Source organism: Sphingopyxis chilensis, from assembly GCF_035930445.1.
Lineage (GTDB): Bacteria > Pseudomonadota > Alphaproteobacteria > Sphingomonadales > Sphingomonadaceae > Sphingopyxis > Sphingopyxis chilensis.
Genome location: NZ_CP142394.1, coordinates 2,101,028 through 2,157,389, shown reverse-complemented (window position 1 = coordinate 2,157,389; position 56,362 = coordinate 2,101,028). Strand labels below are relative to the sequence as shown.

Sequence of the window (56,362 nt, the reverse complement as noted above, 5' to 3'; positions counted from 1 at the left end):
GCCGAGTTCGACCGCGCGGCGGAAGGCGGTGCGCTGGGCGTCGGTCGTCTCGCGATTCTTGCGCAGATACTCTTCGGGCCAGCCCTCCTTCGTGCCGATATCGTCGATGTAGGTGCCGTTATAGATGTCCATCGCGAGCCAGGTGCCGTTTTTCTTCGCGAGTTGCAGCGCCGCCTCGTCGGCGAGGCTGGCATGTTCGATGCTGTCGGCCCCGGCGTTGATCGCATTCTTGATCCCCTCGGCGCCGTGCGCGTGCGCTGTGACCTTCTTGCCGCGAGCATGCGCAACCTTCACGACCGCACGTAGCTGCTCGACGGTCATCTCGGGCGCGCCGGGCTCCGTGCCGATCGCGAGCACCGCGCCGGTCGCGATCGTCTTGATGAAGTCGGCACCGTGGTCGAGCAGATACGCCGTCTTCGCCACAGCCTCTTCGGGCGTCGCCGCGACGCCGAGGCGCATGTCCGGCGGCAATTGCTCGTTCGGGACGACGCCGTTGAGTTCGCCGCCGCCTTTCGGGATCGTGAGATAGGCGCCAGCCACCCACATGCGCGGACCCGGCACGTCGCCGCGGTCGATCGCATTGCGCAGCGTTACGTCGGTCAGCCCGCGATAGGTGCCGACGTCGCGCACGCTGGTGAAACCCGCGTCGAGCGTGACCCGCGCGTTGCGCGCGCCGACAAGCGCGGTTTCGGCAGGCGATGCCTTCATCGGCGCGGCGAGGTCGGCGCTCTGGCCAAGATCGGCGAGGTGGGTGTGAAGGTCGATCAGGCCGGGGAGGACGGTGAAGCCCGACCAGTCGATGATCGTCGCACCATCGGGCGCCTTTCCGCAGGCGTCGACCGCCTTGATGCGTTCGGCCTCGACGGTGATGCACTGGCCGGTGCGGACCGCGTTCGAGACGCCGTCGATCAGCCGACCCGCCGCTATATAGAGGGTTTCGGCCGAGGCCGGCGATGCCCCCAGAAAGGATACCGCGATCGCGGCGCTCAGATGGCGGTATCGAAGGCGTTGCACTGGCGCGGATCCCCCGTTTGCAGGCCGCGGCGCAGCCAGGTCATGCGTTGTTCGCTCGTCCCGTGGGTGAAGCTTTCGGGAACCGGGCGCTGCCCCGCCGAGCGCATCAACGTGTCGTCGCCGATTGCATTGGCGGCGCGCATCGCCTCTTCCATGTCGCCCGGCTCCATCACCGGCTGGCCTGCGCTGTTGCGCGCGCGTGATGCCCAGACGCCGGCGTAGCAATCGGCCTGGAGTTCCATGCGGACCTGCAACGCATTGCCCTCGGCCTGCGAGGAGCGGCCCTGTGCGCTGCGGACCTGGTTCGAAATGCCGCTGATCGTCTGGATATGGTGGCCGACTTCGTGCGCGACGACATAGGCTTGCGCGGCGTCGCCAGCGGCGCCGAAACGCTGTTCGAGTTCGCGGAAGAAGGCGGTGTCGAGATAGACGCCCTGATCGGCGGGGCAATAGAAGGGCCCCATGGCCGCCTGAGCTGCACCGCAACCCGACCGGTTCTGGTCGGTGAAGAAATTGAGCGTGGGCTTTTGATAGCCGTTGATCAGGCTGCCCCATACCTCATGCGTCGAGCCGAAGACGTTGCACGCGAAGCGTTCGGCTTGGGTATCGCAGGCGACGTTCGCGCCGCTGCGGCTGTCGGCCATCGGATCGGTGGTGCCGCCGCCCATGCTCAGCATGTTCGCACCGGGGCCGAGCACGAAAAACGCGACCGCGCCGAGCAGCAGGATCGTCCCGCAGCCCATCTTGCGGCCGAGCAACATCGGCAGGAAGCCGATCAGCAGCCCGCCGAGACCGCCGCCACCGCCCCCGCCAAAACCACCGCCGCCCCGGCCCAGATCGCGAATATCGTCTCCGGGATCATAATCGTCGAGGCGCATCGGGCTTCTCCACCGTAAGGGTCGTGTTCCCGGGAGTGTTACAGCAGCACCCGGTAATTGGAAGGGACTTCGCATCGAAGGAGGGCATTGCAATGACCCGTGGTGCGGTGCAACATGGACGCCGCTCCAAGCCAGAGGATTGCCCCCGAGTATGCCCCGCCGAGCCGCCCGTGCCGCGCTGCCACTTCCCGATCTTGTGGTCCTCGTCCTTCAAGGGGGAGGCGCGCTTGGCGCCTTTCAGGCCGGGGTTTACGAGGCGCTGATCGAACTCGGTATCGAGCTCGACTGGGTCGCGGGCATTTCAATCGGCGCGGTCAATGCGGCGATCATTGCGGGCAACGAGCGCGATCAGGCAGTCGGCAAGATGCGCACATTCTGGGAAGGCGTGTCGTCGGCGCTACCCTCTTTGCCGATCCCCGACAACGACTGGGCGCGCGAATGGTCTCACATGGCGGCGGCGGGGCAGGTGATGGCGTTCGGCGTTCCGGGTTTCTTCATCCCGCGCTTTCCGCCGCCCGCCTTCGCCGAACGGCAGACGCCCGAGGCGATCAGCTTTTATGACACGGCTCCTCTCGCGGCGACGCTGGACCATCTGGTTGACTGGGACCGGGTGAACAACGGCAAGGTGCGGCTATCGGTCGGCGCGGTCGCGGTGGAGACCGGCAATTTTCGCTATTTCGACACGACATGCGACACGATCGATGCGCGGCATATTCTGGCGTCGGGCGCCTTGCCGCCGGGCCTGCCGCCGGTCGAGATCGACGGCCATTGGTATTGGGACGGCGGGCTCGTTTCGAACACCCCGCTCGAACATGTCGTCGCGGCGGCGGACGACGATATGCTGGTGTTCCAGGTCGACCTGTTTCCGGCCCGGGGCGAGCGGCCGCACGACCTCGAGCAGGCCTGGTCGCGCGAGAAGGACATCCGTTACTCAAGCCGCACGCGGCGGATTTCGGACGGGCTTGTGCGGCGGCGCAAGGAGCACCGGCTGATCGACCGAATGTTGCAAAAGCTGTCCGAAGAATATGCCGACCTGCCCGAGGTGAAGGCGGTGCGGAAAATGGTCGACTGCAAGGCGCTCAACCTCGTCCAGCTGATCCACGAGCCGCCTGCCTGGCAGACCGGCGCGCGCGATTTCGAATTTTCGCGTTCGACGATGGAGGTCAACTGGGCGCTCGGCCGCGACGCGGTCGAGGCGGCGATGAAGGACGGTCACCTACTCGCCGACAGCATCGCCGAAGGGCGGTCGGACAGTTTCGCCGTGCAATCGAATGCATTGCGACCAAAGGGCCAAACCGACGTTTCTTAGGGGTCAGAACCCCTTACTCTCCCCACCGAAAGGATTGCTCCATGCGCCTCAAAGGAAAGACCGCCCTCGTCACCGGATCGACGTCGGGCATCGGGCTCGGCATCGCGAAGGCTTTTGCGGCCGACGGCGCGAACATCATCATCAACGGCTTCGGCGAGGCCGACGCGATCGAGACCGAGCGAAAGGGGCTGCAGGCGATCAGCGGCGGCAAGGCCGCCTATGACGGCGCCGACCTGACCAAGCCCGAACAGATCGAGGGGATGTTCGCGCAAGCGGAGAAGGATTTCGGCGGGGTCGACATCCTCGTCAACAATGCGGGGATGCAGTTCGTCTCGCCGGTCGAGGATTTCCCGGTTGAGAAATGGGACATGATCATCGCGCTCAATCTGACCGCGGCCTTCCATACGATCCGCCATGCCGTGCCGATCATGCGCAGGAAGAAGTGGGGGCGGATCATCGCGACCGCCTCGGCCCACTCGCTCGTCGCCTCGCCGTTCAAATCGGCCTATGTCACCGCGAAGCACGGGCTCGCGGGGCTGACCAAGACCGTCGCGCTGGAAGTTGCGGATGCGGGCATCACGGTCAATTGCATCAGCCCCGGCTATGTCTGGACGCCGCTGGTCGAAAACCAGATTCCCGACACGATGAAGGCGCGGGGCATGACGCGCGAGCAGGTGATCAACGATGTGCTGCTCGCGGGGCAGCCCACCAAGCAGTTTGTCACGGTCGAACAGGTCGCGGCGCTCGCGTCGTTTTTGACGCGCGACGAGGCGGCCAACATCACCGGCGCCAATCTTAGCGTCGATGGCGGCTGGACCGCGGCCTGACCCGCTCGACCCTTGAGCAATCTCCTTTGGCCTCCTAAGGTTAACCATCAAGGGGCCGGGGAGAAACGGAGAATCATGGGTCGCACCATTTGGGTTTTGGCGGTGGCGCTTGGCGTCACCCTTGGCGCTTGCCGGACGGTGGTGCCACCTGTGCCGCCATCGTCGGCGGACACGCCGCCGGATGCAACGGGCGGCTGGCGCGCGACCGCGACCGACGCCGACAAGGAACGGATCCGCGGCTGGTACAATAGCTGGCAGACGGCGCTGACCGACGCGCGCGCCAAGGGCTTTGGCGCGGATATCGACCGTGAGGGCGTGCTTCTCCAGCCGATGGCGGCGCTGCCGAACCCGCACCTGCCGGCGGGCGACTATCGTTGCCGGACAATCAAGGTGGGGGCGCAGGGGCGGGGCGGCCTTTCCTATATCGCCTATGGCTGGTTCCGCTGCCGCGTCGCGCCCGAACAGGGGCTGTCGAGCCTCACCAAATTGTCGGGATCGCAGCGGCCGGTCGGCCTGATCTTTCCCGACAATCTGAAACGCCAAATCTTCCTCGGCACGCTTGAGCTTGGCGACGAGAAGATGGCGATCAACTACGGCAGCGACCGGATGCGCGACATGGCGGGGCTGGTCGAGCGGATCGGCGACAATCGCTGGCGGCTTGTGCTGCCCGCCCCGGCCTATGAATCCATGCTCGACGTGATCGAACTCGTGCCGGCGGGCTGACGAACAGCACAGGCAAACGCAAAACAGGGGAAAGATGATGCGGATTTTATGGACGGGCGCGGCAGCGCTGGCTCTCGCTATGCCGGCGGCGGCGCAGACGCTGGGCGGCGAGGTTGAAAGGCAGATGCCGTCGTTGATGGCGATCTACCAGGATCTGCACGCGCATCCCGAACTCAGCTTCATGGAGGTCCGCTCGGCGGGCATCCTCGCCGCCGAAGCGCGCAAGCTTGGCTTCAAGGTCACTGAAAGGGTCGGCGGCACCGGCATCGTCGCGGTAATGGAAAACGGCCCCGGACCGGTCGTGATGGTGCGCGCCGACATGGACGGCCTGCCGGTGACCGAACAGACGGGGCTGCCCGGCGCGTCGAAAGTGCGCGTCACCACCAAGGAAGGCGTCGAAACGGGCGTGATGCACGCGTGCGGCCACGATACGCACATGGCCGCGTGGATCGGTGTTGCGCGGCTGATGGCGGCGAACAAGGCGAAATGGTCGGGCACGCTGGTGATGATCGGCCAGCCCGCCGAGGAGCGCGGCGCGGGCGCGCGGATGATGCTTGAGGACGGGCTTTATACGCGCTTTCCCAAGCCCGAATATGTGCTGGCATTCCACGACGCGGCGCAGTTTCCCGCGGGCAAGATCGGCTATACGCCGGGTTATGCACTCGCCAATGTCGACAGCGTCGACATATTGGTAAAGGGTGTCGGCGGTCACGGCGCCTATCCGCAGGCGACGAAAGACCCGATCGTACTGGCGAGCCGAATCGTCGGCGCGCTCCAGACGCTCGTGTCGCGCGAAATCAGCCCGCTCGACAGCGCGGTCGTGACCGTCGGCAGCTTTCATGCCGGCGCAAAGCACAACATCATCTCGGACGAGGCGCGGCTGCAACTGACGGTGCGCAGCTATAGCGACACGGTGCGCGAGCATCTGCTCGACGGGATCGCGCGCATCGCGAAGGGCGAGGCGATCGCCGCGGGCGTTCCCGAGGACCGCATGCCCGTGGTGACGGTGCAGAAAGACGAATATACGCCCGCGACTTTCAACACGGTCGATTTCACCCAGGAAATGGCCGCGTTCCTGAAAACGAGCTTTGGCGATGACCGCGTCGTGCAGATGCCACCGGTGATGGGCGGCGAGGATTTCAGCCGCTTCGGGCGCGAGGACAAGAGCATCAAGAGCCTGATCGTCTGGGTCGGCGGCGTGCCGCACGCCGAATATGATGCGGCGAAAAAGGAAGGGCGGACTTTGCCGAGCCTCCATTCGCCCTTCTGGGCGCCCGACGCGCCGGCGGTAATCTCTACCGCGACCGAAGCGCTGACGGCGATGACGATGAAGCTGCTGGCGAAGAAATAGCCGTCGATCTGAAACCCGAATGGGAAATGGTGGGCAGTCGTTGGCGGACACGGAGCGGCTCGCCGATTCCGGGTGGGAGTTTTGAGGAGCATCCACTTTTGGGATCGACGTGCCGACGAAACTTCAGCGCCCGCTTATTCCGATGCTCGATCGGGCCCCGCTGCCATTTCCCAATTAAATTGGGATGGACCTGATGTTGAGGCTGTGGTGAGCGAAGGACATGTCTGCCAATCAACCTGCTCCCGGCTTGTCCGCATGCCTTACCGACCGGGAAATGGAAATTTTGCGTCTGTTGGTCGCGGGGCATACCGTCAAGACCATCGCCGCACGTCTGGGCCGTTCGGAAACCTCGATTAACGAGCGCCTGCGTTCTGCCCGCCGCAAGACTGGCGTCGGCAGCAGCCGCGAATTGGCGCGGCTTCTGGATCTCCAAAAAACTTGTCACGAAAATATCGATCTTTCGGGACGGCGCTCGGCTGTGGAGGACTTGGCGCACACCGCAACCGTCGGGGTTCGCGGTTCGAAAGGAATGATCGTCATGCTCATCGCAATACCCCTGGCCGCCGTCGGATTGATCGTCGCGGCTAACCCGTCCGCCGACCAGATCGGCACATCGAGCGCCGTTCACGGCGCGGTATCGCAGCCGCCGTTGGCCGGAATCTGGGCGCTGGACGCATCGCTGATGCCCGAGGCGGAACGGCCTCAACGGGTGACGATGACGTTCCAGCCATCGCAAGACGGCAAATGGACAACGCGCGTCGAGACCGTGGCACCCGACGGCTCCAGCAAGTATTCGGAATCGACCGCAGCCCTCGATGGCGTTCCCGTGCCGATAACCGGTAATATGGGTTTCATCGATACCGTCGCGCTGCGCCAGCCCGCGCCGGACACGTTGGTCATGACGTTGGGAAAAGCGGGCACCCGGGTATCGACGCGCGTCTATACGGTCGCCAAAGATTTGAAATCCATGACCGAAACGATCGTGTGGTCGAGCGACAATCGTCAAAAACTGGAAACGACGCATTTCAATCGTATCGATTGATCGCGGCTAGTTTCCACCGCCGGCATCGTGTGGCGTTTTGCCCAGATCAACCCCGGGGCGACGAAGAGACGCCGGCGCTCAAGCGAGTTGACGACAGCCCTCCCAACTTCGGCACCCCGGTCTTGCCCCGGGGGGCCGCTTTGTCCTTTTTCGCGACGTTGGAATGATCCGTACAGCGGTAACCCTCCTCTTCGGTGTCAGTCCCACTTGAAGGCGTCGAAGCTGCCGCCGCGTCCAGCGCCTTCGGTGAAACGTTTTGCGCCCGCCGCCGCGCCCTCGCGCAAGGGGGCGACACCGGCGTGCGCTTCGTGCGCCAGTGCTCCTTTGATGTCGAAATCCCACTGGCGGTAGGCGCCGAGGCGGTCGCTATTCATGCAGATTTGGGGGAAGGCGGCGACCTGTTTCGCGAGCTCGACCGCCGCCGTGAGCGCGCTACCGTCGGGGACGACGCGGTCCGCAAGGCCGATACGCTGCGCCTCTTCGGCCGCAACAGGGCGGCCGGTGAGGATCATGTCGAGCGCGCGGCCCTGTCCGACAATACGCGGCAGGCGGACGGTGCCGCCGTCGATCAGCGGCACGCCCCAGCGGCGGCAATAGACGCCGAAGACCGCGCTGGCGGCCGCGACGCGGAGGTCGCACCAGAGCGCAAGTTCGAGCCCGCCGGCGACGGCATGGCCTTCTACCGCGGCGATCACCGGCTTTTCGAGCAGCATTCGCGTGGGCCCCATCGGTCCCGGCCCGTCGGGGTCGTAGCGCGTGGTGCCGACGGCGCCGAGATCGAAGCCGGCGCAGAAATGGCCGTCGCTCCCGGTCAGGATCGCAACCTTGGCGGCTGCGTCGGTAGCGAAAGCGGAAAAAGTGTCGCGCAGCGCAATGGCGGTATCGGGGTCAACCGCATTGCGCTTTTCGGGGCGATTTATCGTTACGATCGTGACGGGCCCATCGCTTGCGATCTTAACGCTCATCGGGCTTCCTCCTCCATAATTCGCAGCGTGGCGCGGTGCGAGGGGACTTGCAAGCGGCGCGCTGCGACCCTAGATAAAAGAAATGCGGGCCGGGCCCCTCTGGCGTCGGCGGGATATTTTCCGCCACGTGATGTCGGACCGCATCGGGTGACACCGATGCTCTGGCCCTATCTCCCCCCTGTTTTCGGGGTCTCGGCGTCGGCGTCACCTGCTTGATTTCTCAATCAGGAGGCCCTTTGCGATGACATTCAATCCCAATTTCTATCGGCTGACCGTACTGCATCGGCAGCTCGACGATGCCGAACGCCGCGAGATACGCCGGCGTGGTGCCGACCCATTTCGCTTGCTGCGCCTGAAAACGCTGAAGCTCGCGGTCAAGGAGCGGCTCGCAGCGTTGACCCTCCGGCCGTCGCTGCGCCCGACGCTAGCCCGCTAACCCCCAAAATGAAGATCGGGGGCGCTGCCGGAAGGCGGCGCCCCCGGCATATCCAGGGAAAAGACCATGGAATTTCTGTTTGCCGACTGGCTGGGTACCCCGGCCTGGTTCTGGCTGTCGTTCCTTGCGCTCGTTGTGGCGCTGACCGCTTTCGACCTCGGGATCCTCAATAAGGAAAACAAGGAAATGGGGATAGGGGAGAGCCTGAAGCTCTCGCTGCTCTATATCGGTATCGCAACCGCATTCGGCGCGTGGGTCTGGGCCGCGAAAGGCGGCGAGGCCGGCCTCCAATATTATACCGGCTTCTTTATCGAGAAGGCGCTGTCGATCGACAATATCTTCGTCATCTCGCTGATCTTCACGACGTTCGCGATCCCGCCGCGTTACCAGTATCGCGCGCTGCTGTGGGGCATCCTTGCCGTCATCGTACTCCGCGGCATCATGATCGCGGGCGGCGCGGCGCTCGTCACCGAATATGGGTGGGTGCTCTATATCTTCGCGGCGTTCCTTGTGTTTACCGGCGTGAAAATGCTGTTCGCAAGCGAAAAGCCGATGGACGTCGCGGGCAATCCGGTCGTCAAATGGCTGTCGCATCGGATGCCGATCACGAACGAGCTGCACGACGAGAAGTTCTTCGTGCGTGTGCCCGATACAAACACCGGCAAGATCGTGCTCGCCGCGACGCCCTTGTTCCTTGCGCTGGTGGTGATCAACCTTGCCGACCTCGTGTTCGCGGTCGACAGCGTGCCGGCGATCTTTGCGATCACGACCGATACGTTCATCGTCTATACGTCGAACATCATGGCGATCCTCGGCCTGCGCGCGCTTTATTTCGCGCTGTCGGCGATGGTGCACCGATTTCATTACCTCAAATATGCGCTGGCGCTGGTGCTCGTCTTTATCGGGTCGAAGATATTCGTCGCCGATTTCATTCTTGGCGGCGACAAGTTCCCGCCGCTGGTCAGCCTTGGCGTGACGGTCGCGCTGATCGCGGGCGGGGTAATCTGGTCACTCGTCAAGACGCGCGGCGAAGCGGTGGCCGCGCCGCAATAAAAATGTCCGTCGGAAGCCATGGGCTTCCGACGGACAGGCTTTCCTCCCCAGGAAAGCTCGGGAGGCGCGGGGCGTTTGTGCAAGGCGCCCCGCGCCAAGAGGGTGGCGCGAGGGGGTGCAACGGGCCCCTCGCGCCGAACTCTAGTCAGGCGGCAAACTGGTTCATCGTATTGTCTTTGCCCGCGGCCTTGAGCGCGGCTTCGCCGGCAAAATATTCCTTATGGTCGTCGCCGATGTCGCTTCCGCTCATATTCTGGTGCTTCACGCAGGCGATACCCTGGCGGATCTCGGCGCGCTGGACGCCCTTGACGTAACCCAGCATCGCTTCGTCGCCGAAATATTCCTTCGCAAGATTGTCGGTCGACAAGGCGGCGGTGTGATAGGTCGGCAGCGTGATGAGGTGGTGGAAGATGCCCGCCCGCTTCGCCGCATCGCGCTGGAAGGTGCGGATGCGGTTGTCGGCCTCCTCGCCCAGTGCGGTCGCGTCATATTCGGCGCTCATCAGCTTGGCGCGGTCATAGGCGCTGACGTCCTTGCCGTCCTTTTCCCACGCGTCGAACACCTGCTGCCGGAAGTTGAGCGTCCAGTTGAAGCTCGGCGAGTTGTTGTAGGCGAGCTTCGCATTGGGGACGACTTCGCGGATGCGGTCGACCATGCCCGCGATCTGTTCGATGTGCGGCTTTTCGGTCTCGATCCAGAGCAGGTCGGCGCCGTTCTGCAAGGATGCGATGCAGTCCATGACACAGCGGTCCTCGCCGGTGCCTGGGCGAAACTGATAGAGGTTCGAGGGCAAACGCTTTGGACGCATCAACTTGCCGTCGCGGTTGATCAGCACGTCGCCGGGGTTGCCCGCGCCGTCGACCTCTTCGCAATCGAGGAAGCTGTTATACTGGTCGGCGAGGTCGCCGGGCTCTGTCGAGAAAGCGATCTGCTTGGTCAGGCCCGCGCCGAGGCTGTCAGTGCGCGTGACGATGATACCGTCCTCGACGCCGAGTTCCATGAAGGCGTAGCGGCAGGCGCGGATCTTCGCGATGAAATCCTCGTGCGGAACGGTGACCTTGCCGTCCTGATGGCCGCACTGCTTTTCGTCCGAGACCTGATTTTCGATCTGGAGCGCGCAGGCGCCCGCCTCGATCATCTTCTTGGCGAGGAGGTACGTCGCTTCGGCGTTACCAAAGCCTGCGTCGATATCGGCGATGATCGGCACGACGTGCGTTTCGTGATTATCGATGCTCGCCTGAATCTGCTTTGCCTTCAGCTCGTCACCCTCGGCGCGCGCGGCGTCGAGTTCGCGGAACAGGCCGCCGAGTTCGCGGGCGTCGGCTTGGCGCAGGAAGGTGTAGATTTCCTCGATCAGCGCCGGGACGCTGGTCTTTTCGTGCATCGACTGGTCGGGCAGCGGGCCGAATTCGCTGCGCAGCGCGGCGATCATCCAGCCCGACAGATAGATGTAGCGGCCCTTGACGGTGCCGAAATGCTTCTTGATCGAGATCATCTTCTGCTGCGCGATGAAGCCGTGCCAGCAGCCCAAGGACTGGGTGTAGTTCGCAGGGTCGGCGTCATAGGCGGCCATGTCGGCGCGCATGATCCGCGCAGTATAGCGTGCGATGTCGATCCCGGTGCGGAACTTGTTCTGGGCGCGCATGCGGGCGACGCTTTCGCCGCTGATGCCGTCCCATGTGCCGTCATAGTCGCGGATGAGGCGGCCGGCCTGTGCCATGTCTTCCTGATAGCCCATCGTTCGAGTCCTTGTGCGGAGGTGATGGGTGGAAGTTGGCGAAGGTGCCGCGGAAAGTGAAAGGCTTTGTCAATAATATTTGTGAAATGCGGCGTATCGGTGTAAATTGGCATGTAAATTTGTAAAGAAAGTTACAACGCGATGGCGGAGCGGCGGGTGTTTGGGGGGGCGGCGGTGCGGCGGGTGCGGCGCGAGGCTGGGATGACTCAGGCTGGGATGGCCGAGGCGCTCGATATTTCGCCAAGCTATCTCAACCTGATCGAGAACGGGCAACGCCCGCTCTCCGCCACGGTGCTGGTGAAGCTCGCCGAACGCTTCGGGTTCGACGCCGCGACGCTGGGCGGCGATGACGTGCCGGGGGGCGCGGCGGGGCTGCGGCGCCGGCTTGCCGACCCGCGCTTCGCCGATCTGGCGATCGGGGCCGAGGAGGTCGAGGAGTGGCTGCAGTCCGCGCCCGCGACCGCCGCGGCCTTTGCACGGCTGTTCGATGCGGCGCCCGAAGGCCCGGTGGAAGGGGACGGCGATGCGCCCGAAGTTGCCGCGGTGCGCCGCGCGATCGAGAAATGGCGCAACCATTTCGCCGACCTCGACGCGAAAGCCGAGGAACTGGCCGACGAACTGCGGCTCGCGGGCGGCGACCTTTACGGCACCATTGCCGAGCGTTTGCGCACGCGGCATCAGCTCGGCATCCGCATATTGCCGAGCGACGTGATGCCCGACCGGCTGCGCTGGCTCGACTGGCACGCGCGGCAATTGATGCTGAACGAGCTGCTGCGCCCCGCCTCGCGGACTTTTCAGGCCGCGGCGACGCTGGCGCAGATCGAAGCGAAGGGCGAGATCGACGCGCTCGTCGCGGGCGCCGAATTTGCCGAGGCGGCGGCGGCGCGGCTGTTCGAGCGGCATCTGGTCCATTATTTCGCCGCGGCGCTGATGATGCCCTATGGCCGCTTCCTGCGTGCATGCGACGCGACGGGGTACGACCTGCTGCTGCTCCAGCGGCGTTTTGGAGCGGGGTATGAGCAGGTCGCGCACCGGCTGACGACGTTGCAGCGCGTCGGCGCACGCGGGCTGCCCTTTTTCATGCTGCGGATCGACCGCGCGGGGCAGGGGAGCAAACGTTACGCCGGCGCGAGCCAGTCGCCGCTGACCGACGGCGATGCGCGCTGTCCGCTGTGGGGGGTGCACGAGGCCTTTGCGCGGCCGGGCGAGGTGGTTGCCGACCTGGTCGAGCTGGAGGACGGATCGCGCTGGTTCACCCAGTCGCGCTCGGTCGCGGCACCGGGCGCAACGGGCAGCGGCACGCCCGCGCGCTTTGCGGTATGCGTCGGCGTCGATGCCAAAGTGGCGGCGCCGCTGATCGCCGCGCGCGGGGTCGATCTGATGCGCAGCCCCGCGACGCCGATCGGGCTCGGCTGCCGCCGCTGCACGCGCACCGGCTGCATCCAAAGATCGATGCCGCCGCGCGGGCGCCCGTTGCGGTTCCGCGATGGCGAGCGCGGGGTGAGCGCCTTTGATTTCGCGGGCGATTGACCGGCGCGCATATGGGGGTTTGCTTAAACTGGCACGCATAGTGTCGTTATCAGCAGGGTGCGTGTCTATCAGGCGGCCGCAACGGGACCCGAAATGCTTGTACGAATCCAGCGAGAGGACGTCGAAATCGGCATGTTCGTCCACGCCTTTGAGGGGTCGTGGTTCGATCATCCCTTCTGGCGTCGATATTTCCGCATCGAGACGGAAGAGCAGCTCGACCGCATCCGCAATTCGGCGATCGACGGGCTGCTGATCGACGACGCGCTTGGCGTCGGGCTGCGCGAGGCGGCGGCAGCGACCAAACCCGAAAGGGAGCCGGGACCGCGCCGCAAGCCGGCGGCTCGCAAGAAGTTCCGGGACGAAACGCGCGCGCCGCGCGCGCAAACGACCTTCGCCTTCGCGCAGGAGGAAGCCGACACCCCGCGCCGACGACGCGGTTATGCCGCCGAGTGTCGTCGCGCGCAGCGGACGATCGACCGGACGCGCGATGCCGTCGCGGGCATGTTCGACGCTGCACGCCTGGGCCGCGCGGTCGAGGTGCGGCAGATGGTCCGGCTGGCGAGTTCGATCGGGGCGTCGATCGAGCGCGATGCCAAGGCGCTGATCAACCTGGTCCGGCTGAAGGAGAAGGACGAATATACCTATCTCCATTCGGTCGCGGTGTGCGCGTTGATGATCAATTTCGCGCGCCACCTGGGGCTCGAACCCCAGGAGGTTGAGGAAATGGGCGTCGCCGGACTGCTCCACGACGTCGGCAAGGTCGCGGTGTCCGACGCGATACTGAACAAGCCCGGCGGGCTTTCCAAGGGCGAAATGCGGTCGGTGCGCGAACATCCGGTCGCGGGACACCGCTTGCTTGCAAGCTCGGCCGGCGCGCCCGACCTCGCGCTCGAACTCTGCCTGCGCCACCATGAAAAGATCGACGGCACCGGCTATCCCGGCGGGCTGAAGGGCGACGAGCTGTCGCTCGCCGCGCGCATGGGGGCGATTTGCGACGTGTATGACGCGGTGACGTCGAACCGGCCGTACAAGGCGGCGTGGACGCCGTGCGAGGCGCTGACCGAAATGCGGACGTGGGAGGGGCATTTCGACCCCGCGCTGCTCGACCGCTTTGCCGACAGCCTGGGCATTCATGCGATCGGCACACTCGTCCGGTTGTCGACAGGCGAACTGGGGGTCGTCGTCGGCAGCGCGGGCGAGGCGGGCGAAAATGTCGTCGTGCGCGCTTTTTTCGATTGCGCGATGCTGAGCGAGATCGCGCCGGTCGACCGCACGGTCGCCCCGTCGAGCGAGCATCCGCGAATCATGGGCCGCGAAAGCCCGACCTTCTGGCGCTTTCACGACTGGGATGTCCTGCGCTTCCGGGTTCTCGCGGCGGCGCCGGACGCCCAGCCCGCGCCGGAAAGCGTCTCACGCTGACCCTGCGATCCGCCTTATAGGCTGCCGTTCCGCATCCTTTCGCGCGCCGAGCCGTTGACCCTGCTCGAACTGCGAGGACGAGCTTTTGAAATTCATCACGATTATTCCCTGCCTGCTGTTGGTCGCGGGCTGCAATGCGCCGGACCAGGACCGTTCGGGCGAGCCGCCAACGACAGCGGAGGCGGCCGATGCGGACTCGCTCCGGTTCGCGGACGCCGACACGGACGCGCCGCCCTTTGCCGCGCCGCCAGTCTTTCGCGCGCAGGTCCGTCTCGATCGTCTTGGTTTTTCGCCGGGCGTGATCGACGGCAAGGAAGGCGAGTCCTACGTCGCCGCCTTGCGCGGTTTCCAGAAGGCGCGCGGGCTGGAGGAGAGCGGCGAACTCGACCCGGCGACCGAACGCGCGCTGCAAGAGGGCGGCGAGGCCCCGGCGACGCGTATGGTCGTCATCCCCGCTGGGTTCGCGAAGGGGCCGTTCGTTCCGGCCTTTCCGAAAGATGCCGCCGATCAGGCCAAATTGCCCGCGCTCGGCTATCGCAACCTGACCGAGGCATTGGCCGAGCGCTTTCATACGACGCCCGAGGTACTGGTCGCGCTGAACAGCCCGTCGACGCTGGTCGGCGCGGGGCGCCCCTTTCGCGTTCCCAACATCCCCGACGTCGATGTTCCCGTGATGGGCGAGGACCCGCGCGGCTGGAACGGCACGCTCGAACGGCTGGGCGTCGCGCCGAAGCAGATCGCGGCCGCCAAAATCGTCGTCGACAAATCGGAAGGCGTGCTGAAAGTCTATGACGAGGCTGACAAGCTGGTCGCGCAATTCCCCGCGACGATGGGCAGCCGCCACGACCCGCTGCCGATCGGGACGTGGAAGATAAAGGGCGTCAGCCGCAATCCCGACTTCCACTACAATCCCGAGCTGTTCTGGGACGTGAGCGACAGCAAGGAGGCGGTCGTGCTGCAGCCGGGGCCGAACAGCCCGGTCGGGGTCGTGTGGATCGATCTCAACAAGCCGCATTACGGCATTCACGGCACGAGCGAACCGCACACGATCGGACGCGCCGAAAGCCATGGCTGCGTCAGGCTGACCAATTGGGATGCCGCCCGGGTGGCGCAAATGGTCAAACCCGGAACGCCCGCCATCTTCCAGAATTAGGGACAGATCCGATCGGGCGCTTCGCCGCCGCGCGGAGCGAAGCGCCGGATAACGGTCAGGCCTTTTGCGCCGCCACCCAGCGGTCGATCACGCCTGCCAGCACCTCGATCGGCATGGCGCCCGCCGACAGCGCGGTGTCGTGGAAACCGCGGAGGTCGAACTTGTCGCCGAGCGCGGCCTTTGCCTTTTCGCGGATCGCGACCCAGCGCGTTTGCCCGACCATATAGCTCGTCGCCTGGCCCGGCCACACGCAGTAGCGCTCGATCTCGGTGACGTTCGACCCTTCGGGGGTGCCGAGCGAGTCGTTGTAATAGGCGATCGCCTTCTCGCGGCTCCAGCGATAATGGTGCAGCCCGGTATCGACGACAAGGCGCGCGGCGCGGAACATATAGGATTGCAGATAGCCGAGCTGGCCCCACGGGTCGTTTTCATAGACGCCCATCTCGTCGGCGAGCTGCTCGGCGTAGAGGCCCCAGCCCTCGGTATAGACCGAATAGGCGGGCAGGCGGCGGAGGCGGGGGATACCCTCTGCCTCCTGCGCGAGTGCGATCTGGTGGTGATGGCCCGGCGTTGCCTCGTGATAGGTCAGCGTCGGCAGCGTCCACGACGGGTTTTCGGCGGTGTCGCGCAGGTTGATATAATAGGCGCCGGGGCGTGAGCCATCGAGCGCGGGAATCTGGTAATAGCCGCCGGGGGCGCCGGCCTCGATTTCGGGCGGCACGCGGCGGATGTCGCACTTGGCTTTCGGCAGACGGCCGAAGGCCTCGGGCAGGCGGCGCTGCATTTCCTGAATCTGCTCGTTGAGCTTCGCGATCAGGTCGGCCTTGCCCTTGTCGGTGTTGGGATAGAGAAAGCGCGGATCCTTGCCGAGCGCGAGCATGCGTTCGGCGACACTTCCCTTGGTCATGCCCTGCGCCTTGAAGATCGTGTCGGCGCGGGCGGTCAGCGCCGCCATGCGGTCGAGCCCGAGCTTGTGCACCTCCTCGGCCGACATGCCGGTCGTGGTCGCGAAGCGCAGCGCATAGGCATAATATTCGTCGCCCTTGGGCAGGCGCCAGACGCCGGCGTCGTGGGTCGCGCGCGGGCGCACGGCGCGAAGCTCGTCCGCCTGGCGGCGCATCGCGGGATAGATTTTGCTTTCGACCAGCGCGGCACAGCGCCTGGCCCAGTCGCCCGGGATATCTGCGGTCTTGGTCTTGAGGTTGGTGGTCAGGATATTCGCGTCGGGCACGGGTTTCCAGAAATTGTCGAACAGCGCGAGCGTGCGGTCGATGACGAAGTCGGGCGGGATGATGCCCGCGGCATGATCGGCCTTGATGCGTCCGGTTTCATTGTCGAGCTGAACCGCGAAATCGGCGCAGCGCGCAAGATAGGCCTCGGCATCGGCGGCGTTCGCGACGCTGTGCTGGTTGGTGAGGAAGTCGGGGATCGAGCGGTAGGTGCCGCTGAGCTGCGTTACCGGATGCGGTTCAGGCCAGCTGTGAAGTCCGTAAGAGAAGTTGTCGTAAGCCTTGACATAATCCTCCCACGGCCCGCGGAAGGTTTCGTAGTTGACGAGGTCCATGCCCGACAGTTTCGCGGGGTCGATCGTTTTCAGTTCCGCAAGGCCGGTGCGATAGAGATCGTGGCCGCGCTCGATGCCGGCGGGCGAGCGGTCGGCGAGCTTGGCCTTGGCTGCGGCCCGGTCGCCCTTGTCGAGGCCGAGCGCGGTCGCGAATTCGGGGTCCTGATCGACGAGCATGTCATAGATGCGTTCGTAGATCGCGGTCAGCCGCTCCCCTTCGCTTCCGGGCGCGGCCGGCGCGGCGTTGGCGGCCGAGCGCATGGCGGCGAGCAGCGAGGAAGCGGCCGCGGCGGCCAGCAGGGTACGACGTTCGAGCATATTCGATTCTCCGGACGATAGATCGGGTGCGCGTCCTGGCCGACCCGCAATGGGTGTATTGTTATAGCAAGTCACCGGCTGCGCAAGAGGCGGATGCGATTATCCGGGCGCGCGGCGATCCTGTTCCGGGTGAACGGGGGTGTGGCGAAGGCGGAGGTCGCAGGCTTCGCCACTTCGTCATCCCGGCGAAAGCGGTGGTCCAGAGCGCGCGCAGGCTGATCCCGCGCCGGGTTTCCCGCTTGCGCGGACATGACGAATGACGATGGTTGGCGTGGAAGCGTCCGCTGCCCACCCCGAAGCCGGGCGACGCGTCAGGCGTCGGTCATGTCGAGGAGCGTGCGGGCGTCGAGGCCGATGCGGCGCATCTGTTGCGCGACCGGGGGCCATACATTGGCAAGGAAATCGGCGCGCATCAGGTCGCGCAGCCGCTCGGTCGCGCCTTCGGCAACGAACATGCCGACCCCGCGCTTGACCGTGACGAGCCCCTCGTCCTGAAAGGTCTGATAGGCTTTCGCGACGGTCAGCGGGTTCGCGCCTTCTTCCGCAGCGAGCGAACGCACCGAGGGAAGCATGTCGCCGTCGCGATAGCTTCCGTCGAGGATGGCGTTGGCGATGACGTCGCGCAGACGCTGGTACACGGGTTTGGACTGATCGAGCATGCCGCCTTAATGCCATAAGACAGCAGCACAGTCAAATTCGGCTTATTACAATTCAGGTTGAAAAACTGAAACTAAATTTCCCAGACGCGAACGACTTCATCATATTCGGGGCGCGGCCGTTCGTCGAGGTCGCGCGAAGGCGTGCCGAAGAAGAAATAGCCGACGATCTTGTCGCCTTCGCCGGCGCCGAACGCCGCCGCCACGTCGGGGCTGAACGCCGCCCAGCCGGTGAGCCAGCTGCCGACGAAGCCGTGCGCGTGCGCGGCGTGGAGCAGGTTCATGCCGACGGCGCCCGCCGACATCTGTTGTTCCCACAGGGGGATCTTGGCGCCGGGGACGGGGGTCGAGAGGAGCACGAGCAAGGTCGGCGCCTGATGCGCGAACTGGTCGAGCGCCGAGAGGTCCATGCCCGCCGCGCCGGGATTTTCGGCGACCCATGCCGTTTTGAGCAGCGCCGCGAAGGCGTCGCGCTGGTCGTCGGCGATGGTGACGATGCGCCAGGGCGCGAGCTTGCCATGGTCGGGGGTGCGCAGCGCGAGCGCGATAATGTCGTGCAGCGTGGCGTCGTCGGGGCCGGGCGCCACCATGTCGCGCGCCTTGCCCGAGCGGCGCGTGGAAAGATGGGCGAGGAGCGAGGAGGTGTCGTTGAACATGGTGCGCCATGTGGGCTTTTCTGCGCCCCCGCGCAAGTGTTGCGAACCATTCGCAACAGTTTTGGGCCCGGCCCAAGCGGTTTCAGGCGCAATTAGATTCTTCCCATACGCAATTTTCGCGCTAGGTTGCCCCATTCGCGCGGCGGGAGGCCGTGTTCAAGATAATCGATAAAAGGGACGCTTTGATGAAAGATATAGGCCTTTGGGACGAAGGCGACTGGATCGCGGTGATCGCGCTGGTCGTGCTGGGGATATTCCTGACCGTCGGGGCGCTGATCGCGGGGAGCAAGAAACCCGAATTCGCCGGCCATCCCAAGGGCCTCTACATGCTCTTCTTTGCCGAGATGTGGGAGCGTTTCTCCTATTACGGCATGCGCGCGCTGCTGATTTTCTACCTGACCCAGCACTGGCTGTTTTCGGACGGCAAGTCGAACCTGATCTACGGCGCCTATACCAGCCTCGTCTATATCACCCCGGTGCTCGGCGGCTATCTGGCCGACCGCTATCTGGGGCAGCGCAAGGCGGTGCTGTTCGGCGGCGTGCTGCTCGCGCTCGGCCACCTCTTCATGGCATTCGAGGGCGTCGGCGGGCAGGAGGATGCGACGATCAACGTCTTCTGGCTCGCGCTCGCGCTGATCATCGTCGGCTCGGGCTTCCTCAAGGCCAATATCTCGGTGATGGTCGGGCAGCTCTATCGCCTGACCGACATGCGCCGCGACGCGGCCTACACCATCTTCTACATGGGGATTAACGTCGGCGCCGCGCTCGGCACGATCCTCGTCGGCTATCTGGGGCAGAAGATCGGCTGGGCCTATGGCTTCGGCCTTGCGGGCATCGGCATGGTCGCCGGCCTGATCGTCTTCGTGCTCGGCAAGAATGTGCTGCTCGGCGCGGGTGAAGCCCCGGCGCAGCTCGCGCGCAACAAGGAAATGACGATCTATGCCGTCGGCCTTGGCGCGGTGGCGGTGATGTGGGCGCTGGTCCAGTATCAGGATATCATCCAGAACCTGCTGATCGTCTCGGGCCTCGCGCTGCTCGGCTATGTGCTTTACGAGAGCTTCAAGCTCGACAAGGAACCGCGCGAGCGCATGTTCGCGATCCTGTTCCTGATCGCGCTCAATCCGCTGTTCTGGGGCCTGTTCGAGCAGGCGGGCGGCAGCTTCAACCTCTATACCGACCGCTATGTCGACAAGGGCGGCGTGCCCGCGTCGGTGTTCCAGTCGATCAACCCCATCTATATCATCCTGTTCGCGCCGGTCTTTGCCGCCTTGTGGCAATGGCTCGGCAAGAAAGGCCTCGAACCGTCGGCGCCCGCAAAATTCGCGCTGGCGCTGGCGCAGGTCGGCCTCGGCTTCCTCGTCTTCGTGTGGGGCGCGAGCAGCGTCGGACCCGAAGTGGCGACGCCGGTGCTGTTCGTCTTCCTGCTCTATCTTCTCCACACGACCGGCGAGCTGTGCCTGTCGCCGGTGGGGCTGAGCGCGATGAACCGCCTCGCGCCGACCTTCCTCGCCTCGCTGATCATGGGCGCCTGGTTCTATATGACCGCGGTCGGCAATTTCGTCGCCGGCAAGATCGGCGAAGCGACCGGCGGGCATGACGGCGCGATGACCAAGGATGCGACGCTGGGCATCTATTGGCAGATCGGCCTGATTACCATCGGGGTCAGCGTCGTCGTGCTGGCGCTGTCGCCGATCGTGAAGAAGTGGATGCACCTCGACACGCTCGCCGACCGCGACCCGGCCATTCCGGGCAGCGGCGAACTTGGCGAGCCGCAGGCCGCCGGCACCCATCCCAAAGGGGCGTAATCAATGATCAAAGGTGTGAAGGGCAGCCTGCTGGCTGCGGTGTCGCTGGCGCTCGTCGGTTGCGCGGCGACCGGCAAGGAAACGGCCTCGGCGAGCGACAAGCCCGCCGAAAAGCCAGCGAAGTTCAACAAGGACCCTTATCCGTCGACCTACAAGGGGTATCCGACGCGGCTGACGGTCGTGAAGGGCGTCACCATCTTTGACGGCGAGGGCGGGCGCATCGACAATGGGTCGATCGTGATGTCGAGTGGCAAGGTCACGTCGGTAGGCGGCCCCGATATGGAGCTGCCGACCGACGCCGATGTCATCGACGGCACGGGCAAGTATCTGACCCCCGGCGTCATCGACATTCACAGCCATCTTGGCGACTATCCCTCGCCCAGCGTCGACGCGCACTCCGACGGTAATGAAGCCACCGCACCGACCACCCCCGAGGTCTGGTCCGAACATAGCGTCTGGCCGCAGGATCCGGGGTTCAGTCGCGCGTTGGCGAACGGCGGCGTCACCAGCCTGCAGATCCTGCCGGGCAGCGCGAACCTGATGGGCGGGCGCTCGATCACGCTCAAGAATGTGCCGTCGCGTACCGTGCAGGGGATGAAATTCCCCGGTGCGCCCTATGGCCTGAAAATGGCGTGCGGCGAGAATCCGAAGCGCGTTTATGGCGGCAAGGGCCGGATGCCCTCGACCCGCATGGGCAATTTCGCGGTCAATCGCGCGACCTGGGCGAAGGCGGCCGCCTACAAGAAGAAGATGGACGACGGGAAGGCGGTCGACCGCGACCTCGCGATGGAGACGCTCGCGGGCGTGCTGTCGGGCGAAATCCTGATCCACAACCATTGCTACCGCGCCGACGAAATGGCGCTCGTCATCGATATGTCGAAAGAATTCGGCTATAAGGTGTCAACCTTTCACCACGCGGTCGAAAGCTACAAGATCGCCGATATCCTTGCCAAGGAAGGCATTTGTTCGGCGATGTGGGCGGACTGGTGGGGCTTCAAGATGGAAGCCTATGACTCGGTCCCCGAGAATATCCCGCTCGTCTACAAGGCTGGCGCGTGCACCATCGTCCATTCGGACGACGCCAACCAGATCCAGCGGCTGAACCAGGAAGCGGCCAAGGCGCGCGCCGCAGGGCGCCGGATCGGCATCGACGTCAGCGACGAGATGGCATGGACCTGGCTGTCGTATAACCCGGCAAAGGCGCTGGGGATCGCCGAGCAGACGGGCAGCCTGAAGCCCGGAAAGATGGCCGATGTCGTATTGTGGAACGGCAATCCGTTCAGCGCCTATACGCGCCCCGAAAAGGTATGGATCGACGGCGCGTTGATGTTCGACGCGATGGACCCCAAGCGGCGGCCGGTGAGCGATTTCGAGCTGGGCCAGCCGGGCGAAGGAGATGTGAAATGAGAAATCTCTTCGCCGGGATCGCTTTGATTTCCTTGATGGCTGCTGCCGTTCCGGCGGCGGCGCAGGACGTCGCGATCACCAACGCGAAGCTCGTCATCGGTGACGGCAGCGCGCCGATCGAGGGCGGCACCGTCGTCGTGCGCGGCGGCAAGGTCGTCGCGGCGGGCGCGGGCGTCGCCGTGCCAGCGGGCATCGAGCGCGTCGACGCGCAGGGTAAATATGTGACGCCGGGAATCGTCGCGGCGTTCAGCCGCGTCGGGCTGACCGAGGTCGATGCCGTCAGCGGCACCAACGACCGATCGGCGCCGCGCACGCGCTTTTCGGCGGGGCTCGACATCGCGCCCGCGCTCAATCCGATGGGCTCGCCCGTTGCGGTGAACCGCGCGTCGGGCGTCACGCGCGCGATCGTCGCGCCGGGGGGCAGCAGCAATCTGTTCGCCGGGCAGGGCGCGGTCGTCGACCTCGCCGACGACATGGACATGGTGACGCGCCCGCGCGCGCTGCAATATGTCGCGTTCGGTGAAGATGGCGCGTCGAAGGCGGGCGGCAGCCGTGCCGCGACCTTCCTGTTGTTCCGCGAACAATTGCTCGCGGCGCGCAGCTATGCGCGCAACCCCGCGGTGCTCGCCGAATGGGGCAATGACGCGATGATCCAGCGCGCCGACGCCGACGCGCTCGTCCGCGTGATCGACGGGACGACGCCTTTGTTCGTGCGCGTCGACCGCGCGGTCGACATCGTCAATGTGCTGAAACTGAAGGGCGAGTTCCCCGCGTTGAAGCTCGTCCTCGTCGGCGCGACCGAAGGCTGGCTCGTCGCGCGCGAGATCGCCGCGGCAAAGGTGCCCGTGCTCGTCTCGCCGCTCACCGACCTGCCGTCGAGCTTCGAGCAGCTCGGCGCGACACAGTCGAACGCGGGGCGGCTCAAGGCCGCCGGCGTCGATGTGTCGGTCGGCGTGTTCGACGACGATGACGCGCACAAGATGGGCTATGCGACGCAATATGCGGGCAACCTCGTCGGCCTTGCGCGCGTGCCGGGCGCGAGCGGGCTGAGCTGGGATCAGGCCTTCGCCTCGATCAGCAGCGTGCCCGCGCGCGCGGTCGGCATGGAGGCCAGCATCGGGTCGCTGCGTCCGGGCCGCGCCGGCGACGTCGTGATCTGGGACAATGATCCGCTCGAACTCGGTAGCCGGCCGACCGCGGTGTGGATCGACGGCAAGGCGCAGTCGCTGACGACGCGGCAGGACCGGCTGCGCGACCGGTACGAAACCCCGCAGGAAGGGGCGCTGCCCAACGCATACGACTGGTAGGTCCGTCTTGCACTTCGTCATCCCGGCCCCTTCGACCGACTTGCAGGCGCTCAGGGCAGGCTTCGCCGGGATGACGAGCGGTGCGCGCGGAATAGTTACGCGCCATGTTGACGCTGTTATCTTTGTGGCGGATGGTGCCGGCGACGCCGTCGCGATTCGCAAGCTGACGCGGCCTCGGCGTCGAGCAATATTGCTCGATGAGGGAATTCGCCATGCAACCGATGTCGCTTCTGATCGTCACCTGCGTCCTGTTCGTCGGATCGCATCTTGTCCTGTCGCACCCGCTTCGCGACGGGCTCGCGGGGCGGCTGGGGGAGCGCGGGTTCCAGATCGTCTATTCGGTGGTCGCGATCGCGACGCTGATCCTGGTGGTGCAGGCGTGGCGCGGGATGCCGCCCGAGCCGCCCTTGTGGATCGTCGATGACCCGCTGTGGATACTCGCCTCGCTGATCGTGCTGTTCGCGAGCATCCTGTTCATCGGGTCGCTGATCGGCAATCCGGCGCTGCCCGCGCCGCACGCCGCGCGGGACGCGGCAGCCGCCCCGCGCGGGGTGTTCGCGATCACGCGGCACCCGATGATGTGGGGTTTCGCGCTTTGGGCAATTGCGCATGTCATGGTGGTGCCCACGCCGGGACAGATCGCGCTCTCCGCGACGATTGCCTTCCTCGCGCTCGTGGGCTCGGCAGGGCAGGATGCGAAAAAGGCGCGGCTGATGGGCGAGGCCTGGCGCGGCTGGGCGGCGCGAACAAGCTTCATGCCCTATGCGCGGCAGGTCGCCGGCGCGGCGCCGTGGAGCGACACGATCCCGCGGCCGCACGCGCTCTTTGGCGGGATATTGCTTTGGATCGCAGCGACATGGGCGCATGGTGCGCTCGGCTATATGGTCGCCGGCATCTGGCGATGGGTCGGATAGGGTGGAATGAATACGAGCACGCATCTCAACGATTTGTCGCTGCGGTTGCTCGGGCGGGCCTTCGACCAGCTCGATGTTGCGGAGCGCCGGGTGGTCGAGGCGATCGGGCAGCGCGCGCCGAGCAGCCGCGATGCCGCCGATATCGAGGATGCACAGGCAAGCGCGGGCGACCGGCTCGCCGACAAGGTTGCTGCCGTGGGCGGGTCGTGGGGCTTCATCATCGCCTTCGCGCTCATCCTGTTCGGCTGGATGCTGCTCAATTCGGAAGTGCTCCAGCATTTCGGGCTGGCGTTCGACCCCTATCCCTTCATTTTCCTCAATCTGCTGCTCTCGACGCTCGCGGCGGTGCAGGCGCCGATCATCATGATGAGCCAGAACCGGCAGGCAGCGAAAGACCGGCTGACCGCGAGCGTCGATTACGAGATCAACCTGCGCGCCGAGCTGGAGATCATGCGGCTGCACGAAAAGATCGACCAGATGCGGATCGCCGAACTGGCGGTGAAGATCGATGCGCTGTGCGCGCGGATGGATGGGGACGACGGGTAGGCGGGCGGTTTCGGGGTGGTTATCGGTCGGTCGTGCACCCCGGCGAAAGCCGGGGCCCATTGCGGGAATATGCCAGGATAGCGTCATCTTTCTGGACCCCGGCTTTCGCCGGGGCACACATCTCTATCGGCAACCTCCGCTCGAAAGCCGCCTTGCGCCAATAAAAAGGGGCCGCAGCGCGGCCCCTTTTGTCTTTCCCGTGAAAGCCCCGCTCAGCGCTTGTCGACGGGGACGAACGGACGGTGCGCCGGGCCGGTGTAGAGCTGGCGCGGGCGGCCGATCTTTTGCGCGGGGTCGGAGATCATTTCGTTCCACTGCGCGACCCAGCCGACGGTGCGGGCGAGCGCGAAGAGCGCGGTGAACATCGTCGTCGGGAAACCGATCGCCGACAGGATCACGCCCGAATAGAAATCGACGTTCGGGAACAGCTTCTTTTCGATGAAATAGGGATCGCTCAGCGCCATTTCCTCGAGCTGCAGCGCAACCTCGAACACCGGATCGTTGACCTTCAGCGCGTCGAACACCTCGCGCACCGTCTTTTGCATCACGGTCGCGCGCGGGTCGTAATTCTTGTAGACGCGGTGGCCGAAGCCCATCAGGCGGAACGGATCGTCCTTGTCCTTCGCGCGCGCGATATATTCGGGAATGCGTTCGGGACGGCCGATTTCGCGCAGCATGTTGAGCGCGGCTTCGTTCGCGCCGCCGTGCGCGGGGCCCCACAGGCAGGCGATGCCCGCCGCGATGCAGGCGAAGGGATTGGCGCCCGACGAACCGGCGAGGCGGACGGTCGAGGTCGATGCGTTCTGCTCGTGATCGGCGTGGAGGATGAAGATGCGGTCGAGCGCGCGCTCGACGGCGGGAACAACCTCATATTCCTCGGCCGGAACGCCGAAGGTCATGCGCAGGAAATTGCCCGTGTAGCTGAGCTTGTTGTCGGGATAGACGAAGGGCTGGCCGACCGAATATTTATACGCCATCGCGGCGATCGTCGGCATCTTCGCGATCAGCCGGTGGCTGGCGACCATGCGCTGGTACGGATCGTGGATCTCGGTCGAATCGTGATAGAAGGCCGAAAGCGCGCCGACGACGCCGCACATGACGGCCATCGGGTGCGCGTCGCGGCGGAAACCGCGATAGAAGGTCGCGAGCTGCTCGTGCAGCATCGTGTGGCGGGTGATGGTGTTGTCGAATTTCGCGAGTTCGTCGGCGTTCGGCAGCTCGCCGTTGAGGAGGAGGTAGCACACCTCCATGAAGCTCGAATTTTCGGCGAGGTCGCCGATCGCATAACCACGGTGGAGGAGGACGCCTTCGTCGCCATCGATATAGGTGATCTCCGATTCGCAGCTCGCGGTCGAGGTGAAGCCGGGGTCGTAGGTGAAGGCGCCCGTCTGGGCATAGAATTTGCGGATATCGACCACATCGGGGCCGACGGTGCCCGACAGGACAGGGCTGTCGACGGTCTTGTCGCCGAGCGTGATTTTCGCGGTGTCGGTCATATTATGTTCCCTGTTCTGACGGCGGGGAGAGTGAGTGGCTATGCCCCTGCCGGATAATGTTGCGCTGCGTCAAGTCGCGCCAGACTGACTTCGCGTCCGAGCAACAGCAGCACGTCGAAAATTCCCGGGGAAACGGTTCGGCCGGTTAGCGCCGCGCGCAAGGGTTGTGCCAGCTTGCCGAGCCCCAGTTCGGCGGCTTCGGCCTCTGCACGCACGGCGGCATCCAGCTCTTCTGTCGTCCAGTCGTCCAGCCCGCGCAGCCGCTTTGTGACGGCGGCCAGCAGGCCTCCGGGCGAGGCCTTTAGCACCTCGGCCGCCTTTTCGTCCATCGCCAACGGGTCCGGCTGGAAAAGGAAAGTCGCGCCCTCGGCGATCTCGTCGAGCGTCTTGGCGCGCGGCTTCAGCGCGGCCATCGCGCGCGTCAGCAAATCGCGATCGGCGTCGCCCAGCGCGCGCCCGACGAGCTTTTCGACGCGCGGCGCGACGAGGCCCGCAAGGCGGGCATCGTCGGCCTCGCGGATGTAGTGGCCGTTGAGATTCTCGAGCTTCTTGAAGTCGAAGCGCGATGGCGAGCGGCCGACATGATCGAGGTCGAACCACTCGGTTGCCTGCGCGCGGCTGATGATCTCGTCGTCGCCGTGCCCCCAGCCGAGGCGGAGGAGATAATTGTTCACCGCTTCGGGCAGATAGCCCATGTCGTCGCGATAGGCATCGACGCCGAGCGCGCCGTGCCGCTTCGACAGCTTCGCGCCGTCGGCGCCGTGGATCAGCGGAACATGGGCGTAGACGGGCTCGCGCCAGCGCATCGCGCGAAGCAGCGCCAATTGGCGGAAGGCGTTGTTGAGATGGTCGTCGCCGCGAATGACGTGGGTCACGCCCATGTCGTTATCGTCGACGACGACGCTGAGCATATAGGTCGGCGTGCCGTCGCTTCTGAGCAGGATGAAATCGTCGAGCTCGGCGTTCTGGACGGTGACCTCGCCCTGCACCCGGTCGGCGATCGTCACCGCGCCGTCCTGCGGGGCGCGGAGGCGGAGGACGTGGGGCACCGACGGGTCACCGTCGTCGCGATCGCGCCAGGGGCTGCGGACACGGAAAGGCTGGCGCTTTTCCTGCGCCTCGGCGCGCATCGCGGCGAGCTCGTCCTGCGTCAGATAGCAGCGATAGGCTGCGCCGTTGGCGAGCAGTTCGTGCGCAACCTCGGCATGGCGCGGTGCGCGGGCGAACTGGTACACGGTCTCGCCGTCCCAATCGAGATCGAGCCACTGCATCCCGTCGAGAATCGCGTCGATCGCGGCGTCGGTCGAGCGTGCGCGGTCGGTATCCTCGATGCGGAGCAGGAACTTGCCGCCGTGATGGCGCGCGAAGAGCCAGTTGAACAGCGCGGTGCGCGCGCCGCCGATGTGCAGATAGCCGGTCGGCGAGGGCGCGAAGCGGGTCACGACGTCGGCGCCCGTCGCTTCGGGGGTCGCTTCGACCGCTTTGGGTTGGTTTTCGGTTGCCACTACGGCCTCTTTCACTCACTTTGCCGCCCTGTTGGACGGGGATCGGGGGTGCCCCTAGCATGGCGACAAGTCCGCTTCAAACGCCCATTTCGACGCGCTGGGCGGCGGCCGCGCGACGGGCGGGCGAAGCGCTGGAAGCGCGTCTCGAAGCCGAGCGCGAACGGATCGGGCTCTGGCTTCCCGTTGCGTTGGGCGCGGGGATCGCTGCCTGGCTTGCCTTGCCTGCCGAGGCGCATTGGACCGGACTGTTGCTCGCGCTGGCGGCGGGCCTGCTGTTCGGGCTGCTGATCGGTTGGCAGAGCCGGCTCGGCCGCACGCTCGTCGTCGGATGCGGCGCCGCGGCGGCGGGCGTCCTGCTGATCTGGATCCGCGCGCTGTCGGTCGCGGCGCCCGTGCTCGCGGCGCCGGTGACGACCGCATTTCCCGCCGTCGTCGAGCGCGTCGAGCTGCTTCCGGCCAAGGGACAGGTCCGCATCCTCGCGCTGCCGCAGCGGCGAAGCGACCTGCCGCCGCGCGTGCGCCTGACGCTGCGCGCCGAGCAGGCGGCGGGGCTTGCCGAGGGCGAAACGATCGGCGTGCGCGCGCGGCTGATGCCGCCGCCGACCGCGAGCCTGCCCGGCGGCTATGATTTCGCGCAGCGCGCGTGGTTCGACGGCATCGGCGCGGTCGGGACGATATTGGGCGACGTGTCCCGCGTGCCGGGGACGGGCGCGGCCTCGCCGCCGCTGCGCGCGCGGCTGAGCGCGCATATCCATGGCGAAGTCGAGGGGTCGGCGGGCGGCATCGCGGCGGCGCTGGTGACGGGCGATCGCGGCGCGATCGGCGAAGCCGACGAGGAAGCGATGCGCCGCAGCGGGCTGGCGCACCTGCTGTCGATCAGCGGGCTGCACGTGACCGCCGTGGTCGGCTTTGCGATGCTGCTGGCGATGCGGCTGTTTGCGCTCAGCCGGCGGCTGGCGCTCGCGGGCTATGTGCTGCCGCTCGCGGCGGCCGCGGGGGCGATCGCAGGCGGCGGCTATACCTGGCTCGCCGGCGCCGAGGTGCCGACCTTGCGCTCGTTCATCGCCGCGCTCCTCGTCCTCGTCGCCTTTCTGATGGGGCGCGAGGCGCTGACGCTGCGGCTGGTCGCCGCGGGCGCGTTGATCGTGCTGGTCTGGCGGCCCGAAGCGTTGGCCGGGCCAAGCTTCCCGCTGAGCTTTGCCGCGGTGACCGCGATCGTCGCACTCCATGAAAGCCGGCCGATGCAGCGTTTCCTCGCGCGCCGCGAGGAGCCGCGGGCGTTCCGGCTGGGTCGCGGGGTGGCCGGGCTGCTGATCACCGGGCTGGTCGTCGAGGTCGCGCTGGCGCCGATCGCGCTGTTCCATTTCCACAAGGCGGGGCTTTATGGCGCGCTTGCCAATGTCGTCGCAATCCCGCTCACGACCTTTGTCATCATGCCGGCGGAGGCGCTCGCGCTCCTCTTCGACAGCGTCGGGCTGGGCGCGCCCTTCTGGTGGGTCGCCGAACAGGCGCTGAAAGCCCTGATCGCGTTGGCGCATGGCGTGGCCGACGCGCCCGGCGCGGTCGCGACGCTGCCGAGCTTTCCGCCATGGGGCTTTGCCCTCGCGGTCTTCGGCGGGCTCTGGATTTTGCTGTGGCAGACGCGCTGGCGCACCGCCGGGGCGGTGCCGCTGGCGATCGGGGCGGCGGCACTGCTCGCCGCGCCGCGCCCCGACCTTCTGATCACCGGTGACGGGCGCCATATCGCGGCGGCGCTGCCCGATGGCGGCTATGCGCTGCTGCGCGACCGCGCGGGAGACTATGTTCGCGATACGGTCGCCGAGGCGGGCGGCGTCGACGCGCCCCTATTGTCGCTCGCCGAGCTGGACCATGTCGAGTGCAATCGCGATTTCTGCCGCTGGACGCAAGGCGAGGGCAGGGCGCGGCGCGTCATCCTGGCGTCACACGGGCGCGACCGGATCGACGGCGCGGATATGGCCGCGGCCTGCGCCGCCGCCGATGTCGTGATCAGCGACCGCTGGCTGCCGCGCGAATGCACGGCACGCTGGATGACGATCGACCGCGACAGCCTTGCCGAAACCGGCGGGCTGGCGCTTTATCTGGGCAATAGGCCCCGCGCCGTCGCCGCGCTGCGCGCGGGCGACGAGCATCCGTGGCGGCTGCCGCAGCAGCTTAGTGGTAACGACGAAGCAATCCCGACAGGCGCCCTTGCACGATGACGCGTTCGGCGGGGTAGCGCTGCGGCTCATAGGCGCTGTTGGCGGGGTCGAGCCGGATCATCTGGCCTTCGCGGCGGAAATATTTGAGCGTTGCGTCCTGCCCGTCGACGAGCGCGACGACGATATCGCCCTCGCGCGCGGTGCTCGCCTTCTGGATCAGCGCATAGTCGCCGTCGAAAATGCCCGCTTCGACCATCGAGTCGCCCGATACCTCGAGTGCATAATGTTCGCCCGACCCGAGGAGCGCGGCGGGGACAGCGAGATTGTTGTGATCCTCGAACGCTTCGATCGGCACACCGGCGGCGATCTTGCCGTGGAGCGGCACCTCGACGATGTCGTTCGCCGCGATCGGCCGCATCGCCGGCGGGTTTTTGCGCAGCGGCACGACATTTTCGCGCAGCGGCGCCGCGGATTTCGCCGCTTCGGGCACTTTCAGCACTTCGAGCGCGCGCGCGCGATTGGGAAGGCGGCGGAGGAAACCCCTTTCTTCCAAGGCGCTTATCAGCCGGTGTATGCCCGATTTCGACTTGAGGCCGAGCGCCTCCTTCATCTCTTCGAACGAGGGCGAAATGCCGCTCGAGTCGAGGCGTTCCTGGATGAAGTGGAGCAGTTCATGCTGCTTCGCGGTCAACATCGGTCGTTCTCCATGATGACCCGTTGCGAACGGGCCGGACATAGCAGGAACGATAGTGGAACAAACCGGAACTTGTCAAGCGATGACGATATAGTCCGCCATCGCCCCGGCATCGCGGGCGGGCGCGCCGATGTCGCGGATCAGCAGCGCATTGGCCGAGGCGAGGGGGAGGGTGCGACCGCTTTCCTGGCCGGTCATGGGTATGAGCCGGCCGTTTTCGAGGCGCGCGCGCAGATAATCGCGGCGCGTGCCGCCTTCGCCGAGCGGCGCGGCGAGGGGCGCCTGATGCGCGGGCGGCAAGGGATCGCTTGCCCCGGAAAGATGGCGGACGAGCGGCAGCAGGAACAGCGTCGCCGTGACGAACGCCGACGAGGGATTGCCGGGAAGGCCGAGCAGCACCGCCTCGCCCAGCGTTCCGGCGATCAGCGGCTTGCCGGGCTTCATCGCGATCTTCCAGAAAGCGAGCCGCCCGCCAGCCTCGTCCAGCGCGCCGCGGACATGATCGTGATCGCCGACCGACGCGCCGCCGACGGTCACGATGACGTCGTGACGGCGCGCCAACTCCTTGAGAATTCGGGCAAGGGTCGCGCGATCGTCGGGGACATGGTGCGCGAGGACGGCGCCTTCGGCGTCGCCCGCGAGCATCGCGGCCAGCATGGCGCCGTTGCTGTCGGGGATCTGACCGGGCGCGAGCGGGTGTCCGGGCCGGACAAGTTCGTCGCCGGTCGTCACGATCGCGACGCGCGGGCGGCGGCCGACGCCGAGCGCGCCCGCGCCGCTCATCGCCGCGGCGGCGATCGCGCCGGGCGTCAGACGCGTGCCCGCGGCAAGCAGGCGATCGCCCGCGGCGAAATCGGCCGCACGCGAGCGGACATGGCGCCCGCGCGCGCCGGGGCCGTCGCGCGCCAGCGTCAGCGCGCCGCCATCGCGCACGACATCCTCCTGCACGATGACGGTGTCGGCGCCGGGGGGAAGCATCGCGCCGGTGAAGATGCGCATCGCCTCACCGGGAGCCACGCTGCGGTCGGGCGCGCCGCCTGCGGCGCTTTCGCCGACAATGATCCAGGGCCCCGGCATGTCGCCGAAGCGGATCGCATAGCCGTCCATCGCGGAGAGCGGCGCGGCGGGCTGGTCGCGCAAAGCGACAACGTCGTCCGAAAGGTGGCGGCCAAGCGCTTCGGAAAAATCGATATTTTGATTTCCGAGCGGTTCGCGAAGCGCGAAGAGCCGCGCCTGCGCCTCCTCGACGGCGAGCAGCCCGCTCATCCGGCGCGCCAGTCGCCCGAGCGACCGCCGCTCTTTTCGAGGAGGCGGATGTCGCCGAGGATCATCGCGCGGTCGAGCGCCTTCGCCATGTCGTACAGGGTGAGGAGTGCGACCGAGGCGGCGGTGAGCGCCTCCATCTCGACGCCGGTCTGGCCCGCCGTTTGGACGACAGCTGTGACGGCGATACCATTGTCTTCCCACGCGAAATCGACGCCGACCTTGGTCAGCGCGAGCGGGTGGCAGAGCGGTATAAGGTCGGCGGTGCGCTTTGCGGCCATGATGCCGGCGATGCGCGCGGTCGAAAGGACGTCGCCCTTGGGGGCATTGCCGCTGCGGATCGCTTCGAGCGCCTCCTGAGACATGGTGATGCGCCCGCCGGCGACGGCGCGGCGCTGCGTCGCGGGCTTGGCGCCGACATCGACCATCGACGCTGCCCCGCTTTCGTCGAGGTGCGTCGGTCGCGTCATGCCGCGGCGCCCTCCAGCAGCGCCCTCGTTGCCGCCGTGACGTCATCCTGGCGCATCAGGCTTTCGCCGACGAGGAAGGCTTTTACGCCGCTTTTGGCGAGCCTTTCGCAATCGGCGTGGCTCGCGATGCCGCTTTCGCCGACGAGCAGGGTGCCCGGCGGGACGCGCGTGGCGAGGCGTTCGGTGACCGCGAGATCGGTTTCGAAGGTCCGCAGGTCGCGGTTGTTGACGCCGATCAGGCGCGATTCGAGCTGGCTCAGCGCGCGGTCGAGTTCGGCTTCGTCATGCACCTCGACGAGCACGTCCATGCCGCGTTCGATCGCTGCCGCCTCGATCTCCTGCATCATGCCGTCGTCGAGCGCGGCGACGATGATCAGAATTGCGTCGGCGCCGATCGCGCGCGCCTCGGCGACCTGCCAGGGGTCGACCATGAAATCCTTGCGGAGCACCGGAAGCGCGCAGGCGGCGCGCGCGGCGATGAGGTAATCCTCATGCCCCTGAAACCAGGGCGCGTCGGTCAGGACCGACAGGCAGGCGGCGCCGCCTGCCGCGTAGGCGCGGGCGTGGTCGGCGGGATCGAAATCCTGCCTGATCAATCCTTTGGAGGGCGAAGCTTTCTTGATTTCGGCAATCAGGCCGAAGCCGCCGGCGTCGATCCTGGCGTGCAGTGCTTTCGCGAAGCCGCGCACGGGGCCGGCGTCGATCGCGTCGAGGTCGGAGAAGGAGCGCAGAGCGCGGCGCTCGGCGACTTCTGCGGCTTTGGCAGCAAGTATCTGGGTAAGCTTGTTCATTTATAGGCGATCCAGCAATTGAGCAGCGCATTGGCGAGACCCTTGTCGATCGCCTCGGCGGCTTCCTCGACGCCCTCGAGCAAAGTGTCGGCGGCGCCGGCGACGACGAGCGCCTCGGCGGCGTTATAGAGCACCGCGTCGCGATAGGCGCCGGGTTCGCCCTCGAGCAGGCGGCGAAGCGCCCTGGCATTATATTCGGCGTCGCCGCCGCGGATTTCATCGAGCGAGCGCGTGGTCAGGCCCGCATCGGCGGCGGTGCTGCGCTGCATCCGCACGCCTTCGGGCGTCACGACCGCGACCTCGTTGCCGCCCGCGAGCGAGAGTTCGTCGAGGCCCTCGTCGCCCGAGATCACGCGCGAATGATCGGTGCCGAGCCGGTGGAGCGCCTCGGCATAGACGGGAACATAGGCGGGGCGCGCGATGCCCACGAGCTGCCGCGTGACGCGCGCGGGATTGGCGAGCGGGCCCATCAGGTTGAAAATCGTCCGCCGCCCGATGGCCCTGCGGATCGGCATGATGCGCTTCATCGCCGGGTGGCGGGTGCCGGCGAACAGGAAGCAGATGCCGAGGTCGGCGAGCTGTTCCTCCGCCATGCGGTCGGCGCGCTCCATGTCGAGGCCCAGTGCCTCGAGTGTGTCGGCCGCTCCTGATTTCGAAGAAGCCGCGCGATTTCCATGCTTTGCGACCGGAACCTCGCACGCCGCGACGACGATCGATACCGCGGTCGAAACGTTGAGCGTATGGTGGCCGTCGCCGCCGGTGCCGCAGACGTCGATCGCGCCCGTCGGGGCGTCGATGGGAATCAGCCGGTCGCGCATCGCCTGCGCCGCGGCGGCGATTTCGACCATCGTTTCGCCGCGGTCGGACAGCGCGATCAGGAATTCGGTGACCTGTTCGTCGCTCGCGCCGCCGTCGAGCATCGTCGCGAAGGCGTCGGCCGCCTCGTCATGATCGAGCAGCACCGAGGGGTCGGGGAAGGGGCCGAAGCGGCTCATGCCGCCTTGCGCTCGCCGACCGGCAGCCCCGCGATCTTCAGAAAATTGGCGAGCATCGCGTGGCCATGCTCGGTCGCGATGCTTTCGGGGTGGAACTGGACGCCGTGGATCGGCAGTTCGGCGTGGCGGAAGCCCATCACCGCGCCGTCGTCGCTCGTCGCGTTGATCAACAGGCGCTCGGGAATGTCGACGACCTCGAGGCTGTGGTAGCGCGTCGCCTGAAAGGGCGAGGGCAGGCCCGCGTAGAGCCCGCTGCCGTCGTGGCAGACGGGCGAGGTCTTGCCGTGCATCAAATGGCCGCGCTGGACGGTGCCGCCGAAATGCTGGCCGATCGCCTGGTGGCCGAGGCAGACGCCGAGCAACGGACGCCGGGTTTCGGCGCAGGCGGCGACGAGGTCGAGGCTGATCCCGGCTTCGTTCGGGGTGCAGGGGCCGGGCGAAATCAGGATCGCGTCGGCGCCGGTGGCAAGAGCCTGGGCGGCCGTGAGCGCGTCGTTGCGCTCGACGCGCACCTCGACCCCGAGCTCGATCAGATAATGAACGAGGTTGAAGGTGAAGCTGTCATAATTGTCGACGACGAGGATCATGGAGGGCGCACTAACGCTTTTGCAGGGGTTGGGGAAGGGATAGAAGCTTGTGCGGGCGCAAACCCAACTTCGTCATCCGGACGGTGGCATAGCGGGCCTACTCCGCCATCAGCCGTGCGACATCGTCCTTCCAGAACTTCGCCCATGTGTGGGTGCTGTGTCCCTTGGTTTCGGGGCTCGCGGGGATCAGGATGAAGCGCGCCCTGTTCATGCGCGCCGCCGCCTTTTCGGTGATGCCATAGGCGGGCGGGTTGATGAAATCGTCGGCCGAATTGATCCACAGGACGGGCACCTCGATCTTTTCGAGGTCGGGCCAGGGATTGTAGGTCCGCGAGCTGTCGAGCTGATAGATCATGTCATTGGCGTCGCCGCGGCCATAGGCGCGCGCGAAGGCCTCGTCCTTGTATTTTTCGGCGGCTTCGCGCGTCGGATATTGCGCCTGCAACGCATAGGGGTTGGCGCCCGCGATCAGGAGGAGCGAGGCAGCGGTGCGCAGGCCCGCGACGGGCGGGGCGGTATAATCGCCGCCGTTCCACTGCGGGTCGGCCTTGATCGCGTCGATCGCGAGCGTGCGCCACATGCGGTTCTGACCCGCGATCTCGACGGGCAGGCAGGCGAAGGGCGCGAGTTTTTCGGCGAAACCGGGGCGCGTCTCGCCCCAGACGAAGGCGTGCATGCAGCCCATCGACGTCCCGAGAATGAGCTTGAGCTTCTTCACGCCGAGCTTTTCGGTCAGCATCCGGTGCTGCGCGCCGACCATGTCGTTATAATCGTAACGCGGGAATTTCATCCGCAGGCCGTCGCTCGGCTTCGACGAGCCGCCATGGCCGATATTGTCGGGCAGGATGATGTAATATTTGCCCGTATCGAGCGGCTGGCCGGGACCGAAGAGTTCGTTGGCGAACTGCGGCTGGAAGAATTGCTTTCCGGTCCCGCCGGTTCCGTGGAGGATCATCACCGCGTTGGTCACATCGCCCGCGGCGTCGCGCCGCGGCGTGCCGAGCGTGGTGTAATGGATCTTGAGCTCGGGCAGCTTTTCGCCGGTCGCGAAGGCGAAATCCTTGAGGACCGCGTCACCCTCGACCGCGCCGTCGATCGTCTGTGCGTGCGCGGCGGCGGCGCTGGTCAGGAGAAGGGCGAGCGAGGCGAGAATCTTGCGCATGAAAGCGACGCTAGCCGGTTTGCCCGGCCGTGATAAGCCTCCCGCATCGCGCCGCGAAAACGGCCGCGAACCGCTTTTGCCTCTTCGCTAGCGCCCGATCTGCGCCGCCTTGTCGCGAAGGTCCGCCGCGGCCTGCGCTTTCCCGCGCTTTTCCAGCAATCCCGCGTAAAATTCCATGATCCCGGCGTTGAGCGGCTGCAACCGATAGGCACGGTCGATCAGCAGCAACGCGCGCGCATCGTCGCCCTTCGCCGCCCAGGCGCGCGCCAGTTCGCGCAGGATCACCGCGTCGCGGTCGCCGATCCGCCGGCGCACGCGGTCGAAATGACCGATCGCCCGGTCCCAATGCCGAAGGTCCATCGCGAGGTGCCCCGCCAACCGGTCGGCGGCGATGCTCGACGGCTGCCCGTCGCGCAGCGCCAGGATCGCGGCGCCCGATCCCGCGACATCGCCCGCGCGATACAGCGCGTTGGCGAGGCGTAGCGTGGTGCGCTCGCCGGCATCGATGGCGCGCGCGGCGCGATAGGCCTCGACCGCCAGGTCGAACCGCCCGCCCGCCAGCGCCGCGTCGCCGAGCAGGATATGCGCGTCGGCGACGCCGCGGTTCGCGTCGCGCAGCTGCATCGCGCGCCCGATCGCCCGCGCGCTATTACCGCTCGCCAGGTCGACCGCGATCGCCGGGATCGCCTTGGCCGGGTCGAGCGGGGCGGCATCGGCCGCCATCGCGACCAGCCCGTAATCATCGTCGATAGCGAAGGGAATGGCTTCGCCGGGACTGAGCGCCGCGGCGCGCCCCAGATAATCCGCCGATTCCATATCGCGCCCCAGCTCCGCCGCCGCGCGCGATGCCAGGATCAGCGACCAGCTGTCGGCGTCGGGACGGCGGGTGAGCGGCAGCAGCGCCTCGCGCGCGGCGTCGGCATCGCCATCGGCCCATTCGGCGGCGGCAAGGATGCGCCGCGCGGTGAAATTATGCGGCTGCTCGGCGAGCAAGCGGTCCGCCCAGTTTGCCGCGACCGCCTCGCCGCCCAGTTCGAGCTCGACGATAGCGCTCAGCAGCATGAAGGACGGCTGTTCGTCGAGTTCGCCGCGCGTGCGCTGGAGCAGGCTGCGGGCCAGCGCATATTTGCCCACGCGCGCCGCGAGCACCGCCTGCAGATAATAGAGGCGCGGATCGCGCGGCACGATCGCTGCCGCATGGCGCAGCGCCGCCAGCATGTCGCGATACCGGCCGAGGTCGCCGAGCGTCGCGGCCTGGTCGATGAGCGCGTCCGCATTGTCGGGGTTGGCGACGAGCGCTTCCGCATACCAGCCAAGCGACGCTTCGAGTCCCTCTTCGCCGCGCACGAGATTCGCCTTGAACGCCAGCGCCGCGCTGTTCGCCTTGTCGAGTTCGATCGCATAATCGACCGCGTCGCGGGCGCCGAGCGTGTCGGCGTTGGCCTCGCGAAAGCGCGCGACATCGACCCACAAGGCCGAGCTGCGCGGCAATTCGTGCACGGCCCGGTCATAGGCCTCGCGCGCTGCGGCGAGGTCGCCGTTCGCAAGATGGACATCGCCCGCGACCCACGCCGCTTCGCCCATCATTTCGGGAATGACCGGCCCGCCTTCCAGCGTATCGAGCGCGCGTGCGCCTTCGCCCTGCATCGCGTAGGCGCGGGCGAGCAGGGGCCGCAGCGCCGCATCGTTGGCGCCGGCACCGAGCGCGCCCTTGACCGCCGCTTCGGCTCCGACCCCGTCGCCGAGCCGGATCGCCACCCGCGCCAGCGCGACGCGCCGCGCTATGTCGTCCGGATCGTCGGCAATCGCCGCCTGCAGTGCCGCGCGGTGCTGTTCACCGGCCTGGCGCGGCGTGGCCGGTCCGCCATCGCCGCACCCCGCGAGCAGCAGCGCCGCCACGAACGGCGCACCGGTCCAGACGCGGCGAAAGTCCATTCAGCCCTGCATCCGATATTGTTTGAGCAGGTCGTAGAGCGTCGGCCGGCTGATCCCGAGCAATTTCGCCGCGAGCGAGATATTGCCCTCGCTTTGCGTCATCGCGCGGCGGATCGCGACGCGGTCGGCGGCCTCGCGCGCGCTGCGCAGGTTGAGCCACGCCTCTTCACCGTCGCGATCGTCGCCCCCCGCCATATCGAGATCCTCGCGCATCACCAGCTTGCCGTCGGCCATGATTACGGCGCGCTTGATGCGGTTTTCAAGCTCGCGGACATTACCGGGCCAGCGTCCCTCGTCGATCGCCTGCAGCGCGTCGGGGGCGAAGCCCCGCACGCCGGGATTCATCTCGGGCGCATATTGGTGGAGGAAATGCCGCGCGAGCAGAACCGCGTCGCCGGGCCGCTCGGCGAGCGGCGGGATCTTCACCACCATTTCGGCGAGCCGGTAATAAAGATCGTCGCGAAAGCTCTGCTGCGCGATCATCGCGTCGAGGTCGCGGTGCGTCGCGCAGACGATTCGCGTATCGACGGGAATCGCCTTGCGTCCGCCGATGCGCTCGATCGTCCGTTCCTGCAGGAATCGCAACAGCTTGACCTGCAGCGGAAGCGGAATGTCGCCGACTTCGTCGAGGAACAACGTGCCGCCATGCGCGAGCTCGATCTTGCCCTCGGTCGTCTTGACCGCGCCGGTGAACGCGCCCTTTTCGTGCCCGAACAATTCGCTTTCGAGCAGATTTTCGGGGATCGCGGCGCAGTTGATCGCGACGAACGCGCCGTCACGCCGCGCGCTGGCCTCGTGCAATCCGCGCGCGAGCAATTCCTTGCCGGTGCCGCTCGCGCCGAGCAGCATGACCGACACGTCGAGGTTCGCGACGCGCTCGATCGTGCGCGCGACCTTCAGCATCTCGGGCGCGCCGGTGATCATCCCGCCGAGCACATGATTGTCGCCCGCGCCGCGTTCGGCGAGCCGCGCATTCTCGACCTCCAGCTCGCGCACATGGAAGGCGCGCGCGACGATCAGTCCCAGTTCGTCGATGTCGATCGGCTTCTGATAGAAATCCCACGCGCCGTTCGCGATCGCGCTCAGCGCGCTCGCCCGCTCGCCATGCCCCGATACGACGATCACCTTGGTGTCGGGCTTGACCTCGAGGATCGTTTTCAGCGTCCGGAATCCCTCGCGCGTGCCGTCGGGATCGGGCGGCAGGCCAAGGTCGAGCGTCACCACATCGGGCTCGTCGGCGCGCAGCATCTCGATCGCGGCGTCGTGATCGCCCGCGACCAGCACCCGATAATCCTCATAGGCCCATTTGAGCTGCGCCTGCAGCCCGGCGTCATCCTCGACCACCAGCAATGTGCGCAAACCGGTCCCGCCCTCGTTCATTTCATTCCCGCTTTCATGATCCGTGCATTGTCCGCGGCCTCGCCGTGCGCATCGGCGAGCGGCAGCCACAGCGTGAAATTGCTGCCCTTGCCCGGTTCGCTCGCCACTTCGATCGCGCCGCCCATCGCCTGCGCGATCTGCAGCGCCTCGAACGCGCCGAGCCCGAAACCCGAATCCTTCGTCGACACGAACGGCTTGAACAGCTCGTCGCGGATGAACGCGTGCGTCATGCCGCAGCCCTGGTCGATCACGTCGATACGAACGCGCCCCTGTTCGGCGACCGCAACGACCTGAACCGGCGTCTCGGGCGCCGACGCGTCGATCGCGTTGGACACCAGATGCTGGACGATCTGGCGGATCGCGCCTGCCTCCGCCCACGCCGACAATCCGGCCTGGCAGCCGACGAACAGCGCGCGGCGCGGGCGCATTTCGGCCGCGACCTCGTTCAGTACCGGCTCGACCAGCGTGCGGCCGGGCTCGGCCGCGGGCCCGCGTTCGCGCGGCGACAGGCGAACGAGCAGGTCGCTGAGCCGCCCGGCCGAAATCTTCAGCGTCTGCGTCATGTCGGCGCGGAATTCGGGCTTGTCGGCATGGCGCTCGGCATTGCGCGCGAGCAGCGACAGCTGGCTCGCCAGATTCTTGATGTCGTGCATGATGAAGGCAAAGCGGCGGTTGAATTCATCGAACCGCCGCGCCTCGGACAGCGCGCGCTGGCTCTGCGATTCGGCCAGATAGCTCGCCGCCTGCTGTCCCGCGATGCGCAGCACGTCGAGATCCTCCCAGTCGAGCGCCCGCGACGCCGGCGGACGGTGCAGGACGGCGATCGCGATCATGCGCTGGAAATGGAGGACCGGCACCACGACCCAGGCGCGCGTGTCGGCGATCAGCCACTCGGGGATCGCGAGATCCTCGCCCTCCGCCTTGTCGCCCGGCGCGCCCCGGCGCTCGGCGTCGAGGTCGACGATATGCTGCGTTTCCTGAAGCATGAAGGCCGAACGCAGCGACAGGCTGGCGTCTTCGCTCACGCCGCCGGGCCAATGCCATTGCTCGGCGACGCGGAAACCGCCCGAGGCGGCGGGCAGCATCAGCAAGGCGCCCGGGCTGCCCGTCAATTGCGCGAGCGCCTTCGCGACGCGCCGGTATAGGTTGCGATCATCGTCGCCGTCCCCTTGCGCCAGCGTCGCGGTGAACCGCATCCATTCGGCGCGATAGTCGTAGCGATGCTCGAAGAAATGCTTGGAGATCATCACCGACAGCCATGCCCGTGCGCGCGAAGAGGCGAGCATGAGCCCGCCGGCGCCGAGCGCGACGACGAGTGAAATTGCCTGCGCCAGCTCGGCATAATCGCTGCCGACCGCGCGCGCGATCGCGCCGGTCAGCGCGATCAGGATGAGATAGGTGGCAGCGCCCAGCAGGATCAGCGACCGCGTCGCCGCCGTGCGCGACAGCCGCATCCGCTCGCGGCCGATGTCCATCGCGGCAACGACGTGGATCGGCACGGTCAGCAGGGCGACCGCAGGCAACAGCGCGATCAGCGTCGAGGCTTTCTCTCCGGTCAGGGCGCCGATCAGCTGGACGTTGAGTTCATAGGCCCAGAGCATGGCGAAACCGCCCGCGACCGCCATCACCGGCATCCGCAGCCCGCCGCTCGCGCGGCGGACGCCGCCGTCGAGGATCAGGAGTCCGCCGATCGCCACGATCATCGCGGTGAAGGTCAGCGTCGGTTTCATCCACGGCGCGGCGGCGGTTCCTGCGCGCAGGTGCGCCGCCGCGCCGAGCAGGAAGGCGAGCAGGCAAATCGTCGCGAGCATACGCAGGATCAGGCGGAGCGGGCGCGGCATCGGCGCGCGCGATGACCAGAATGTCGCCGCAAGCCAGCCCAGCATCGCGCCGTCGCGGATCATCTGGACGGCCAGCGCCTCCGACGATCCGGGCGAAAAGATCGCCAGCGCCGCGCACCACAGCGCGGTCGCCGCTGCTGCCAGCACCTGCCAGCGGGGTGCGGGCATCAGCGCCGCCATGCGCGCGCGCGGCCGCATCAGCAGCCACAGCGTGACGCCCGAAAAGCCCGCCAGCGCCGCGCCGGACAGGATCTGCGACAGGGCCGCGAGCGCGTTCACGCTAGCGCGCTCCCTCCGGCCACAGCACGACGCGCACGGTCTGGAGCAGGATCAGAAGATCGAGGAAGGGCGAATAATTCTTGGCGTAATAAAGGTCATATTCGAGCTTCACGCGCGCATCCTCGACCGACGCGCCATAGGGATAGTTGATCTGTGCCCAGCCGGTCAGGCCGGGTTTCACCATGTGCCGTTCGGCATAATAGGGCAGCTTCTTTTCGAGCTCCTCGACGAAGCTCGGCCGTTCGGGGCGCGGCCCGACGAAGCTCATCTCGCCTTTCAATACGCACCAGATCTGGGGCAATTCGTCGATACGCAGCTTGCGGATCACCCGTCCGACGCGCGTGATCCGCGGATCATTCTCGCTCGCCCACACCGCCTTGCCGGCGGCTTCGGCGTCGGTGCGCATCGAGCGGATCTTGAAGATGTCATAGGGTTCGCCGAACAGGCCGACGCGCGGCTGGCGGTAAAAGACCGGCCCGCGGCTATCGAGCACCACCGCAATTCCCGCGACGATGATCAGCGGCAGCCCCACGATCAGCACGATCAGGCTGGCAAGGATATCGAACAGGCGCTTGCCGACTTTCGAAATCCGCTGCCCCGCCGAAAAGCCGTCGGAAAAGATGAGGCCGCTCGGGTTCGTGGTCGCGAGGTCGACGCGCCCGGTCTCGCGCTCGATGAAGCTCGCGATATCGTTGACATGAACCCCCGTCGTCTTGACGCGCAAAAGGTCGTTCAGCGGCAGCGCGTTGCGGCGCTCCTCGAGCGCGAGCACGACTTCGCCGGCGCGCAGCGTCACGACATGGTCCGACAGATTGGCTATCGCATCGCGCGGGATCGCGCCGGCGACCGTCTTTTCATTGGCGCTCATTGCGATGAAGCCGACCATTTCGAGCCCGCTGCCCGGCGCGTCGGCGAGCGCCGCCAGCCGCGCGGCGCGGGGCCCGGCGCCAAGCACCAGGATGCGGCGGCGAAAGGCCTCGGTGCCTGCCGACTGGGTCAGCGCCAGCCGAATGACGAACAGCACCGCGATCGCGAAGATCATTGCATAGAGGCTGTTCGCGCGCCACAGCGTCGCGGTCGGCAACAGGAAGCCGAGCACCGAGAGAAAGATCACGCCGAGCGAGATGGCGGCCAGCAGGCGCGCGGTCGCGAAGCGCATCGAACGCAGCCCCTCGTTCCCGTACATTCCGGTCGCCATCATCGCGAGCGAATTGGACACGCCGAAGGTCAAGAGCGGCAGCCAGCGGCTTGCCAGCGGCCCGGCGTCGAACCCCGCCTGATGCGCATAAAGATGCCACGCCCCCTCGGCCGACCCGAGCAGCGCGAAAAATTCGATCAGCGCCAGCCAGACGACGGCGTGCGGGACATAATGTTTGAACAGCCGGAACATGGTCGCGAAATCCTACAGCCGAGGCGTCAACTGTCGGTTAATTTTACACTTGCTATATCGGCAATGACAAGGTGACCGGCCCCCTCGAAAGCGATAGACCCGATTTATGACGCTGATGATCCAGCCCGTTATCCTGTGCGGCGGCGCGGGCACCCGCCTGTGGCCCGAGTCGCGCGGCACGCGCGCCAAGCAGTTCCTGCTGCTCCACGGCCAGCGCAGCCTGTTCCGCCAGACGGTCGAGCGCACCCCCGCGGGTCCCGATTTCCTTCCCCCGATCGTCCTGTGCGGCGACGGCCATGTCGCTATGGTTCGCGAACAGATGAACGACCGCGAGGAGATGCTGCTCGTCGAACCGATGCCGCGCAATACCGCCGCTGCGATCGCGCTCGCCGTCGCGCGGGCGGATGCCGATACGCTGTTGCTGGTCATGCCCAGCGACCATGTCATCGCCGACGTTCCCGCCTTTCACGCCGCGATCGCCAAAGGGGTGCGCCTCGCGCAGCAGGGCTGGATCGTCACCTTCGGCATCACCCCCGACCGCCCCGAAACCGGCTTCGGCTATATCGCCGCCGGTGCGCCGCTGGGCGGCGCTGACGAAGATGGGGGCTTCGCGGTCGATCGCTTCGTCGAAAAGCCGCCGCTGGAGGAAGCCGAAGCGATGCTCGCGGCTGGCGGCTATAGCTGGAACGCCGGCATTTTTCTGTTCCGCGCTGCGCGAATGCGCGACGCGATGCTCACCCATTGCCGCGCGATCTTCGAGGCCGCCGACAAGGCGGTCGCTGCGGGGATGCGCGATGGCGACGCGCTCTATGCCGACGCCATCGAATTCGCGAAGGCGCCGCCCGACTCGATCGATTATGCCGTGATGGAAAAGGACGACCGGGTCGCGGTCGTTCCCGTCGCGATGGGCTGGTCCGACCTCGGCTGCTGGCACACGATCCACGCGCTCGCCGAAAAGGATGCGGCGGACAATGCCGTCACCGGCGACGCCTTTCTCCACGACAGCCGCGGCAACCTCGTGCGCGCGGGCGACAAGCGCGTGTCGATCCTCGGCATGGACAATATTGCGGTGATCGTCGACGGCGACGACATACTGATCCTGCCGCTCGAACGCTCGCAAGAGGTCCGTGCCGCCGCCAAGGCGCGCGAATAGCCTGGAGGGGTTTTACGGCGCGCCTTCCGGAAACGCCTACAGCCGTACCATCCGCATGCCCTGCTCGCCATAGCGCGGGCCGCTTGTGCCGCCTTTCGGCGCGGCGGCGGCGATCGCGGCGAGGTCGTCGGCGGTGAGCGTTACGCCGGCGGCGGCGACGCTGTCCTCCATCGTCGCCCGGCGCTTGGTGCCGGGGATGGGGACGATATCGTCGCCTTGCGCGAGCAGCCAGGCGAGCGCGACCTGCGCCTTCGACACGCCATGGCTGTCGGCGACCGCGCCGATCGCGTCGACGATCGCGAGATTGGCGGGGAGATTCTCGTCCGAATAGCGCGGGTCGCCCCGGCGCCAGTCGCTTTCGGAAAGCTCGTCGCGGCTGCGTACCGCGCCCGCGAGGAAGCCGCGACCGAGCGGCGAGTAAGGGACGAAGCCGATGCCATGTTCGCGGCAGACGGGCAGGATCTCGTCCTCCACATCGCGTTCCCAGATCGAATATTCACTCTGCAGCGCGGTGATCGGCGCGGCCTTGGCGGCGCGGCGGATCGTTTCGGGACCGGCTTCGGAGAGCGCGATGTGGCGGACCTTGCCTTCCTTCACCAACGCCATCATCCCGCCGACCGTTTCCTCGATCGGCACATTGGGATCCACGCGGTGCTGGTAGAAAAGGTCGATCGTGTCGATGCCGAGCCGCTGGAGCGAGCTTTCGCACGCCGCGCGGGCGTTGGCGGGCGATCCGTCGACGCCGGTGATTTGCTTGCCTTCGAACCTGAAGCCGAACTTCGTCGCGATGACGAGCCCTTCGCGCTTGCCCTTGATCGCTTCGCCGAGAAGCTCTTCGTTCGAAAAGGGGCCATAGATTTGCGCGGTGTCGAAAAAGGTGACGCCTAGGTCGATCGCGCGGTGGATCGTCCGCGTCGATTCGCCCAGGTCGGCGGCCTCGCCATAGAGGATGTTGCCGCCCTTGATCATCGGCATGCAGCCGATGCCGATCGCGGAGACTTCGAGGCCGTGGCCGAGCTTGCGATATTTCATGGCGTTTCTCCTGCGGATTCGTTTTCGACGCCGTCGGCGGCATATTTGGTCGCGGCGACGTCACCGATAACATTGCCGATCGTCCGGAAGATGTCGGGAAAGGTCTCGACCGCGACGAGCAGCCCCAACGGCGCGACGGGAACCCCCATCGACACCGCGATCGGTGCGATCGAGGTGACGAAGCTGATCGAGCCGGGCAGGCTGACCGAAGAAAGCGCGGCGGCGATGGCGACCGCAAGCCCGATCGCCATCTCCCACGGCGTCAGCTCGATTCCGAACAGCCAGGCGACATAGACGACGACCGCGAGGTTCATCGCGGGGCTGGTGAAGCGGAACAAGGCGACCGCGAGCGGGAGGACGACGTCGGCCTTCTTGGGATCGACGCCGAGTTCCTCCGACGATTTGAGCATCGCGGGCAGGCTGGCGAGCGAGCTTTGTGTGCTGATCGCGACCGCGAGTGTCGGCACCATGGCGCGCAGGAAACGCGGCGGCGCGATACCGACGACGAGCCAGGCGAGCAACAGCCCGAGGATGATGCAGCAAACACCGATTCCGGAAAGGATAAGCACATAATGGACAAGCCCGCCGAAGGCCGCGACCCCGGCCTTGACCGCGAGCGCATAGCCGAGCGCGAAGACACCGATCGGCGCGAGCGCGAGCACCCAGCCGATGACGATCAGCATCGCGTCGCCGAGCGCCTTGAACAGCCCCGACAGCGTCGCGCGCTGCACGGGTTCGAGGCGGGTGATGGCGAAGGCGAAGATGGTCGTGAAGACGATCAGCGGCAGGATCGCGGTCTCGGCGGCGGCGGCGATGGGGTTGGTCGGGATTAGCGAGAGCAGGAAATCGCCGAAGGTTGGCGACGGTCCCGCCTCGGTCGTGCCGCCCAGGCCGTGACGCAAGGCTTCGGCAGCGCCCGTCGACAGCGGGAAAAGCCGCAGCAGCAGCGGGGTCATCAGCAGCGACATCAATCCCGAGATAAAGATCGCGCCGAGGAAGGTCATCACCGCGCGAAAAGCCAGCGTGCCTGCGCGCGCCGCATCGGCGGTGGCGGTGATGCCCGTGATCAGCAGCGCGACGATCAACGGGACGATCGTCATCTTGAGCGCATTGAGCCAGAGCAGGCCGATCGGTTCGATCCAGGGCAGCGAGGCGGTCCCGGCCGCCGGCGACACCAGCTCGACGCCGATCCCGAGGAGCATGCCGGCGATCAGCGCCGAAAGGATGAGCCAAGCGGATTTCAAAGCGGATTCTCCCGGCGATTTTTCTGGCCTGCTTGCCAAGCAAAAGAGGGTGACTTAGAGCACCTCCCGAAAGAAACGGGAACCGGTTTTTGGGCCGGGAAATGCTCCGCGGGGGCCATCCCATGGGACGCCGTTGCAGGCATTTGCCTGATCATCGGCCCGGATAGCAGAGGTGCAATGCGCAAATTTTTTGGAACCGACGGGATTCGCGGCCTGACCAACACGGCCCCGATGACGGCGGAGGTCGCGATGCGCGTCGGCATGGCGGCGGGCGCGCATTTCCTGCGTGGGTCGCACAAGCACCGCGTCGTGATCGGCAAGGACACGCGCTTGTCGGGCTATATGCTCGAAAATGCGCTGGTCGCGGGATTCACGAGCGTCGGCATGGACGTGGTGCAGGTCGGCCCGATGCCGACCCCGGCGATCGCGATGCTGACGCGCTCGATGCGCGCCGACCTGGGCGTGATGATCTCGGCGAGCCACAATCCCTATCAGGACAACGGGATCAAACTGTTCGGCCCCGACGGTTATAAATTGTCCGACGAGGACGAAGCGCAGATCGAGCATCTGCTGACCAAGCAGCCGACGCTCGCCGATGCCGCGCATATCGGGCGCGCCAAGCGCATCGACGACGCGCGCGGCCGCTATATCCATGCGGTGAAGCAGAGCCTGCCCGAATCGGTCCGCCTCGACGGGCTGCGTATCGTGCTCGATTGCGCCAATGGCGCCGCCTATAACAGCGCGCCGACGGTATTCTGGGAGCTGGGCGCCGACGTCGTCGCGATCGGCGTCGAACCCAATGGCACCAATATCAACGACAAATGCGGATCGACCGCGCCCGCGCTGTTGCAGGAAACGGTGGTCGCGAGCGGCGCCGATATCGGCATCGCGCTCGACGGCGACGCCGACCGGCTGATCGTCGTCGACGAAAAGGGCCGGGTCGTCGACGGCGACCAGATCATGGGCCTGATCGGCGCGAGCTGGGCGCGCCAGGGGCGGCTGAAGGGCGGCGGCGTCGTTGCGACGGTGATGTCGAACCTTGGCCTCGAACGCTTTCTGGAGGGGGAGGGGCTGCGGCTCGAGCGGACCAAGGTCGGCGACCGGCATGTGCTCGAACGGATGAAGGAAGGCGGCTTCAACGTCGGCGGCGAGCAATCGGGGCATATGATCCTGTCGGACCATGCGACGACGGGAGACGGTACGCTCGCGGCGCTGCAGGTGCTTGCCGAACTTATCGCGTCGGGCAAGCCGGCGAGCGAATTGCTGCACCAGTTCGACCGGGTGCCGCAGCTCTTGAAGAATGTCCGCTTTGCCGGCGGCAAGCCGCTCGAGGACAAGCATGTCATCGCCGCGATCGCCGAGGGCGAGGCGACGCTCGACGGCCGCGGCCGCCTTGTCATCCGTCCGTCGGGCACCGAGCCGCTGATCCGCGTGATGGCCGAAGGCGACGACGCGGGGCAGGTCGAGCAGGTCGTCGACATGATTTGCAACGCCGTGCGCGCAGCGGCGGCCTAAACCTTTTATTTTTGGAACCGAAAGAGACTGAACATGCTAGAAATGCGACCCGATTGCGAAAAGTGCGGACGCAATCTGCCCGCCGACATCCACGGTGCCTTCATCTGTTCGATGGAGTGCACTTTCTGCGCGAACTGTGCCGACAAGCTCGACGAACTTTGCCCCAATTGCGGCGGCGACCTGCTCGACCGGCCGCTTCGCGAAGGTGCGATCCTCGCGAAATACCCCGCTTCGACGGAGCGAAAGCATAAGGGGTGACCGCGCGCGTCCTGATCATTGCCGGATCGGATAGCGGGGGCGGCGCGGGCATCCAGGCCGACATCAAGGCGGTGACGATGCTCGGCGGCCACGCGATGACGGCCATCACCGCCATCACCGCGCAAAATACGCTGGGGGTGCAGCGCGTCCACCCGGTGCCGGCCGATATGGTGCTCGCCCAGATCGACAGTGTCGCGTCGGATATCGGCGTCGATGCGGTCAAGATCGGGATGATCGGGAGCGCACAAACCGCCGCCGCGGTCGCCGAGCGCCTGTCGCGGCCCGACCTGGCGCAGGCGGCGCTGGTATTCGATCCGGTGATGGTCGCGACGAGCGGATCGGTGCTCGCCGACGCGGCGACGATCGCCGCGTTCAAGGCACTGCTCGATCGTGCGACGGTTGTGACGCCAAATTTGCCCGAACTGGAAGTCTTGGGCGGCGAGGAGGCGGTGCTCGCGCACGGCTGCTCGCTGCTGATCAAGGGCGGCCATGCCGAAGGCGAGACGGTGACCGACCGCCTGCTCGAAACGGGCGAGGGCGAGGTTGCGCGCTGGGAAGCGCCGCGGATCGACACGCCGCACAGTCACGGCACCGGCTGCACGCTGGCGAGCGCGATCGCGACCGGGTTGGCGCAGGGGATGCCGCTCGAGCCCGCGATCGCGCGTGCGCGCGATTTCGTGCGGCTGTCGCTGCTCGACGCGCCGGGGCTGGGGCAGGGGCATGGTCCGATGGGGCAGCAGTTCGTGCGCAACGACGGGCTGTTCACCGGCCCGGCGCTCAACCAGATCACCTTGCCCGCCAGCGATTATGCGGTGTCGGTCGCCTTCTACAAACAGATGGGGTTGACGCAGATCGTCGATAGCCCGGACAATGGTTATGCGCGGTTCGAGGCCGCGAACGGCGTCACGCTGTCGATCCATGTTGATGAAAGCGTCGGCGACGGTGCGGCGGGCGGGGCGACGGCCTATCTCGAGAGCGGCGCGCTCGATGCGTGGGTCGCCTATCTGGCGCGGCGCGGGGTGCGGTTCGACCAGATGCCCAGGGATGAGCAGTGGGGTTGGCGCGAGGCGCGGTTGACCGATCCGGCGGGCAATCGTCTGTGCCTGTATCAAGCAGGCGAGTACCGGAGGTATCCGCCGTGGCGGGTGTAAAATTCGAAACGACATCATGGGTCCGTTCTGGAGCGACGCACATGATCGTCGGCGTCGACGAGGCTGGCCGCGGGCCGCTCGCGGGGCCGGTCGTCGCGGCGGCGGTGCTGCTCTGCGAGGGCGGTATCGCGGGGCTCGACGACAGCAAGAAACTGACCGCGAAACGCCGCGGTGAACTCGAAATCGAGATCAAGGCGCGCTGCCGCTGGGGCATCGGCGAGGCGAGCGTCGCGGAGATCGACTGCATCAACATCTTGCAGGCGACCTTGCTGGCGATGACGCGCGCGGTCGAGGCTTTGGGGTTTGACCCGCACGAGGTTCTCGTCGACGGCAACCGCCTTCCCAAATGGCGATACAGCGCGCGCGCGATCGTCGGCGGCGATGCGCTCCACCCGTGCATTTCGGCGGCGAGCATCATCGCGAAGGAGCATCGCGACCGCTTCATGATTGCAAAGGCGCGCGATTTTCCTGGCTTTGGCTGGGAAACCAACATGGGTTATGGTACCGCGCAGCATCTCGCGGCGCTGCGCCAGCATGGCCCCACGCCGCTCCATCGGACCAGTTTTGCCCCGGTCGCACAAATGCAGCTGGTCTGAAGCCCGACAGCAAAAGGGGGGGAAGGCGATGAGCAGGGGATTTACGGCCGACGACGTGTCGGCCCAGACCGGCCGCACCGTCCTTGTCACCGGTGCCAATGCCGGGCTTGGCTTCGAGGTTTCCAAAGTGCTGGCGGCGCGGGGCGCGCATGTGATCCTTGCCTGCCGCGATACCGCGAAAGCCGAGGCGGCGATGGACCGCATCCGCGCCGATGTGTCTGACGCGATATTGTCGTTCCAGCCGCTCGACCTCGCCGACCTCGATCAGGTGAAGGAGGCGGCCGCGGCGGTGCTCGCGGGGCCGCGGATCGACGTGCTGGTCAATAATGCCGGGGTGATGATCCCGCCGAGGACGCTGACGAAGCAGGGCTATGAGCTGCAATTCGGGGTCAATCACCTCGGCACCTTCGCCTTCACGGGATTGGTGCATCGCCATGTCGACGACCGTATCGTGGTCACGGGCAGCATCGCACACCGGAACGGCGAAATGGATTACAGCGACCTGTCGGCGTCGCGCAGCTATCACAATTGGGCGCGTTACCAGATGAGCAAGCTTGCGAACCTGCTCCATATGTTCGAACTCGACCGGCGGCTGGGCGCCGCGGGACGGGCGACGCAGGCGATCGGTTGCCATCCCGGCGTCGCGACGACCGAATTGCAGCGGCATTTGCCGCTGCCCTTGCGTTATATGACCCCGCTTGCCGCGCCTTTCTTCAACAGCGCCGCGCAGGGGGCGTGGCCGACCTTGCAGGCCGCAACCGGCGCGCATGTGCAGGGCGGCGATTATCTGGGGCCGCAGGGACTGGGCGAAGTGTCGGGGCGGTCGGGCCCGGCACGCGCGAGCCGCGCGGCGCGCGATCCGAAACTGGCGCGCGAGCTGTGGGAGCGGTCGGTCGAGCTGACCGGGGTTGATCCGGGGCTGTAATCCTCCGCGACGAAATTTTTTTCGCCGGTGAGTCCTCATCGCCACACCACCAGTGGTTGAGTCCGCGAGTCGCCCACGACTCCATATGGTGTGTCAGACTCCTTTCGTTCTCATCGCATTAACCATTTAGAGAGCGGGAATCCCTAGAGTCCGGCGCTTGACGGCGGGTGTTGCCGGACTCATCAGGGCCTTCTTACGAGCAAGGAACGGGGTGAAGCATGGGTGTGATGGAACGGGTCAAGGCGCCGGCGACGAAGCAACGGACGCCGAAGGTCGACCCTGCGGACCTGCCGCTCGACAGCATATTGCAGGGCGATTGCGTCGAGATGATGCGCAGCCTGCCCGCGGCGTCGGTCGACATGATCTTCGCCGACCCGCCCTATAATCTCCAGCTTGGCGGCGACCTTCTGCGCCCCGACGGCAGCCAGGTCGACGCGGTCGATGACGAGTGGGACAAGTTCGACAGTCTCGCGACCTACGACCGCTTTACCCAGGCCTGGCTCAAGGAAGCGAAGCGCATCCTGAAACCGAACGGCAGCATCTGGGTAATCGGCAGCTATCACAACATCTTCCGCGTCGGCACCGCGCTGCAGGACAATGGATACTGGATCCTCAACGACATCGTGTGGCGCAAGGCGAACCCGATGCCCAATTTCAAGGGCACGCGCTTCACCAACGCGCACGAGACCTTGATCTGGGCGTCGATGGGCGAGAAATCGCGCTACACTTTCAACTATCGAGCGATGAAGACGCTGAACGACGAACTCCAGATGCGGTCCGACTGGCTGATCCCGATCTGCGGCGGGCAGGAGCGGCTCAAGAAGGGCGGCACCAAGGTGCACCCGACGCAGAAGCCCGAGGCGCTGCTCTATCGCATCCTGCTCGCCTGTTCGAACCCCGGCGACGTGATCCTCGATCCCTTCTTCGGCACCGGCACGACGGGCGCGGTCGCGAAGCGCCTCGGCCGCCATTTCATCGGTATCGAGCGCGAGGATGATTATATCGCCGCGGCGAACGAACGCATCGAGCTGGCGCTGCCGCTCGACGAAAGCGCGGTGAAGACGATGATGGCGCCAAAGGCTGCGACGCGCGTCGCCTTCGGCACGCTCGTCGAATGCGGCATGATCGCGCCGGGAACGGTGCTGACCGATACCAAGCGCCGCTGGAAGGCGAAGGTGCGCGTCGACGGCAGCCTCGATTGCGAGGGCCAGGCACCGGGATCGATCCACAAGGTCGGCGCGGGCGTGCAGGGCGCGCCGAGCTGTAACGGCTGGACCTTCTGGCACGTCGACACCGGCAAGGAACTGCGCGTGATCGACGCGGTTCGGCAGGACTGGTTGCTGGCGAACGAGGCCTGACATCACATCGTCATTGCGAGGAGCGGAGCGACGAAGCAATCGCCCGCTATCGGCGCGCGACCCCGTTGGCTGGAGATTGCTTCGCTTCGCTCGCAATGACGGATAGGGGATAAGCATGTTCCAGCCACTCACCAAGTCCGACCTCGGCAAGACGTGGGAAGATGCGCGCGTCTATCTGCGTCCGACCTGCTTCGTCGATCGTCCGCATGAGCTGGATGAGGGCGCGCTGCGGATCGCCGACACGATGGTCTGGTTTGCGGCATGGCACGTCAGCCTGCGCGACAATGATATGGTCAAATCGGCGATCATCCCCGTCTGCGAACTCGACGACTGGATCGCGGCGATGCCCGACCGACTGGCCGAAACGGCAAGAGTGCAGCGGGCCGGCGTGACGCGGCCGCGCGGTAACCTGCAACTCGGCGAGCGGACGATCCGGCTGGGCGAACCGCAACTGATGGGCATTTTGAACGTCACCCCCGACAGCTTTTCCGACGGCGGCAAGCATGTCGATGCCGCCGCCGCGGCCGAAGCGGGCTTTGCGATGGGTGCCGCGGGCGCGGCGATCATCGATGTCGGCGGCGAATCGACGCGGCCGGGCGCGCCGCTCGTCTGGGAAGGCGACGAGATCAAGCGCATCGAAGGCGTAGTCGCGGCGCTGGCCAAGGGCGGCGTCGCGGTGTCGATCGACACGCGCAAGGCCGCGGTGATGGAGGCGGCGCTCGCCGCGGGGGCGCGGATCGTTAACGATATTTCGGCGCTGCGCTATGACGACCGCGCGATGGATGTGGTGGTTCAGGCCGGTTGTCCGGTGGTGCTGATGCACGCGCCGTCGGCAAAGAGCGATCCGCATGAGGGCGGGAATTATTCGCACGTCCTGTTCGACGTCTATGACATGCTCGCCGAGCGCGTCGCGGCGTGCGTCGCCGCGGGGATCGACCGCACGAAGATCATCGTCGATCCGGGGCTCGGTTTCGGCAAGGGGGTCGGCGAGAATCTGACGCTGGTGAACGGGCTCGCGCTGTTCCATACTTTGGGCTGCCCGATCCTGTTCGGCGCGAGCCGCAAGCGGATGATCGGCGCGCTCGACAATGAAGCGCCCGCCGACCAGCGCCTCGGCGGCACCGTCGCGCTGCACTATCAGGCGGCGGCGCACGGCGCGCAGCTGCTGCGCGTCCACGACATCGCCGAGAACCGGCAGGCGCTGCGCGTATGGCGCGGGCTGAGGGATGCGGCGCTGACCGCCTAATTCCCGTCCCGGCGTGCTTTCTTGCCGCGCTCGACCTCGGTCGCCAGCGCCTCGAACCTTGGCTCCCACGTCCGTCTGAAACGCTGGATCCACGCGTCGATCTCGTCGAAGCGCGCGGGCGCGACAGCATAAAGCCGCCGTCTGCCGTCGGCCTCCGACGTCGCGAAGCCACTATCGCGGAGAATGCGCAGATGCTGCGATACGGCTGGCTGCGAGATGCCGAATTCGGCGGCGATCACATCGACGATCTCGCCCGACGCGCGCGCTCCGTCCGCGAGCAGCTCCAATATGCGGCGGCGAACCGGATCGCCGAGGATATCGAAGGCGTGGCTCATTCGGGCGCGGCGGCGCCGGTGTAGAAGGCGGTCGTGCTGGCGCCCGCGCGGTTCGCGGCCTCCTCATCGGTTCCGTAAGCGAGCGAAGCGGCGGTCCAGGCGTCGCTGCTCGAAGTCGCGAACGTTCTGCCTTCGTCGCTCAGCGGCCAGGTCTCCTCGGCGAAGCGCTCCTTCACGGCCTCCCCGGTTTCGAGGTGCCACGCGAGGCCGAGCAGCGACAGATCCCAACCAACTCCGACCGCACCTGGCCCGAACCTGTCCCAGAACTCCTCGGACTTGTCGTCCAGCGGCGCAATATGCCTCAGAGTCAGCTGCGTCGCCTCGCCGGCTTCGGCCAACTCGACCTCCACCCAGCTCGTCCCGCCCCCGAACTCCCAGGTGAGCGCGAAGCTCCTCGGCGGCTCGCACGCGATGACGGTGCCGCCGGCATTGCCCTTGATCTGATATTTGCCGCCGAGTTCGAGGTCCCCGTCAACGGGAGCGAACCAGCGCGGAATGCGCGCCTTGTCGGTGATCGCATTCCACAGATCGTCGATATCGGTCGCATAGGCGCGCGAGGCGACGACTGCACGGCAGGGTTGGCCCCCGTGGGTCACATCCTCGACCTTGCGGACGACCATGGCGGCCTGGGTGGTGGTATCGAACGGCATGATGATTCTCCCGATTGGCGTGGGATCGTCATATAAGCTCAAACTTATATATCAAGCGCGATCGGCTCGGCCGAGCCGGTCGCGCGTCAGGCCGCGGTGTCGATCCCGAGATCGCTCAGCTTGCGGTAGAGCGTCGAGCGGCCGATGCCGAGGCGGCGGGCGACTTCGCTCATGCGGCCGCGATAATGGCCGATGGCGAGGCGGATGACGTCGGCTTCGATCTCTTCGAGCGGCCGCAGGTTGCCGTCGGGGAGGTACAGCGTAATGCCGATCGCCTCGCCGTTGATCGCGACTTCGCCGTCGCTGCTCACCCCGCCGCCGAGCGCGGCCTCGATGGCGCGGAAATCGGCGCTGGTGAGCACGTCGGTCTTGCTCTCGACCGCGGCGCGGAACAGCACGTCCTGCAACTGGCGGACATTGCCCGGCCAGGCGTAGGCGGCGAGCAGGCGCAGCGCATCGTCGGTGACGCCGATCGGGCCCATGCCGGGCAGCCCGCCGATGCGCGCGAGAAGATGGCGCGCGAGCGGGCCGACGTCGCCGCGGCGCTCCGAAAGCGAGGGCAGGGTGAATTGCGCGCTCGACAGCGCGTAGAACAGGTCCTCGCGGAAGTGGCCCGCCTCGATCAGCTTGTCGAGCGGACTCGTGCTCGTTGCGATGATGCGGACATCGACGCTCTGGCGAATCGACCCGCCGATCATCTGCACTTCGCCGCTATTGAGGAATTCGACGAGCTTCGCCTGCGTTTCGAGCGGGATACATTCGACATGGTCGATGATGATGCTGCCGCCGTCGGCCTGGACGAGCCGGCCGACCTGGCGGTCGAAGGCGCCAGGGAAGGCGCCGCGTTCGTGCCCGAAGAGGCCCGATCCGATCAGGCCCGGCGAGACGGCCGAGCAATCGACCATGACGAGCTGGCCGCGCGCACGCGGGCTCGCGCTGTGGATCGCGCGCGCGAAGACTTCCTTGCCGGTGCCGGGCTTGCCGTTGATCATCACCGGCACGCGCGCGCGCGCCGCCTTCGCGGCGATCGCGAGCGCGCTGCGGAAATTGGGGCTCGACCCGATGATTTCCTCGAAGGCCAGCGGCGCGCGCAGTTTCTCGGTCAGCGGGCGAAGCTCGCCCTGCGGGCCGCCGGTCGATACGACGCGGTCGAGCGCTTCGAGGAGGCGGTCGGGGGCGATCGGTTTCTGGACAAAGTCGCTCGCGCCGGCGCGCATCGCACCGACCGCGACCTCGACCCCGTTGCGCATCGTGATGACGACGAGCGGCAGCGCCGGGCGCCAGCGGCGCAGTTCGGTGACGAATTCGGCGATGTCCATGCCCGGCGCGCCCTGATCGACAAGCACCGCGTCGAGCGCCATGCCCTCCTGCGTGCCGAGTTTGGCGAGTGCGGTGTCGGTGTCGGGCGCGACGATGCTGCGCCAGCCGCCGCGCGACGCCAGCGCGGCGAGAAAGCGCTGCTGGGCAGGCTCGCTGTCAACGATCATCACCATTCGCGTGTCGCGCGTGTTCGTCATCGTTTCGAATCTGCCCCCTGAACCGACATTGCTTTGGGTATGTTCTGCTGAGGGGCGCATATCTATCCGATAGGGGTAAAAGGGCGATTAAGGCCAATCCTCTTTTGCCACAGCGAAGTCCAGTGACCAAACCCGCACTTGAGCATCGCGGGGTGCGTGGCTAAGACCGGCGCGATAACCGATTCTGGGCGTCGCGCTGTGCGTTCGCGCACAGCAAAGGGCGTAATAGGGGAAAAATGATGGCACAGCAGGAAATGAAGGCAGCGAACGAAACCTATTCGGGTTTCCTCAGCCTGCTGAAAGTCGGATCGATCATCACCGCGGTGGTCACTATCTTCGTCGTCCTGCTCATCGCGTCCTGAACCGGCCGCCATGCGCATCGCCGTCCTGAAGGAACTCGCCGCGGGCGAGACCCGCGTCGCCGCAACGCCGGAAACCGTGAAGAAATTCATCGGGCTGGGCGCCGAAGTTGCCGTCGAATCGGGGGCGGGCACCGACGCCTCGGTCGCCGATGCCGATTACAGCGCCGCGGGCGCGACGGTCGGATCGCGCGCCGAGGTGCTCAAGGGCGCAAACATCATCCTCGGCGTCCAGGGCCCCGACCCCAAGACGCTGTCGGGATTTGCCGACGGGGCGTGGCTTGCCGCGGGACTCAATCCCTTTGGCGAGCGCGCGCGCGTCGATGATTATGCGAAGCTCGGGCTTGAGGCGCTCGCGATGGAATTCATGCCGCGCATCACGCGCGCGCAGTCGATGGATATCCTGTCCAGCCAGGCGAACCTCGCGGGTTACAAGGCGGTGCTGATGGCGGCAAACGCCTATGG

At 66.4% G+C, this 56,362-nt stretch carries 51 protein-coding genes (2 of these 51 cut by a window edge); 26 read left to right on the top strand and 25 right to left on the bottom strand.

Features of this window, described 5'->3' with window-relative positions; genetic code table 11:
- Both VSX79_RS09870 and ypfJ read right to left on the bottom strand, forming a co-directional pair.
- Positions 1 to 1,014, bottom strand: partial view of a metal-dependent hydrolase family protein gene (locus tag VSX79_RS09870; RefSeq protein ID WP_326913256.1) — the 5' portion only. The gene continues 273 nt to the left of window position 1, outside the view; 1,014 of the gene's 1,287 nt are visible here — the first part of the coding sequence; its start codon is at positions 1,012 to 1,014; the stop codon falls past the left edge of the window.
- Complete coding sequence (gene ypfJ, locus VSX79_RS09865) at positions 987 to 1,892, bottom strand: KPN_02809 family neutral zinc metallopeptidase (protein WP_179495857.1); 906 nt, start codon at positions 1,890 to 1,892, stop codon at positions 987 to 989. The genes VSX79_RS09870 and ypfJ overlap by 28 nt, the downstream gene beginning before the upstream one ends.
- A 151-nt stretch (positions 1,893 to 2,043) precedes the next feature.
- Between ypfJ and VSX79_RS09860 the strand changes: the two genes are divergently transcribed.
- The 5 genes from VSX79_RS09860 to VSX79_RS09840 all read left to right on the top strand — a co-directional run bounded on the left by VSX79_RS09860 (position 2,044) and on the right by VSX79_RS09840 (position 7,144).
- Complete coding sequence (locus VSX79_RS09860) at positions 2,044 to 3,201, top strand: patatin-like phospholipase family protein (protein ID WP_179495859.1); 1,158 nt, start codon at positions 2,044 to 2,046, stop codon at positions 3,199 to 3,201.
- A 41-nt stretch (positions 3,202 to 3,242) separates the two neighbouring features.
- Positions 3,243 to 4,028 carry a 3-hydroxybutyrate dehydrogenase gene (locus tag VSX79_RS09855; protein WP_326913255.1) on the top strand — a complete coding sequence of 262 codons (786 nt, stop codon included), beginning with the start codon at positions 3,243 to 3,245 and terminating at the stop codon, positions 4,026 to 4,028.
- A 75-nt stretch (positions 4,029 to 4,103) separates the two neighbouring features.
- The gene (locus VSX79_RS09850) at positions 4,104 to 4,751 is read left to right on the top strand and encodes a DUF4893 domain-containing protein (RefSeq protein WP_179495863.1); all 648 of its coding nucleotides are present in this window, start codon (positions 4,104 to 4,106) and stop codon (positions 4,749 to 4,751) included.
- 34 nt (positions 4,752 to 4,785) lie between these two features.
- Positions 4,786 to 6,102 carry an amidohydrolase gene (locus VSX79_RS09845; RefSeq protein ID WP_373562772.1) on the top strand — a complete coding sequence of 439 codons (1,317 nt, stop codon included), beginning with the start codon at positions 4,786 to 4,788 and terminating at the stop codon, positions 6,100 to 6,102.
- A 220-nt stretch (positions 6,103 to 6,322) separates the two neighbouring features.
- Positions 6,323 to 7,144 (top strand): helix-turn-helix domain-containing protein, encoded by an 822-nt coding sequence (locus tag VSX79_RS09840; protein WP_257018097.1) that lies wholly within the window; start codon positions 6,323 to 6,325, stop codon positions 7,142 to 7,144.
- A gap of 197 nt (positions 7,145 to 7,341) precedes the next feature.
- On the opposite strand, the gene VSX79_RS09835 is transcribed toward VSX79_RS09840, so the two are convergent.
- Positions 7,342 to 8,109 (bottom strand): crotonase/enoyl-CoA hydratase family protein, encoded by a 768-nt coding sequence (locus tag VSX79_RS09835; protein WP_326913254.1) that lies wholly within the window; start codon positions 8,107 to 8,109, stop codon positions 7,342 to 7,344.
- Positions 8,110 to 8,350: 241 nt separating this feature from the next.
- On the opposite strand from VSX79_RS09835, the gene VSX79_RS09830 reads away from it, so the two are divergent.
- Positions 8,351 to 8,545: a DUF465 domain-containing protein gene (locus VSX79_RS09830; protein WP_179495867.1), complete on the top strand. Its 195-nt coding sequence runs from the start codon at positions 8,351 to 8,353 to the stop codon at positions 8,543 to 8,545.
- A gap of 66 nt (positions 8,546 to 8,611) precedes the next feature.
- Positions 8,612 to 9,598 carry a TerC family protein gene (locus VSX79_RS09825; protein WP_326913253.1) on the top strand — a complete coding sequence of 329 codons (987 nt, stop codon included), beginning with the start codon at positions 8,612 to 8,614 and terminating at the stop codon, positions 9,596 to 9,598.
- A 145-nt stretch (positions 9,599 to 9,743) separates the two neighbouring features.
- Here the strand turns inward: VSX79_RS09825 and VSX79_RS09820 are convergent, their stop codons facing one another.
- Positions 9,744 to 11,336 carry an isocitrate lyase gene (locus VSX79_RS09820; RefSeq protein WP_326913252.1) on the bottom strand — a complete coding sequence of 531 codons (1,593 nt, stop codon included), beginning with the start codon at positions 11,334 to 11,336 and terminating at the stop codon, positions 9,744 to 9,746.
- 141 nt (positions 11,337 to 11,477) lie between these two features.
- Between VSX79_RS09820 and VSX79_RS09815 the strand changes: the two genes are divergently transcribed.
- The 3 genes from VSX79_RS09815 (at position 11,478) to VSX79_RS09805 (ending at position 15,438) form a co-directional block, all read left to right on the top strand.
- The gene (locus tag VSX79_RS09815) at positions 11,478 to 12,866 is read left to right on the top strand and encodes a helix-turn-helix domain-containing protein (RefSeq protein WP_326913251.1); all 1,389 of its coding nucleotides are present in this window, start codon (positions 11,478 to 11,480) and stop codon (positions 12,864 to 12,866) included.
- 93 nt (positions 12,867 to 12,959) lie between these two features.
- Positions 12,960 to 14,285, top strand: coding sequence for an HD-GYP domain-containing protein (locus VSX79_RS09810; RefSeq protein ID WP_326913250.1), 1,326 nt, complete (start codon positions 12,960 to 12,962; stop codon positions 14,283 to 14,285).
- 85 nt (positions 14,286 to 14,370) lie between these two features.
- Positions 14,371 to 15,438: a L,D-transpeptidase family protein gene (locus VSX79_RS09805; protein WP_326913249.1), complete on the top strand. Its 1,068-nt coding sequence runs from the start codon at positions 14,371 to 14,373 to the stop codon at positions 15,436 to 15,438.
- Positions 15,439 to 15,493: 55 nt separating this feature from the next.
- Here VSX79_RS09805 and VSX79_RS09800 read toward each other — a convergent pair whose 3' ends face one another.
- From VSX79_RS09800 to VSX79_RS09790, 3 genes are all read right to left on the bottom strand, one after another.
- Positions 15,494 to 17,320, bottom strand: a complete 1,827-nt coding sequence (locus tag VSX79_RS09800; RefSeq protein WP_326913248.1) for a DUF885 domain-containing protein — start codon at positions 17,318 to 17,320, stop codon at positions 15,494 to 15,496.
- Positions 17,321 to 17,631: 311 nt separating this feature from the next.
- Positions 17,632 to 17,979, bottom strand: coding sequence for a GntR family transcriptional regulator (locus VSX79_RS09795; RefSeq protein WP_179495881.1), 348 nt, complete (start codon positions 17,977 to 17,979; stop codon positions 17,632 to 17,634).
- A gap of 71 nt (positions 17,980 to 18,050) precedes the next feature.
- The gene (locus VSX79_RS09790; RefSeq protein WP_326913247.1) at positions 18,051 to 18,632 is read right to left on the bottom strand and encodes a nitroreductase family protein; all 582 of its coding nucleotides are present in this window, start codon (positions 18,630 to 18,632) and stop codon (positions 18,051 to 18,053) included.
- A 185-nt stretch (positions 18,633 to 18,817) separates the two neighbouring features.
- On the opposite strand from VSX79_RS09790, the gene VSX79_RS09785 reads away from it, so the two are divergent.
- The 5 genes from VSX79_RS09785 (at position 18,818) to VSX79_RS09765 (ending at position 24,611) form a co-directional block, all read left to right on the top strand.
- Positions 18,818 to 20,437, top strand: coding sequence for a peptide MFS transporter (locus tag VSX79_RS09785; protein ID WP_179495885.1), 1,620 nt, complete (start codon positions 18,818 to 18,820; stop codon positions 20,435 to 20,437).
- A 3-nt stretch (positions 20,438 to 20,440) separates the two neighbouring features.
- On the top strand, positions 20,441 to 21,844 hold the full coding sequence (locus VSX79_RS09780) for an amidohydrolase (RefSeq protein ID WP_179495887.1): 1,404 nt from the start codon (positions 20,441 to 20,443) through the stop codon (positions 21,842 to 21,844).
- A complete protein-coding gene (locus VSX79_RS09775) occupies positions 21,841 to 23,151 on the top strand; it encodes an amidohydrolase family protein (protein ID WP_179495889.1) in 1,311 nt (436 codons plus the stop codon). The genes VSX79_RS09780 and VSX79_RS09775 overlap by 4 nt, the downstream gene beginning before the upstream one ends.
- 212 nt (positions 23,152 to 23,363) lie before the next feature.
- Complete coding sequence (locus tag VSX79_RS09770; RefSeq protein WP_179495892.1) at positions 23,364 to 24,065, top strand: NnrU family protein; 702 nt, start codon at positions 23,364 to 23,366, stop codon at positions 24,063 to 24,065.
- Positions 24,066 to 24,071: 6 nt separating this feature from the next.
- Positions 24,072 to 24,611 (top strand): DUF1003 domain-containing protein, encoded by a 540-nt coding sequence (locus VSX79_RS09765; protein ID WP_179495894.1) that lies wholly within the window; start codon positions 24,072 to 24,074, stop codon positions 24,609 to 24,611.
- Between the two features lie 212 nt (positions 24,612 to 24,823).
- On the opposite strand, the gene VSX79_RS09760 is transcribed toward VSX79_RS09765, so the two are convergent.
- Both VSX79_RS09760 and gltX read right to left on the bottom strand, forming a co-directional pair.
- Positions 24,824 to 26,107, bottom strand: a complete 1,284-nt coding sequence (locus VSX79_RS09760; protein WP_179495904.1) for a citrate synthase — start codon at positions 26,105 to 26,107, stop codon at positions 24,824 to 24,826.
- Positions 26,108 to 26,145: 38 nt separating this feature from the next.
- Positions 26,146 to 27,612: a glutamate--tRNA ligase gene (gene gltX, locus VSX79_RS09755; protein ID WP_326913246.1), complete on the bottom strand. Its 1,467-nt coding sequence runs from the start codon at positions 27,610 to 27,612 to the stop codon at positions 26,146 to 26,148.
- Positions 27,613 to 27,671: 59 nt separating this feature from the next.
- Here gltX and VSX79_RS09750 point away from each other — a divergent pair, with 59 nt between their 5' ends.
- Positions 27,672 to 29,831 carry a ComEC/Rec2 family competence protein gene (locus VSX79_RS09750; protein ID WP_179495908.1) on the top strand — a complete coding sequence of 720 codons (2,160 nt, stop codon included), beginning with the start codon at positions 27,672 to 27,674 and terminating at the stop codon, positions 29,829 to 29,831.
- On the opposite strand, the gene lexA is transcribed toward VSX79_RS09750, so the two are convergent.
- The 11 genes from lexA to VSX79_RS09695 form a co-directional block, all read right to left on the bottom strand.
- A complete protein-coding gene (gene lexA / locus VSX79_RS09745; RefSeq protein ID WP_179495910.1) occupies positions 29,785 to 30,465 on the bottom strand; it encodes a transcriptional repressor LexA in 681 nt (226 codons plus the stop codon). The two genes, VSX79_RS09750 and lexA, sit on opposite strands and share 47 nt — an antisense overlap.
- A 75-nt stretch (positions 30,466 to 30,540) precedes the next feature.
- A complete protein-coding gene (locus VSX79_RS09740) occupies positions 30,541 to 31,731 on the bottom strand; it encodes a molybdopterin molybdotransferase MoeA (protein ID WP_326913245.1) in 1,191 nt (396 codons plus the stop codon).
- Positions 31,728 to 32,198, bottom strand: a complete 471-nt coding sequence (moaC, locus tag VSX79_RS09735; protein WP_179495914.1) for a cyclic pyranopterin monophosphate synthase MoaC — start codon at positions 32,196 to 32,198, stop codon at positions 31,728 to 31,730. The genes VSX79_RS09740 and moaC overlap by 4 nt, the downstream gene beginning before the upstream one ends.
- Entirely contained in the window at positions 32,195 to 32,989 is a 795-nt protein-coding gene (gene trpC / locus VSX79_RS09730) for an indole-3-glycerol phosphate synthase TrpC (protein ID WP_179495916.1), read from the bottom strand. Before trpC ends, moaC begins: the two co-directional genes overlap by 4 nt.
- Positions 32,986 to 33,984, bottom strand: coding sequence for an anthranilate phosphoribosyltransferase (gene trpD / locus VSX79_RS09725; RefSeq protein ID WP_179495918.1), 999 nt, complete (start codon positions 33,982 to 33,984; stop codon positions 32,986 to 32,988). The genes trpC and trpD overlap by 4 nt, the downstream gene beginning before the upstream one ends.
- Positions 33,981 to 34,571 carry an anthranilate synthase component II gene (locus VSX79_RS09720; protein WP_179495920.1) on the bottom strand — a complete coding sequence of 197 codons (591 nt, stop codon included), beginning with the start codon at positions 34,569 to 34,571 and terminating at the stop codon, positions 33,981 to 33,983. The genes trpD and VSX79_RS09720 overlap by 4 nt, the downstream gene beginning before the upstream one ends.
- 97 nt (positions 34,572 to 34,668) lie before the next feature.
- Positions 34,669 to 35,733, bottom strand: a complete 1,065-nt coding sequence (locus VSX79_RS09715; RefSeq protein ID WP_326913244.1) for an alpha/beta fold hydrolase — start codon at positions 35,731 to 35,733, stop codon at positions 34,669 to 34,671.
- A gap of 87 nt (positions 35,734 to 35,820) precedes the next feature.
- Positions 35,821 to 37,668 (bottom strand): tetratricopeptide repeat protein, encoded by a 1,848-nt coding sequence (locus tag VSX79_RS09710; RefSeq protein WP_326913243.1) that lies wholly within the window; start codon positions 37,666 to 37,668, stop codon positions 35,821 to 35,823.
- Positions 37,669 to 39,048, bottom strand: coding sequence for a PEP-CTERM-box response regulator transcription factor (gene prsR, locus VSX79_RS09705; RefSeq protein ID WP_326913242.1), 1,380 nt, complete (start codon positions 39,046 to 39,048; stop codon positions 37,669 to 37,671). It abuts the gene before it with no gap.
- Entirely contained in the window at positions 39,045 to 41,168 is a 2,124-nt protein-coding gene (gene prsK, locus VSX79_RS09700; RefSeq protein ID WP_179495928.1) for an XrtA/PEP-CTERM system histidine kinase PrsK, read from the bottom strand. The genes prsR and prsK overlap by 4 nt, the downstream gene beginning before the upstream one ends.
- A 1-nt stretch (position 41,169) precedes the next feature.
- Entirely contained in the window at positions 41,170 to 42,558 is a 1,389-nt protein-coding gene (locus VSX79_RS09695; protein WP_326913241.1) for a TIGR03013 family XrtA/PEP-CTERM system glycosyltransferase, read from the bottom strand.
- 106 nt (positions 42,559 to 42,664) lie between these two features.
- Between VSX79_RS09695 and VSX79_RS09690 the strand changes: the two genes are divergently transcribed.
- Positions 42,665 to 43,711 (top strand): mannose-1-phosphate guanylyltransferase, encoded by a 1,047-nt coding sequence (locus VSX79_RS09690; RefSeq protein WP_326913240.1) that lies wholly within the window; start codon positions 42,665 to 42,667, stop codon positions 43,709 to 43,711.
- Between the two features lie 36 nt (positions 43,712 to 43,747).
- Here VSX79_RS09690 and VSX79_RS09685 read toward each other — a convergent pair whose 3' ends face one another.
- Together VSX79_RS09685 and VSX79_RS09680 are read right to left on the bottom strand one after the other, a co-directional pair.
- Positions 43,748 to 44,743: an aldo/keto reductase gene (locus VSX79_RS09685; RefSeq protein ID WP_179495932.1), complete on the bottom strand. Its 996-nt coding sequence runs from the start codon at positions 44,741 to 44,743 to the stop codon at positions 43,748 to 43,750.
- Positions 44,740 to 45,987, bottom strand: a complete 1,248-nt coding sequence (locus tag VSX79_RS09680; protein ID WP_179495933.1) for a dicarboxylate/amino acid:cation symporter — start codon at positions 45,985 to 45,987, stop codon at positions 44,740 to 44,742. Before VSX79_RS09680 ends, VSX79_RS09685 begins: the two co-directional genes overlap by 4 nt.
- 177 nt (positions 45,988 to 46,164) lie before the next feature.
- Here VSX79_RS09680 and glmM point away from each other — a divergent pair, with 177 nt between their 5' ends.
- From glmM to folP, 7 genes are all read left to right on the top strand, one after another.
- On the top strand, positions 46,165 to 47,502 hold the full coding sequence (gene glmM, locus VSX79_RS09675) for a phosphoglucosamine mutase (protein WP_326913239.1): 1,338 nt from the start codon (positions 46,165 to 46,167) through the stop codon (positions 47,500 to 47,502).
- 33 nt (positions 47,503 to 47,535) lie between these two features.
- Complete coding sequence (locus VSX79_RS09670) at positions 47,536 to 47,760, top strand: DUF1272 domain-containing protein (protein ID WP_179495937.1); 225 nt, start codon at positions 47,536 to 47,538, stop codon at positions 47,758 to 47,760.
- Positions 47,757 to 48,911, top strand: a complete 1,155-nt coding sequence (thiD, locus tag VSX79_RS09665; protein ID WP_179495939.1) for a bifunctional hydroxymethylpyrimidine kinase/phosphomethylpyrimidine kinase — start codon at positions 47,757 to 47,759, stop codon at positions 48,909 to 48,911. Before VSX79_RS09670 ends, thiD begins: the two co-directional genes overlap by 4 nt.
- Positions 48,912 to 48,952: 41 nt before the next feature.
- Positions 48,953 to 49,507: a ribonuclease HII gene (locus VSX79_RS09660; RefSeq protein WP_179495941.1), complete on the top strand. Its 555-nt coding sequence runs from the start codon at positions 48,953 to 48,955 to the stop codon at positions 49,505 to 49,507.
- 28 nt (positions 49,508 to 49,535) lie between these two features.
- Complete coding sequence (locus VSX79_RS09655) at positions 49,536 to 50,432, top strand: oxidoreductase (protein WP_326913238.1); 897 nt, start codon at positions 49,536 to 49,538, stop codon at positions 50,430 to 50,432.
- A 218-nt stretch (positions 50,433 to 50,650) separates the two neighbouring features.
- Positions 50,651 to 51,790: a site-specific DNA-methyltransferase gene (locus VSX79_RS09650; RefSeq protein ID WP_326913237.1), complete on the top strand. Its 1,140-nt coding sequence runs from the start codon at positions 50,651 to 50,653 to the stop codon at positions 51,788 to 51,790.
- Between the two features lie 115 nt (positions 51,791 to 51,905).
- Complete coding sequence (folP, locus tag VSX79_RS09645) at positions 51,906 to 53,036, top strand: dihydropteroate synthase (protein WP_326913236.1); 1,131 nt, start codon at positions 51,906 to 51,908, stop codon at positions 53,034 to 53,036.
- Here folP and VSX79_RS09640 read toward each other — a convergent pair.
- From VSX79_RS09640 to VSX79_RS09630, 3 genes are all read right to left on the bottom strand, one after another.
- Complete coding sequence (locus VSX79_RS09640) at positions 53,033 to 53,371, bottom strand: ArsR/SmtB family transcription factor (RefSeq protein WP_326913235.1); 339 nt, start codon at positions 53,369 to 53,371, stop codon at positions 53,033 to 53,035. The genes folP and VSX79_RS09640 overlap by 4 nt on opposite strands.
- The gene (locus tag VSX79_RS09635; RefSeq protein ID WP_326913234.1) at positions 53,368 to 54,021 is read right to left on the bottom strand and encodes an SRPBCC family protein; all 654 of its coding nucleotides are present in this window, start codon (positions 54,019 to 54,021) and stop codon (positions 53,368 to 53,370) included. The genes VSX79_RS09640 and VSX79_RS09635 overlap by 4 nt, the downstream gene beginning before the upstream one ends.
- Positions 54,022 to 54,107: 86 nt before the next feature.
- Positions 54,108 to 55,538, bottom strand: a complete 1,431-nt coding sequence (locus VSX79_RS09630; RefSeq protein ID WP_179495953.1) for a sigma-54-dependent transcriptional regulator — start codon at positions 55,536 to 55,538, stop codon at positions 54,108 to 54,110.
- Positions 55,539 to 55,777: 239 nt separating this feature from the next.
- On the opposite strand from VSX79_RS09630, the gene VSX79_RS09625 reads away from it, so the two are divergent.
- Positions 55,778 to 55,900: an aa3-type cytochrome c oxidase subunit IV gene (locus VSX79_RS09625; RefSeq protein ID WP_326913233.1), complete on the top strand. Its 123-nt coding sequence runs from the start codon at positions 55,778 to 55,780 to the stop codon at positions 55,898 to 55,900.
- Positions 55,901 to 55,910: 10 nt separating this feature from the next.
- Positions 55,911 to 56,362, top strand: the start of a protein-coding gene (locus tag VSX79_RS09620; RefSeq protein ID WP_179495957.1) for an NAD(P) transhydrogenase subunit alpha. The gene runs 670 nt beyond the window's last position; the window shows 452 of its 1,122 coding nt (coding positions 1–452); its start codon is at positions 55,911 to 55,913; its stop codon lies beyond the right edge, outside the window.

Excerpts from the sequence above, each read along its gene's own strand:
- VSX79_RS09640 (WP_326913235.1), bottom strand. The coding sequence starts at position 53,371 with ATGAGCCACGCCTTCGATATCCTCGGCGATCCGGTTCGCCGCCGCATA.
- VSX79_RS09695 (WP_326913241.1), bottom strand. The coding sequence starts at position 42,558 with ATGTTCCGGCTGTTCAAACATTATGTCCCGCACGCCGTCGTCTGGCTG.
- VSX79_RS09685 (WP_179495932.1), bottom strand. The coding sequence starts at position 44,743 with ATGAAATATCGCAAGCTCGGCCACGGCCTCGAAGTCTCCGCGATCGGC.
- VSX79_RS09650 (WP_326913237.1), top strand. The coding sequence starts at position 50,651 with ATGGGTGTGATGGAACGGGTCAAGGCGCCGGCGACGAAGCAACGGACG.
- VSX79_RS09810 (WP_326913250.1), top strand. The coding sequence starts at position 12,960 with ATGCTTGTACGAATCCAGCGAGAGGACGTCGAAATCGGCATGTTCGTC.
- VSX79_RS09775 (WP_179495889.1), top strand. The coding sequence starts at position 21,841 with ATGAGAAATCTCTTCGCCGGGATCGCTTTGATTTCCTTGATGGCTGCT.
- folP (WP_326913236.1), top strand. The coding sequence starts at position 51,906 with ATGTTCCAGCCACTCACCAAGTCCGACCTCGGCAAGACGTGGGAAGAT.
- VSX79_RS09750 (WP_179495908.1), top strand. The coding sequence starts at position 27,672 with ATGGCGACAAGTCCGCTTCAAACGCCCATTTCGACGCGCTGGGCGGCG.
- VSX79_RS09830 (WP_179495867.1), top strand. The coding sequence starts at position 8,351 with ATGACATTCAATCCCAATTTCTATCGGCTGACCGTACTGCATCGGCAG.
- glmM (WP_326913239.1), top strand. The coding sequence starts at position 46,165 with ATGCGCAAATTTTTTGGAACCGACGGGATTCGCGGCCTGACCAACACG.
- VSX79_RS09740 (WP_326913245.1), bottom strand. The coding sequence starts at position 31,731 with ATGAGCGGGCTGCTCGCCGTCGAGGAGGCGCAGGCGCGGCTCTTCGCG.
- VSX79_RS09670 (WP_179495937.1), top strand. The coding sequence starts at position 47,536 with ATGCTAGAAATGCGACCCGATTGCGAAAAGTGCGGACGCAATCTGCCC.
- VSX79_RS09845 (WP_373562772.1), top strand. The coding sequence starts at position 4,786 with ATGATGCGGATTTTATGGACGGGCGCGGCAGCGCTGGCTCTCGCTATG.
- VSX79_RS09765 (WP_179495894.1), top strand. The coding sequence starts at position 24,072 with ATGAATACGAGCACGCATCTCAACGATTTGTCGCTGCGGTTGCTCGGG.
- VSX79_RS09660 (WP_179495941.1), top strand. The coding sequence starts at position 48,953 with ATGATCGTCGGCGTCGACGAGGCTGGCCGCGGGCCGCTCGCGGGGCCG.
- prsR (WP_326913242.1), bottom strand. The coding sequence starts at position 39,048 with ATGAACGAGGGCGGGACCGGTTTGCGCACATTGCTGGTGGTCGAGGAT.
- VSX79_RS09850 (WP_179495863.1), top strand. The coding sequence starts at position 4,104 with ATGGGTCGCACCATTTGGGTTTTGGCGGTGGCGCTTGGCGTCACCCTT.
- VSX79_RS09770 (WP_179495892.1), top strand. The coding sequence starts at position 23,364 with ATGCAACCGATGTCGCTTCTGATCGTCACCTGCGTCCTGTTCGTCGGA.
- VSX79_RS09690 (WP_326913240.1), top strand. The coding sequence starts at position 42,665 with ATGACGCTGATGATCCAGCCCGTTATCCTGTGCGGCGGCGCGGGCACC.
- ypfJ (WP_179495857.1), bottom strand. The coding sequence starts at position 1,892 with ATGCGCCTCGACGATTATGATCCCGGAGACGATATTCGCGATCTGGGC.
- VSX79_RS09800 (WP_326913248.1), bottom strand. The coding sequence starts at position 17,320 with ATGCTCGAACGTCGTACCCTGCTGGCCGCCGCGGCCGCTTCCTCGCTG.
- VSX79_RS09635 (WP_326913234.1), bottom strand. The coding sequence starts at position 54,021 with ATGCCGTTCGATACCACCACCCAGGCCGCCATGGTCGTCCGCAAGGTC.
- lexA (WP_179495910.1), bottom strand. The coding sequence starts at position 30,465 with ATGTTGACCGCGAAGCAGCATGAACTGCTCCACTTCATCCAGGAACGC.
- trpD (WP_179495918.1), bottom strand. The coding sequence starts at position 33,984 with ATGAGCCGCTTCGGCCCCTTCCCCGACCCCTCGGTGCTGCTCGATCAT.
- VSX79_RS09860 (WP_179495859.1), top strand. The coding sequence starts at position 2,044 with ATGCCCCGCCGAGCCGCCCGTGCCGCGCTGCCACTTCCCGATCTTGTG.
- moaC (WP_179495914.1), bottom strand. The coding sequence starts at position 32,198 with ATGACGCGACCGACGCACCTCGACGAAAGCGGGGCAGCGTCGATGGTC.
- VSX79_RS09835 (WP_326913254.1), bottom strand. The coding sequence starts at position 8,109 with ATGAGCGTTAAGATCGCAAGCGATGGGCCCGTCACGATCGTAACGATA.
- VSX79_RS09840 (WP_257018097.1), top strand. The coding sequence starts at position 6,323 with ATGTCTGCCAATCAACCTGCTCCCGGCTTGTCCGCATGCCTTACCGAC.
- VSX79_RS09785 (WP_179495885.1), top strand. The coding sequence starts at position 18,818 with ATGAAAGATATAGGCCTTTGGGACGAAGGCGACTGGATCGCGGTGATC.
- VSX79_RS09720 (WP_179495920.1), bottom strand. The coding sequence starts at position 34,571 with ATGATCCTCGTCGTCGACAATTATGACAGCTTCACCTTCAACCTCGTT.
- VSX79_RS09790 (WP_326913247.1), bottom strand. The coding sequence starts at position 18,632 with ATGTTCAACGACACCTCCTCGCTCCTCGCCCATCTTTCCACGCGCCGC.
- VSX79_RS09825 (WP_326913253.1), top strand. The coding sequence starts at position 8,612 with ATGGAATTTCTGTTTGCCGACTGGCTGGGTACCCCGGCCTGGTTCTGG.
- VSX79_RS09655 (WP_326913238.1), top strand. The coding sequence starts at position 49,536 with ATGAGCAGGGGATTTACGGCCGACGACGTGTCGGCCCAGACCGGCCGC.
- VSX79_RS09815 (WP_326913251.1), top strand. The coding sequence starts at position 11,478 with ATGGCGGAGCGGCGGGTGTTTGGGGGGGCGGCGGTGCGGCGGGTGCGG.
- VSX79_RS09760 (WP_179495904.1), bottom strand. The coding sequence starts at position 26,107 with ATGACCGACACCGCGAAAATCACGCTCGGCGACAAGACCGTCGACAGC.
- VSX79_RS09855 (WP_326913255.1), top strand. The coding sequence starts at position 3,243 with ATGCGCCTCAAAGGAAAGACCGCCCTCGTCACCGGATCGACGTCGGGC.
- VSX79_RS09795 (WP_179495881.1), bottom strand. The coding sequence starts at position 17,979 with ATGCTCGATCAGTCCAAACCCGTGTACCAGCGTCTGCGCGACGTCATC.
- VSX79_RS09630 (WP_179495953.1), bottom strand. The coding sequence starts at position 55,538 with ATGACGAACACGCGCGACACGCGAATGGTGATGATCGTTGACAGCGAG.
- VSX79_RS09715 (WP_326913244.1), bottom strand. The coding sequence starts at position 35,733 with ATGCGCAAGATTCTCGCCTCGCTCGCCCTTCTCCTGACCAGCGCCGCC.
- trpC (WP_179495916.1), bottom strand. The coding sequence starts at position 32,989 with ATGAACAAGCTTACCCAGATACTTGCTGCCAAAGCCGCAGAAGTCGCC.
- VSX79_RS09625 (WP_326913233.1), top strand. The coding sequence starts at position 55,778 with ATGGCACAGCAGGAAATGAAGGCAGCGAACGAAACCTATTCGGGTTTC.
- VSX79_RS09780 (WP_179495887.1), top strand. The coding sequence starts at position 20,441 with ATGATCAAAGGTGTGAAGGGCAGCCTGCTGGCTGCGGTGTCGCTGGCG.
- VSX79_RS09710 (WP_326913243.1), bottom strand. The coding sequence starts at position 37,668 with ATGGACTTTCGCCGCGTCTGGACCGGTGCGCCGTTCGTGGCGGCGCTG.
- VSX79_RS09820 (WP_326913252.1), bottom strand. The coding sequence starts at position 11,336 with ATGGGCTATCAGGAAGACATGGCACAGGCCGGCCGCCTCATCCGCGAC.